This window comes from Symbiobacterium terraclitae (assembly GCF_017874315.1).
GTDB lineage: Bacteria > Bacillota > Sulfobacillia > Symbiobacteriales > Symbiobacteriaceae > Symbiobacterium > Symbiobacterium terraclitae.
On sequence record NZ_JAGGLG010000018.1, the window covers coordinates 1 to 57,671 of the forward strand.

Here is a 57,671-nt window from a genome sequence, read left to right on the forward strand (position 1 = left end):
ACTGGGCAGCCCTTGCCTTTGGCTAACGGGCTAGTGCCACCTCGCCCGTGTTGGACTTTCACCAACAAGTCAGCGCCCATGCTGGGCGCACCGCGAGACCGGGCAGCGTGTGGACCGCTGCCCGGTTTCGCGTTCACTCCCTTCCGCCTTTCCCGATGACCTCCCGGCCGATGATCTCCCGCATGATCTCGTCGGTGCCCGCCACGATGCGGGAGACCCGAGCGTCCCGCCAGAGCCGCTGCACGGGGTACTCCTGCATGTAGCCGTATCCGCCGTGGATCTGCAGGGCGTCGTCGGCCACGCTGAGGGCGGTGTTGGCCGCCACCAGCTTGCACATGCTGATCGCCGCCGCCGGCTGGCCGCCGCTCTTCACCTCCCAGGCGGTGGTGTAGAGCAGGCGGCGGGCGGTCTCCACCCGGGTGGCCATGTCGGCGATGCGGTGGCGGATCACCTGCTTCTCGGCCAGCAGCCCGCCGAAGGCCTGGCGGGTACCGGCGTACGCCACCGCCAGCTCCAGGGCGACCCGGGCCCGGCCCACGTCCACCGCGGCCGCGATCAGCCGCTCGGTCTGGAACTGCCACATCGTCTGGTAGAAGCCCCGGTTCTCCTCCCCCAGGAGCGCGTCGGCCGGCAGCCGCACCTGGTCGAACTGCAGCTCCGCCGTGTCCGCCGAGTGCTGCCCCGCCTTCTTCAGCTGGCGCGCCACCCGGAACCCGGGCGTCCCCTTCTCGACGATGAAGTGCGAGAGGCCCCGGTGCCCGCCCTCGGGAGACGTCCGGGCCAGCACGACGGCGAAGTCGGCGCGGGCGCCATTGGATATGAAGGTCTTGGCGCCGTCCAGGACCCACCCGTCGCCGTCCCGCACCGCCCGGGTGCGGATGGCCGCGACGTCGGAGCCGGTGTCGGGCTCGGTGATGGCCAGACAGGCGATCTTCTCGCCCCGCAGCCCGGGGACCAGGTACCGCCGCCGCTGGGCCTCGGTGCCGAACTTCAGGATGAGGGGCAGGGCGATCTCCGCGTGCACCGCCGCCACGGCCGCAGGCCCGGCGGCGCGGCAGCGCGCCAGCTCCTCGTAGACGACGATGCTCGCGAAGATGTCCAGGCCCTGCCCGCCGTACTCGGCGGGGTAGCGCAGGCCCAGCAGCCCCAGCTCGCCCATCCGCCGCAGGACGTCGGAGGGCATGAACTCCTGCGCCTCCCACTCCTCGGCGTGGGGCTGCAGCTCCCGCTCCGCAAACTGCCGCACCAGCCGGCGGATCTCCTCGTGCTCCTCAGACAGGAACAGCCGCTTCCACACCGGCGCCCCCTCCTCCCGCCTCACTCGCCGGCCAGCGACTCAAGCACGATCGCGTCCGCCTGGCCGAGCCCGCCGCAGATGGCCGCCACGCCGAACCGGCAGCCGCTCCGGCGCAGCTCCAGGGCGAGGGTCAGGACGAGCCGGGCGCCGCTGGCGCCCACCGGATGGCCGATGGCCACAGCGCCGCCATTGACGTTGGTCCGCTCCTTGAGCCTCTCCCACAGCGCCGGGTCCCCTTCGGCCAGCAGCTTGGTGGAGACCAGCGGGACCGCGGCGAAGGCCTCGTTGATCTCGATCCGCTCCAGCTGCTCGAGGCTCAGGCCGGTCACATCGAGGGCCTTCCGGATCGCATAGGCGGGCGCCTCGGCGAGCCGCCGGTGGTCGATGGCCACGCTCACGGCGCAGCGGATGCGCGCCAGCGGCCGCAGCGATCGCCTGCGGGCCTCCTCCTCCGCCATCACCACGACCGCTGCGGCGCCGGCGTCCAGCCCGGGGGCGTTGCCGGCGGTGACGGTGGGGCTGCCGTAGACGGTGGGGAGCTTGGCGAGCGCCTCCAGCGTGGTGGAGGGGCGCGGCAGCTCGTCCCGCTCAAACAGCTCGACCGCGCCCCGCGGCCGGGGCACCGGCACCGGCATGATCTCCTCTGCGAAGCGGCCCGCCTCCAGCGCCGCGGCGTAGCGGTGGTGGCTGCGCACGGCCCACTCGTCCTGCATCTCCCGGGTGATCCCGTGCTCCAGGGCCACCTCGCCGGCGTCGCAGGCGACCTTGCTGTAGCGCGGGTAGCCCGCCTCGTAGATCGGGTCGAAGAGCTTCAGCCCGCCCGGGCGGTGCCCCCAGCGGGAGCCGGGCAGCAGCAGGGGGACGTTGCTCATGTTCTCCGCCCCCATGGCCAGGACCACCCGCGCCCGCCCGGCGAGGATCGCCTGCTGGGCCAGCTGCACCGCGGTGGTCGACGAGCAGCAGGCGCGGTCGACGGTCAGCGAGACCGTGGTGGGCGGGAGCCCCGCCTGCAGCAGCGCCTGCCGCGCCGGGATGTTCTGCTGCAGCGCCAGCTCGGCGGGCATCGTGGCGCCGTAGTAGACCTCGTCCACCTCGGCCGGCTGGAGCCCGGCCCGCCGGACCGCCTCGGCGATCACCAGCGCTCCCAGGTCGATGCTGTGCATCTCCCGCAGGGCGCCGCCGAACTTGCTGAACGGGGTCCGCACCCCGGTGACGATCACGGCCTCCACGGCTCACCCCTCCTGTCGGGAAATCCGCTTGCCGTCCCTGTCGTAGGCGTAGATCCCCCGGCCCGCCTTCTGCCCGATGCGGCCCGCCCGGACGAGGTTGCGGAGCGTCTGGGGCGCCCGGAAGCGGTCGCCGAAGGCTTTCACCAGCTCGTCGCTGACTGCCAGCGCCGTGTCCAGGCCGGTGAGGTCCACCGTCTCCAGGGGCCCCATTGCGTGGCCGAGGCCCAGCCGGCACGCCCGGTCCACGTCCTCGGGGCTCGCCAGACCCTCTTCCACGATCCGCATCGCCTCCAGGGCCAGGGCGCTGATCAGCCGGGAGGTGATGAACCCCTGCGAGTCCCTGCAGGTGACGATCTCCTTGCCCATCCGCCGGCTCACCGCCACCACGGTGGCGTAGGTCTCGTCCGACGTCTGCAGGCCGCGGATGATCTCGATGAGCCGCATGAGCACCGGCGGGTTGAAGAAGTGCATGCCGCAGACCCGCCCGGGGCTGCGCACGAACGAGGCCAGCTGGGTGATGCTGTACTGCGACGTGTTGGACGCGATGATCGCATCGGGCCGGGCGTGCTGGTCCACGGCCCTGAAGACGGACTCCTTCACCGCGAGGTTCTCGGTGACGGCTTCGATGATCAGGTCCGCCTCGGCGGCCGCCGCCGCCAGGGATGTCTCCGGCCGGATCCGGCCCCGGATCTCCTCCGCCTGGCCCTCCGTCAGCTGCCCACGGGCCACCAGCCGCTTCAGGCTGCGCTCGATCTGGCCCATCCCACGGGCCAGCGTCCCCTCGTCCACCTCGTTGACCGTCACCGCATAGCCCGCCGCGGCCGCCACCTGGGCGATGCCGTGGCCCATGACGCCGGCGCCGATGACGCAGATGCTGCGTACCTCCACTTCGGTCCCCCTCCTGTCATCTCCCACCCGGTTGCGGCTGGAACTCCCCCTGAAGCCAGGCCACCCGTTCGCAGTCAACTCCCCCGGAACTCGGGCGGCCGCCGCTCGTGGAAGGCGCGGACGCCCTCGGCGTGATCCGCCGTCTGGAAGAGCAGCGCCTGGGCCGCCGCCTCCCGCTCCAGCGCCTCCTCCAGCGCGGCGTTGTGGCTCCGGTTGAGCAGCCCCTTGGCGAGCCCCATGGCGAAGGTCGGCCCCTGGGCGAACGCCTGCGCCATGGCCCGGGCCTCGTCCATCAGCGCCTCCTCGGGCACCACCTTCAGTGCGATTCCCAGCGCCAGCGCCTCGGCCGCGGGGAAGATCCGGGCCGAGAAGACCAGCTCCTTGGCCCGCTGCAGCCCGACGACGCGCGGCAGGAAGTAGGTCATGGCGACGTCCGGGACCAGCCCGACCTTGCCGAAGACCGCCCCGAAGGTCGCCTTCTCCGAGGCGATGACCACGTCGCAGGCCAGGGCGATGCTGAGGCCCGCGCCGACGGCGATCCCGTTGACGGCCGCCACCACGGGCTTGGGCAGGGTGGCCAGCTCATGCACCCAGCGCGTCCCCTCAGACATGTACCGGTGCCCCTCTGCCGGGCCGAACCCCTCGCCGATGGACTGCAGGCTGCCGCCGGCGCAGAACGCCCGGCCCCGCCCCGTGATGATCACGGCCCGGATCTCCGGGTTCTGCCTGATCTCCGGCAGCACCCGGCTCAGGTCGGCCACCAGCTCGGGCGTGAGGGCGTTCAGCACGTGCTCCTGGTTGAACGCGACCGTGGCAATGGGCCCCGACACCGCAAACTCCAGCGCCTTGTAGCTCACGAGCCACCCTCCCGTTGCGTATGGTTATTGTCATTACCCGAACATTCTGTACTACCGCATCAATTCGTGACAAAGGGTGCAGTCTCCTCCCTCCCCGGCTCCCTTGCTGCTCGGGCTTGACGGCACGGCGCGGTGCGACTGCCTGCTCAACGGAGGCGCGCGGGTCATCGCAAACAATTTGGCTATGCATTCGAACTCGTCAGCATGTTCCCTGAGTCATCAAGTCGGGGAGGGAGATGCGCATGAGACCCGTGCAGGACGTAACGAACACCGGCAGGGCGGGCGGCGTGAGGGGCGCGTCGGGTGCGGCCGTCCGGGCCCTCGCCATCGGCACAGGCCTGGTCATCTGGCTGTTTGTCGCCATGTTCCCTGTGGCGTACGCCACCGCGGCGGTCCCCAGCCCCCTTCGGCTCAGGCTGGTCACCGCCGCCATGGCCCCCATCTGGCTTGCGGCCGGCGCCTGGATCCGCCGGCGCTACGGCGCGGCATTCCAGGGCCCGCTGGTGGCGGGATCCGCCGTCCTGGCGCTGCTGCTGCTCGGCCTCCGGCTTCTCGGGGACGCCCTGGGCGTTCCGTACAACGAAGTCGCGTTCGGCTGGCCGGGCCTGCTGCTGGCCCTGACGATGCCGCCCCTGGGCGGGGCGCTGGGCGCCCGTCTCCCGGCCCCGCGGGAGATGCGGCTGGCTACAGAGGGAAAGATGGCGCTCGCCGCCGCCGTGCTGTGGGCGGGCCTTGAGTTCGGGCTGAGGCGCCAGCTGGCCCTCGTGTTCTTCCAGCTCACCGGCAGCCCTCCGGGTGGGGGGGTGCTGGCGATGCTGGTCAGCTTCCCGCTGCTCGCCCTGGCGGTCACCGGCCTGGGGGCCACGCTTGGCATCGGGCGCGGGCGCTGGGAGTTGCGGTGGGACCGGTCCGCCCTGTTGGCCGGCCTCGCAGGCGGTGCGGTGGTGCTGGCCCTGATCTCGGCCGCCAGCTGGGTCGACCGGCACCTCTTCGGCCAGGCGGCGACCTCTCTCGTCGCCGACTCTGGCAGCGCCGCCCTCCCGCTCTGGGTGGCTGCGCTCTTCCTGGTGACTAACGGGCTGGTGGTGCCGGTCGCCGAGGAACTGGCCTGGCGCGGGGTCATCCAGACCGGCTTCGGGCAGGCGCTGGGCCCCCTGCGCGGCCTGCTGGTCACTGCGGTGCTGTTCGCCCTGAAGCACGTGATCGTAGACTGGTCGGCCGCGCGGCTGACCACGCTGCTGGCGCTCAGCCTGGTCCTCGGCGTCGTCCGCTGGCGCCGGGGAACCGGGGCCAGCACCGTAACCCACGTGGTGATGAACACGGTAGCCTCGGCCCCGATCCTGATCGCCTCGCTGGGGGAATGACGGCGAGCCGGTCCGCCCGGGTACATGCGCCGCACGCGTCGAGGTCCTGCGCACGCCGCGCAGGACCTCGAAGCACCTGGAAGCGACCCATCTTGCGCGGCACGGCGCGTCCGATCCATACTTATAACCGTGAATATTCATGGGCAAGAGGAGGGTGACCAGGTTGCGTGGGCTGGCCGTCGTATGCGCAGTGCTGACCGTGCTGACACTCAGCGCTCCCGGGACCGCCGGGGCCGCTGAGCCCGTCCCGGCCGCGCCGCGCCCGGCGGCAGAGCAGCCGCTGGCACGCCGGATCGGGCAGGCCGTCCGTCAGGCGATGGCGGGCTTTTCCGGCGAGTACAGCGTCGCGCTGGAGGACCTCTCCACGGGGCAGCGGTGGCTGTACAACGCAGACAGGCTCTACCACCCGGCCAGCACGCTGAAGGTGGCGGTCGCGCTCTACGCCCTGGAGCAGTACCGCACGGGGACGATCGGCTGGCAGGACCTCGTCGAGTACACCGAGGACGACTTCGAGGACCCCGCGGGCCTCTTCGCAGAGGCGGAGTTCGGGGCGTCCTACCCCGTCGGAGACCTGGTGGACCAGTCCCTCAAGCACAGCAGCAACATCGCCGTCAACATGCTGGGCCGCCGCCTCGGGTGGGGCAACATCGAGCGCTGGACCGCCAGCATCGGCGGCCCCCTGACCCATGAGAACCGCCTGCCGCGCGCCAGCGCCCTGTCCGTGCTGCAGTGGTGGCACCACCTCGACCGGCTGGCGCACGAGGACCCGGCGTACGCCGAGCTGCTCCTCGAACCCCTGCGGGATGCAACCTACCGGGGGCGGATCACCGCAGGCCTGCCGGCGGGCGTGCCCCACCTGCACAAGTACGGGTCCTACGACGGCAACTACCACGACAGCGGCATCGTCTACGCGGACACGCCCTACGCCCTGGTCGTGCTCACCGAAGGGGCGCCGGTGAGCGAGGCGGACAGGGCGATCGCCCGCCTCTCCACGGCGGTCTACCAGGCCATGACCGGGCGCCTCTGGATCGAGCCGGTCAGGGCCCCAATCATCGAGTGCCTCCTGCATCAGTTCGGGATGGCCGCGTACTGACGCCTCACCCGCCGAACGCCGCGGCTATCCCGGAAGGATGGCGACCTCAAGCCCTTCCGCCTTCCCGGTGAGGAAGCGGAGCAGCGCGAGCCCCTCGGCCCAGAGCGCTTCCCTGGCCTCGGCGGGAAGCGGCCTGAAGGGCTCCAGTGTCAGCCGCGCCCGCCTGTCGGAGTCCTCCCACCGCCAGAGGCCGGCGACCTTCCCGTCGACCAGGAAGGTGGGCTGGACCCGCCCGCCGCTCAGGATCACGTGCTTCCGGAGCTCCTCGGGCAGCACCCGGGGCCGGTCCCGGTGCGAGAGCAGCAGGTTGTCCCAGACCGGCAGGAACCGTGGCGGCGCCGGGGTGGCGGAGAGGCCTGCCCAGCCAGGGCGTTGAGGCCGGCCAGCCGCTCCACCATGCGCTCCACGGGAAGGGCGGCACGCGCCAGCAGGTGCTGCCGCGCCAGCAGGGCGCGGTTCAGGTGCCCCTCCGTCAGCAGGGGATGGTCGCTGTTCCTGCGGGATCGTCCTGTCATGTCGGATACCTCTCAGTCAGAAGGCGCTTGCACCCGTCGCCGCCCTGCGCGTCAGACGGGCCGGCCCCCCGGCTGGGCTGCTGCGAGTTCCCGCACCAGCGCCACAGATTTCTCAATGGCAGCCTCACCGCCGGCGCCCACCTGGAGGACCAGCCGGAGGTGGGGCTGTTCCGCGCGCAGCTCGACGCCGGTCAGCCCGGGGATGCCGTACCGGCCCGGATCGGGGGCGCCCGCCCGAGGCGGCCGCGCGAAGTCGGCGTTGATCAGCACCTGGTCCCGCCGCCCCCGCAGCCGGTTCCACGCCAGGGCCAGCGGGAAGTCGCGCGGCTCCAGCAGGCAGAGCAACCGGAACGCGGTGAGGGGCGGGACCGGCTCGGCAACGGAGACCTCGAAGGCGGACCGGCCGTGCCAGCGGATCGTGGGGCCCTCCCCCACCGCGCCGACCGCCCCGCGCACGGCCCGGATCAGCTCGGCGGCCCGCCGCCGGTTGAGCAGCGCGCCGGCGAAGTACCAGACAAAGAAGACCGCCGCTGCGGCGACGGCGATGATCTGGCCCGTGTCCATGCTCTCGCCCCCGGGTCGCGCTCAGTGCATGTGCGGCGCGTGCTCGATCACCTCGTGCTCCTCCAGCTGCCGGTGCTTCCAGCTCTGGAGCTCCGGCAGCGCGTAGGGCAGCAGGCGGAGCCCGATGGAGGAGTTCATCAGCGGGATGCCGATCAGCTCGCCGAAAAGGATCAGGTTCATCACGTCGTTGTACTTGGCCCGCTCGTGCTGCAGCTCGTGGTACCACTCGAAGAAGAAGAAGCCCCACAGGAACTGCTTCACCTTCTCGCGCCAGTTGCGCGGCGGCTCGTGGAGCCGTCTGTGGCGCACCCAGGGCTCATGGCCGTGGCTGTGCCCGTGGTGGTGCCCCCCCATCGGCGTCACCCCCTCGCCCTTCCGATTCTGTGCCCGTATGGGAAATCCCTGCTCGTATCACCGAATGTTCCTTATTAAAGAGGAATTCAGCCCGCAGCGCAAAATAGATTACATTGACTAGCCTGAAAGCTGGGTCTAATCTGTCAACTTTTGCGCCAGGCGGTGCTGTCCGCACCGGGAGGGGGGATGCGCGGCCGCGAGGGCAGACACCGGGTGCGGTTCCCGATCCGAAACGCAGAGAGGAGGTAAGTGAAAGGATGAGCTCGCCGGCCCTGTTCGTGTTGCTGGCGCTGGTCGCCTACGGCATCGCGTACTTCGCGTACGGCAAGTGGTTCGACCGCAACGTGTGGAAGCCGGACCCCAAGCGGACGACGCCGGCCCACATGTACACCGACGGCGTGGAGTACTTCCCCGTCACCAAGTACGTCCTGTGGGGCTACCAGTTCAAGAGCGTCGCCGCCCTGGGACCCATCCTCGGTCCCTACATCGCCATCAACTACGGCTGGGCGCCCGCCCTGGCCTGGATCATCCTGGGCAACTTCTTCATCGGCTGGCTCCAGGACTACGGGTCCATCATGCTCTCCATCCGGAACCAGGGGCGCTCCTTCGGGCCCATCACCTACGAGTTCACCGGCCATGCAGGCCGCAACACCCTGCTCGGCTTCATCCTCTTCTACCTGCTGATCATCTCGGCTACCTTCATTTATTTCATCGCCCTCTTCTGGCACATCTTCCCCTCCACCTTCGCCGCGACCGTTGGCATCATCCTGGTCGGCGTGCTGGCCGGACAGCTGCTCTACAAGGTGCGGGCCAACGTGGTGATGACCACGCTGCTGGCCCTGGTACTGATCGCGCTGGTGATCTGGGCCGCGGCAGCCTTCCCGTTCCTACAGACCCCGCAGGGCGCGTGGCCGCCCAACCCGGCCCAGGGCGTCTCAGCCGGCGGCATCGCCGGCGAGTGGTCGCTCCTCGTCTGGGGCCTGATCGCCTGCGTGATCCTCTACCTGGCCTCGGTCCTGCCGCTGCCGCAGTTCATCCAGCCGATCAACTACGTCTCCTTCTTCCCCACCTTCCTGGCCGTGATCCTGATCCTGATCGGCGCCCTGGTCTCCGGCTTCACCGGCGTGCGGCTCGAGCAGCCGGCCTGGGTGGCCTTCAACCCCGGCGGGAACAGCCCGATGTGGCCGCTGATGTTCGTGGCCATCGCCTGCGGCTCCATCTCGGGCTGGCACAGCCTGGTCTCCAGCTCCTCCACCGCCAAGCAGCTTGACGTGGAAACCGACGCCCACCCTGTGGGGGCCGGCGCCATGCTCTCCGAGGGGCTGCTGGCCCTGGCATCGCTGGCGGCCTACATGATCATCCCCAGGGAGCAGCTCACCGGTTCGGTCGGCGCCTGGGTGGCCGGCGCCATCAAGTTCACCGCGCCGTTCCTGGGCGGCGAGGCGGCCACGGGCTTCCTGCGGGCCTACTTCGGCGTGGTGCTCATCCTCTACGCCCTGACGGTCCAGGCGCTGGTGACCCGGTTCTGGCGGCTGGTCTCCACCGAGGTCTTCCAGGGTCCGCTCTCGGTCCTCGGGCAGAAGCACGTCGCCACGTTCATCGGCCTCCTGGTGCCGCTGGCGTTCGCAGCCACCGGCTCCTGGAACAACCTGTGGCTCTACTTCGGCGGCTCCAACCAGCTGCTGGCGGGCCTGGCCCTGATGCTGATCACCATCCACCTGGCCCGCACCAAGGCGCCCACAATCTACACCCTGATCCCGGCCACGTTCATGATCGTGACCACGATCTCGGCCATCGCCTGGCAGGTGGTGAAGGTCTACCTGCCGGCCTTCCTCGGCACCACGCCGACGCTGGTGCAGTTCCCCTTCAACCAGTACCCGGCCTTCGCCAGGGCGATGGACGGCATCTTCGTCCTCGTCGGGGTGGCGCTGTTCATCCTCGGCCTGGTGATGGCGTTCCGGACCTACTCGGCGTACGCCGCCGCCGGCCGGCCGCCGGGGGCAGCGCCCAGGGTCTCCATGGGCGACGATTAGCGTGAGACAGCGGAGGTGACAGAGGCTTGGGTGAGTCGAAGCAGCAGAAGAAGGGCGGGTTCCTGAACGCCCTGAAGGGCGTCCTCTACGGCATGGCGAGCCACGGCAACGTCACCGCGGCGCTGCGGACCCGGATGCACATGGAGCATCTCTTCATGTTCATCACGCTGGGCGACATGCTGGGCATCCCGGTCCTGCCGCCCTACTACTCCCTGCGGATCCTGCCCTACGCGGTGCCCAACATCGAGTCCTGGAAACAGCGGGTCTTCCGGGAGCGGGACTTCACCGATGCGATCTACTAGCCGGCGCCCCGCCGGGGCCCGGCGCGAGAAAAGGAGGCAGTGACCGTGCCAAAGGGCTTGGGTGCCTACTTCGAGCAAAACCCGGAGGCCGAGATCGTCATCTTCGCGGGCAAGGGCGGGCTCGGCAAGACCACCAGCTCCTCGGGGCTCGCGTACTACATGTCTCAGGTGAAGAAGAAGCGGACGCTCCTCTTCTCCACCGACCCCCAGGCCTCGCTCTCCGACATCTTCGAGCGGAACATCTACGGCCAGGGCGAGGTGGAGCTGCTGCCCAACCTGTTCGTCGTCGAGATCGACGCCGACCGCAGGGTGCGGGAGTACCAGCAGCAGGTGAAGCAGAAGATCATGGACATGTACGGCCTCCCCGAGGTGCCGAAGGAGATCGACGAATACATCGACTCCACCTCGGCCGAGCCGGCCATGTACGAGAGCGCTACCTACGACGCCATGGCCGAGCTGGTGGCCAAGAAGGAGTACGACATCTACATCTTTGACATGCCGCCGTTCGGCCACGGCGTGCGCATGGTCGCCATGGCCGACATCCTCTCCAAGTGGGTGGAGAAGATCACCGACGCCCGGGCGAAGGTGGCCGAGTACGACGCGGTGGCCGCCACGCTCAAGGGGGAGAAGGGCCACGAGGACGAGGTCATGAAGGAGCTGATCGACATCCGGAACAAGATCAAGTCCTTCACCGACCTCATCACCGCCAAGAAGCGGACCGCCTTCTTCATGGTCCTGATCCCCGAGCAGATGGCCATCCTCGACACCGAGCGGGCGCTGACGATGTTCGAGAACCTGGGCATCCAGATGTCGGGCCTGGTGGTCAACCAGGTCTACCCGGCCAGCCTGCTGCAGCAGGAGGGCACGTCGGACTACCTGCGCAACCGGGTGGCGATGCAGCAGGAGCACCTCAGGACCATCGCCCAGAAGTTCGGCGACAAGGTGCAGTCGATCGTCCCCATGTTCACCCGGGAGCCCAAGGGGTTCGAGATGATCAAGACCGCGTCCGAGTACCTGATCAACTGCCAGGTGGAGCTGCCTTCCGCCAGGGGAGGTGTGGCGTAGATGGCACAGACGCTCCGGGAGTTCCTCGACAGCCGTCCGAACCTGCGCTACATCTTCACCGGCGGCAAGGGCGGCGTGGGCAAGACGGTGACCGCGGCCTGCCTGGCCTACCAGTTCGCCCAGGAGGGCAAGAAGACGCTGGTGGCCTCCCTCAACCCGGTCCACTCGCTCACCTCGGTCTTCGGCCAGAACCTCTCCGGCGGCGCCTTCCGCCCCGTGGAGGGGGTGCCCAACCTCTGGGCCGTCGAGGTGGACGCCTCGGACGTGGTGGCCCGGTACCGGGACAACATCGCCGTACGGGTGCGGGAGTTCCTGAAGTACGCCGACATCCCGGTCGACTCCAAGCCCTTCGTCGACATCGCCGTCACCAACCCCGCCTTCGAGGAGTCGGCGATGTTCGACAAGATGATCGACATCATGCTGAACGAGGCCAGGGACTTCGACCGGATCGTCTTCGACACCGCCGCGGTGGCCAACGCGATCCGGCTCATCGGGCTCTCCAAGATCTACGGCCTCTGGCTCAACCGGATGATCCAGAGCCGCAAGGAGGCGCTCTCCCTCCGGGTGCAGCTCTCCTTCCGGAAGGAGAAGGTCGAGGAAGAGGTCCGCAAGGACCCGATGCTGGCGGACCTGCTGGACATGAACGACCGGTTCACCCGCGTGAAGAAGCTGCTGGTGGACCCGGAGGTGACGGCCTTCTTCTTCGTCACGCTGCCGCTGACGCTCCCCATCTCGGTGGTCAAGCGGTTCATCGAGCAGGTGCGGGCGTACGACATCCCGGTGGGCGGCGTGCTGGTCAACTCCTGCATCCGGGCCGACGAGGCCCGCCGGGCGGCCGGCGACGAGTACCTGCAGAACAAGTTCCGGGAGCAGATGGGCTACATGCAGGTCATCGAGCAGGACCTGGGTCCGCTGGTCCGCTCGTACATCCCGCTCTACAAGTCGGAGGTCCACGGGCTCGACGCCCTGAAGCAGGTGGCGCGCGACATGTTCGCCCCGGCCGACGCCGCCCTCTACATCGCCTAGAGCCATGCGGGAGCAGCTTCTCGCCGCCCGCAACCTGGTGATGGGCACCACCAACATCCTCCTCCTTGCCGTGCCCGACGGCTGGCGGGTGCTGGAGGGCCCCTCCCAGCCCGAGATCGACCGCTGGAGCGAGCGGGCGGACCAGCGCTGGATGAGCGAGGGGCGGGCGACCTACCGGCTGGTGGCCGTGGCGCCGGAGGCGCCGGAATTCGCCCGGGCCGAGGTGGAGCTGCGGCTCACCGCCTCGCCCGGGTCGTCCGGCGAGCACGCCGTCCGGCACGGCTACACCACCGTGCGGCGGGGCCTCCTGCGGCGCCGGGAGGTGCCGGCGGCGCAGGTGGAGATCGACTGCCCGCCCACCCGCCGCCGGCTGCAGCTCATGCTCGTCCCGTCCCTGCGGGGCGGCGCTCCCACCGCCCGCCAGGAGGACCTGCGGCAGCTCGTGGAGGTCATGTTGGAAGGGATCCGGTGCCACTGACGCAGGAAGGCCCCTGTGGCAGATCGCTGCCACAGGGGCCTTGGCGCTTCGTTCATCACTTCTCCACCGGCCGGATCAGCTGCAGGTGCCTGCCCCGGCCGCGCGCTGGGCCCTGCCCGGGCTTCGGCTCGCGTGCGGGTTCCCCCACGTCGTAGATCACCAGGTCGACATCCGGGTTCCCGCCGACGATCTCGATGCCATACACGTGCTCCTGGGTGTGATCCCAGTCGATGTTCACCATCGTGAAGCCCTGCTCGGAGAGGTAGTAGGGGTGCGTGGAGACGGGCGTCTGCAGCCGCTCGCGCCCAGGCATGTAGACGTACCAAGCCCTGGCCCCCGGGTCGTAGGTGAGCTCCAGGTCCCCGGCCCGGATCCGGTAGAAAGGTGAATCCAATTCGTCGGGGTCCGACCCGTTGCCCCCGTGTCGGAACACCTCGACGTGCTCATCCCGTACACGCGCGTGCTCTCGTCCATCGGATACCCTTCCTTTCTGTGTCATCGTCCAGGGCGGAGTCGGATGGCCGCGTCGACGGTGCCGCAGCCGCGTTTGTGCTGCGCTGCGCCGCTTCACCCGGGCAGAGGGCAAGGCCGCTTCCCGCTCAGTCACGACGAAGGTGTTCAAGAATCTGAAGTACCCGGAACGCCGGCTCATCGGTGGCCGAAAGCGTCTGGGCGGCCAGCCGCCGCAACTCGTCCACCCGCTCGGCATATCGACCGTTGATCACCATGGAGACGTTCATCCCGTGGAACTGGAACAGTTCGTGCTCCAGCTCGGCCAACCTGGTGGCCATGGCCGGCCGCACCACCGGTGCCCACTGCTGGAACTCATGCTTCCACCCAGGGAACTGTGCCTCTGCGTAGTCACGTGCACGCAGGAGTTTGTCCCGCACCTTGTCGCGGGTGTCGTCGTAGCCCGCGCCGTACAGCATGCCGTCAATGTGGGTCGTTACCTCGCACAGGATGACCCGGTGTGAAGCTGGATCGATGGCGATCAAGTCGATCTCGCCCTGCCCCTGGTGGAACGGGACGTTGCGTGCGACAATCCGGATGTTCTGCACGTACTTGAAGTATGCCGAAACGAGGCTCTCGCCCATCTCCATGACTGCCATCCTCCTTGACTTGAATGGCGTGCCTGCCTCGGAATCACGCGCACGCCTGCGCGCGTCAACCCTCAGGATGAGAGTACTGAGTCGCCTTGGGAGTCTCCTGTCTTGGCGTAACACTCCGTGGTGACAACTGTCTGTCACTTACGGAGTGGGGCTTTTCAGGTTCAGTCGGGAATCTTCGCCTCCACCCCCAGGCACCCCGCCCCTGCAGTGCCATGGCCGTGTGCATCGACGTCCCCGGTTCGGCGAGTCTCCTCGGCCAGTTGAGGCCCTCGCTTCCGATACGAGCCGAGAAAGGATCCCCTGCGGCAGTTCCATCTGCCACAGGGGATGCAATTGCATATGAGCCTGCACAGCTAGACGGTGAACACCCCGCGCGGCCGGATGCCCGACCGGTCCAGCGTCTCCAGCGCCCGGTCCCGGTCCTCCGGCAAGGCCCGCACCGCGAGCCCGCAGTCGACCCGGATGGCGGCGGGCTTCTGCACCACCCGGCAGGAGAGGCCGGCGTCCCGGAGCAGCGACTCGGCCTTCAGCGTCTCGTGGGTGGAGTGGAACAGGAGGTAGAGCCTGGCCATCAGTCCCGCAGGTGAACGGCCACCATGGTCGCGCCCTCTGGCCCCGCGGTGAAGCCCCGCACCGCCCCCTTGGGGATCCAGGCCAGGTCGCCGGGGTTCAGGTCGTAGACCTCGCCATCGACAACCAGGTGGAGCAGGCCCGCCAGCACCAACATGAAGCTGTCGCCGGCCTCGTAGGGGTGGGCTGGCTTCTGCACGCCGGCGTCGATCCGCACGAGGTTAACGTCGTAGGAGGCGCCCCGACTGAGCTCCTCCCGCAGCAGGGGCGGGGAGCCGGCCGGCTTCGGGTCCAGGCAGCGGAAGATTCTGGGTTCCATGTTACTCCTCCTCCGGTTCGAACAGATCGTCGAGGTTGCAGACGCCCCGGATGGGCGAGCAGGCCCCCCACATGGGGCAGGTGATGAAGACCACCACCAGCGAGGCGATCATGCCCAGCTTGAGCAGCACCAGCCAGCCCCAGGAGGTGGTCACGAAGGGCTCCCAGCTCCAGCCGAACATCGCCCAGGCCTGCACCAGCCCCGAGGCGACAATGGTGGGGAATACGGTGCGGACGACGACGCGGAACCGCTCGAGCTGGAAGTTGGCCAGGATGACGGTGTCCATGTTCTCCCGCACCTGGCCGGCGGGCACGGCGATGAAGATGTTCCAGAGCGCACCGCCCAGCCAGGCGGAGAAGGCCAAGAGGTGCAGCGTCCGGTTCAGGGAGAGCAGGCCGCCGGCCAGCCCCGGCCCCGACTGGATCAGCACGTCCACCGTGCCCATGACGGCGACGGCCGCCGCCATGTTGACGAGGGCCGTCCAGTCCAGGCCGTTCTGCCGCCGGGTGTCGACGGGCCGCCGCCAGCCCAGCGCGATTGCGGCTCCCGCCGCCAGCAGGAGGGCGACGGCCAGGCCCGCCCAGGGCAAGAGGCCGGGGTGCTGCCGGCCGTAGATCGCCAGCTGCGCGCAGGCGAGGGCGATCCCCAGCGGGGCCAGGACCCTCTGCCACCGCCGGTGGAGCACGATCATCGCCTCGCCGTACTCGACCGCGTCCGCCACCGGCCGCATGTTCACGGAGGGGCGCAGGTAGAAGATCTTCCAGACCTCCGAGCCCAGGAGCATGGCGAGGAACCAGTAGGCCAGCCAGCGCACGGCCAGCAGCGGCCAGTCGATCCAGCCGTGGCGCAGGCCGGTGAGGATCGCCCCGGCCAGCGAGGCGCCGGTCACCAGGGTGAAGGCCACCTTCGGCAACATGTACTTGTCGAAGACCTTCGGGACCCGTCGGGGCCGGGCCGGGCGCACCGCAGCTCCCGCCGCGGGCCGGCCGAGATCCGGAATCGGCCGATCAGTGTCCAGCAAGCTCAGCGACCCCCCTTATCGCCTCTTCGATGTCGCGTTCCGTGGTAAAATAGCCCGGGCTCAACCGCATGGCCCCGCCGAGGGCGAGGCTCCCCAGGGCCTCGTGGGCGCCCGGGTTGCAGTGCAGGCCCGCCCGCCCGATAACGCCGAACCGCTCGTCCAGCAGCTCCTCCACCTCACCCGGGTCCATCCCCGCGATGTTGAAGCTGACCACCCCCGTCCGCTGCTCGGGCCGCTCCGGCCCGTAGACCTTCACCCCCGGCCGGCCGCGCAGGCCATCCAGCAGGGCGCCCGCCAGCTCAAGCTCACGGCAGCGGATGCGCTCCGGCGTGGTCTCCACCAGGAAGCCCACGCCTGCCGCCAGCCCGGCGATGCCCGGGACGTTGAGCGTGCCGCTCTCGAAGCCCTCAGGGAAGACGGCCGGCTGGTCGAGCTGGGCGGAGTGGGCGCCGGTGCCTCCCTCCCGGATGGGCCGCAGGTCGACCGCGGCGTCCACCAGCAGCAGGCCGGTGCCCTGGGGGCCGAGGAGCCCCTTGTGCCCGGCGGCCGCGAGGAGGTGAATGCCCATCCGCCCCATGTGGATGGGGTAAACGCCTGCGGTCTGGGCGGCGTCCACCAGGAGGAAGACCCCCGCCCGGCGTGCGATCTCGCCCAGTTCCGCGATGGGCTGCAGGGCGCCGGAGACGTTGGAGCCGTGGTGGGTGGCGATGAGGCGGGTGGCGGGGCGGAGGGCGGACCGCACCGCGGCCGGATCCAGAAGCCCCCGTTCGTCCACGGGCAGCCAGGTGACGGCGACGCCCTGCCGCTCCAGCGCCGCCAGCGGACGGCGCAGGGCGTTGTGCTCGGCCCGGGTGGTGATCACGTGGTCGCCGGGGCGCAGGAGCCCCTTCAGGGCGAGGTTCAGGGCTTCGGTCGCGCTGGCGGTGAAGACGGCCCGGGCCGGGTCAGCGAGCCCGAACAGGCGGGCGACCGCCTCCCGTGCCCGCATCACCTGCCGACCGGCGGCCAGCGCCAGCGTGTGCCCGCCCCGGCCGGGGCTGCCGCCGGCCCGGAGGGCGGCGTCCGCCGCCCGGTAGACCGCCTCCGGCTTCGGGTGGCTCGTCGCCGCGTTGTCGAGGTAGATCAAGGGGATACCCCCCTTCACTTCGTTGTTGAGAGTCATTCTCATTATCATGCAGACCGCGGCCGGACAAAGTGATCTGGGTCACACCCGCGTGCGGGCCACGGCGATTATAGTGAAGGCGCAGGCAAGGGGGTGACCGTCCCATGCGTCGCACACCGTTCATGGCAGTGCTCCTGCTCACCATCCTCACGGCGCTGTCCGGCTGTGGCGGCGCCAGCGCCGAGCCGCCGGCGGAGCCCGCCGAAGGCGAGGTCACGGTGGTCATGAAGGCCATGAAGTTCTCGCCGGCGGAACTCACGGTGAAGGCAGGAACCAAGATCACGTTTGTCAACCAGGATGCGATCGCCCACGACGTGGTGCAGTCGACGGTGCGGGGGCTCTGGAAGGAGACGCCCGCCTTCGACTCGGGCGTCATCAGGCCGGGCGAGTCGTGGACGCTGACGATCGACGAACCCGGGACATACCCGTTCCTCTGCAGCCAGGCCGGCCACTACACGGCCGGAATGGTCGGCACGATCACCGTCGTCGAGTAGCGCAAGGAGGCACCCCCGACCGTTGGGTCGAGGGTGCCTCTGTGCGTGTCGGACACGAAATGAAACGCCGCCCGGGGCGAAACGACGGGACGGTTCCTACAAGTCGGCCCCGAGCCACTGTTTCAGCTTGAACCTGACGCGCTTCTCGCCGTCGACGTAGTCCCGCGGATCTGCGCTCAGGAAAAGCCTTAGGATGTCTTCGATGTAGCGGCCGGGGAAGAGTTCGTTCCAGGCGGCGACATGTTCGTGGCCCTCCATGGTGCGGAACCCGCGGACCGCCTCACGGTAGTATGCTGACGCCAGAGCGGCATCCACCCACACGGCGGCGTCGCCCATCATCTCCCGCGCGAACCACTCCTCCGTGCCGTCGCCGCTCATCTCTTCGCTGAACACCCCGTCAGGGAACAGCCGGTCCAGCTCCAGGAGCGCCCGGCGGCCCGCCGCCCGGGCGAGTTCATGTTCGCCCGCGCGGTGGAACCAGTGGGAGGCCCGGATCAGGTCACCCACGGCGTCCAGGTACACTCCGGTCGACGGCCGGCGGACGGCCTGGAGCAGCATCAGTTTCGTCGTCCCGGACGTCTCGTGGAGCCGGCCCAGCCTGTCGTACTGCCCGGTCTGCCGGTACCAGTCGGGCAGAAGCGGGAACCCGCCAAGCCGTATGCGCTCGGGATCAGGGTTCACCTCCCTCCTCCAGTACTCGGCTGCCCCCCTCCAGTACTCGAACAACGCCCTGAACTCGTCCACGGGCCCGCCCCGGGCCCCGCCGGACGCCTCGTCCCCGTGCGCGGGCGGACGCCCCCCCGCAGCGGGCGTGCACTCCCTGCTCCGGATCAGCGCAGGCGGCTCGGGGAGGCCGTCGCCCTCGACACGGGTGATCTCCAGCCTTCCCGTGCAGACGCACACCACCGTGCCGGGCGGGTAGTCCTGGGCATAGTGCCCCCACGGCAGCGTCACCGCGAGCGTGAGGCCTGCGTCCAGCAGCAGGTCGTCCCTCCGGGCGCCGGTGACGGTGCCGTAAAGCTCGTACCCGCTCGCAGGGACCAAAGGCCCGGCGTTCGCATCCTGGCACCGCAGGAAGTCCGCATCCCAGGCAAACATGATCCGGGCTGCGTCCGCGGCCGGCGCAATGGATGCCGCGTGACACCGGAGCGTGAACCGGAGCGTCGAGCCGACCGGGTACCGCTCCCGTGCCGGCCCGGGGCCGAACTCGTCAACCACCAGGGGCACCGCGAGTTCGGAGAGGCCGAGCGCGATTCGCTTCCAGCCTGAAGCCCCCGCGTCGATGGCATCCAGGACCGTCGCCCGGTAGACGGGCAGAGCCAGCATCTGATCCATCTCCGCACCTCCCCGGTCGGCTCCTTCCTCGCTGGTCCTTCCCCCGTTGATCCGCGGTGGCAACCGGATGTTCCGGCGTCTCCCCGACCCGCGGCTGGGCTGCAGGGTCCTGAACGGATCCTGCAGGGGCCGGTGCCTCCTGTCTCGGGGGGCTCGCCAGAAGGCCCGGGGTTCAGGTCACCCCATGCGAAAATCCTCACAGAGGTACAATGTTATCTGTTTTTCCGCCTTACTCCTGCCGAAAGTGCGAAGCTCTCCAACAGTTCTGCCAGGACTGCGCCCGGGTGGGGTCGAAGCCCCCGCGCAACAAGGGAAGGGCGCCCTCAAGCGCCCTTGAGGTTCACCTCGGCGACGGCGGTGGCCAGCGCCGCGGCCCTGAGCGACTCACGGCAGCCACTGGCCGGCCTGCTCCCAGTCCGCGATGCGCCAGGTCCCGCCCACGGGCTCCAGGCGCCAGGTCATGGTGGACGCCTTACCGGTGAAGCTGCTCACGTACTCCATCCGCACCAGCACCGCGTCGCCGGCCTGTTCCAGGCTGAGGCGGGCCTCGTCGGGGAACCAGTCTTCAGCCTTGATGCTGGAAGGATCGCGGGTCATCTCCTCCCGCCAGTGGGCCGCCGCCTTGCCTGTGGTCAGCCACTCGGCCCGCTCGTACCAGTCGGCGCGCCAGTAGCGTAGCAGAAGGTCCCGGACCGTCGCCTCGTCCAGCGGGGGAGGCGACGACGCGCCCGCATCCGGGGCGGGGTAGTACGAGGAGAGTTCCAGCTCGCGCACGAGCCCGCCTGCGCCGAACCGCACCGTCAGCGCCGCGTGCGCCGACGGGCTCAGGTACCGCCACTCGGTTCCGTCCGGCGAGATCGCCTGCGGAGCCCCGAGCCGGGCGGCCACCTCCTCCGCGCACTGCCCGACCTCCACGCCGGAGCCGGTGCGACCCTTCGCCGCCACGAGGCGGTGCGCACGGCCCAGGCTGTAGGGCAGGTGGGCCACCACCGCGTCGTTGCCGAAGGCGTAGGTGCGGCCGTTTATCAGGCGGCCGTCGCCGAGCGCTTCCTCCAGCGCGGAGATCCCGGCGCGCAGGGGCGCCCCCATCACCGTCACTTCTTCCGCCTCCGGCTCCCATGTGCGCGCGGGATCCGGCACCACGGCGATCCCGGGTGTCTGGCGCGGCCGGAAGCGGACTTGCGCCGTGGCAGCCGGGATCCACTCCCAGGCCGGCTTGACCAGCAGTTCCGCCGTGCCCGTCTCCCCTTCAGGATCTTGCGTCAGGGGAACCGTAACGACGAACCGCCCCCAGTTGGCCCCGCCTCCCGCCTCGGTCTGCGCCTCGCCCAGGGGCGTGCCGTCGGCGTCGCGGACCACCACGCGGACCGTGTGGGCGTCTGCCGAGGGGTGCCCTCTGGCCGCCCGGGCGTACCCGCTCACGACAAACCGGCCCGGGCAGACCAGGTCGTGCGACGCATCGGTGATCGCAGCGCCGCGCCCGGGGACCTGCGCCGCAGTCCGCCCAGCCGTCACCGGCGACTCTGCAGCCGGCGCCGCACAGCCGGCCAGCAGCCCCGCCAGGGCGCACGTACAGGTCAGCAACTTGGCGCCTCGCTTCATGCGCACGAGCCCCCCTGTCCTCATGGCTCCCACCGGCCGTCCCGCTGCCATGCTGCGATGCGCCACACTCCCCCTGCGGGCTCGAGGCGCCAGGTCACGGTGGCCTCCTCCCCGGTGACGCCGCTAACGTACTCCATGTGCACCAGCGTCCCTTCCCCGGCCGGTTCCACGGCGAGGCGTGCGCCGTCGACGGACCAGTCCTCGGGCACCGCGATTCCGGGGTCCATGGACATCCACTTCCACCAGTAGGCCGACGCCCCGCCGGTGGTCAGCAGCTCCGCCCGTTCAAACCAGTCGGCTTGCCGGTAGCGCCGCAGCAGGTCCCGGGCCGCCGCCTCGTCCAGCGCCGGTGGCGCAGGCAGATCAGCCTCCGGGGCCGGGTAATGCGAGAACAGCTCGAGCCCGCTGACGAGTCCGCCCGCGCCGAACCGCACCGCCAGGGCTGCGTGGGACGCCGGGCTCAGGTAGTACCACTCCCGCCCGTCCGCCGCCATCGCCTGCGGCTTCCCGAGCCGGGCGATCAGCTCCTCCGCGCACTGCCTGACCTCCGCGCCGGCGCCGGTGCCGCCCCGGGTCGTCACGAGGCGGTGCGCCCGGGCCTGCAGGTGCGCCTGGTAGGGGAAGTACGCCCGCACCGCGTCGTTCCCGAAGACGTAGGTGCGGCCGTCGAAGCTGCTGCCCTTGCCGCGTACGGCCTCCAGCTCCGGGAGCGTCGCGCGCAGCGGCGCCCCCATGACGGTCAGCTCCTCCGCCTTCGGCTCCCAGGCCCTCCCGGGATCCGCCTCGACCGCGAACGCGGGCTCCCGGTCCGGACCGAAGCTCAGCGACGCGCTGTCGGACAGCACCCAGTCATCCCCGCGGATGTCCAGCACCTCCACGGTGCCCGACTCCCCGGCGGGCTGCCGCTCCAGCGGAACGGTAATCACGAAGCTCCCCCAGTTGCCCCGGCCGCCTCCGGCCTCGGACTGCACCTCGCCCAGGGGCGCGCCGTCGGCGTCGCGGACCCGCACGAGCACGACGTCCTCGTTCACCATGGCAAAGCCGCTGACGACCACCCGGCCCGGGCAGACCAGGTCGTGCGAAGCGGCTGTGATCGCGGCGCCGTAATCGGGCAGCGGTGCCGGCGGAAGGCCGTGGGTGTTGAGCACCAGCGGGATCCAGCGGCTCCCCTCCTCAGGGTTCAGGACGATCGGCGGGGCCCCGGAGGCGGAGCCGCCTTCCAGGACCGCCACCCCGGCCCCGCCCGGCTGTTCCCCGGCGACCCGATACCCTACGTGTACGACCCCCTGCCCCCACTCCAGGCTGGTGACGGTGACGGCGCCGGCCGGCCCGGGAGCCGCGATGAGGTAGGTGGCCCCCCCTTCGCTGAGGGTCAGCATGCCGCCGCTCCGCTCCACGGCTGCCATCCAGGCGCACACCGCCCCGGGAAGGCTCTCCCCCTCCCGCACGGGCCTCAGCCCAACCACGCCCCCGGCGACATCGAGGGGGCGGGCAACGCAGTCGGAGGGCGGCGCCGGGGGCGGGGTCGGCCCTCGCGCCGGTGACTGTGCCGGCGACTGCCCGGCGCAGCCGGGAAGCAGCCCGGCCAGGAGCAGCGCGCTCGTCAGCATCTTCAACGGGGGGGCAGACCAGCAGATAGAGACCCGCGATAGGATTGACCAACTGGCCCTCCTCGTCGTAAGCCAGCGGAATTGGCTTGCCATCCTCGCCGCATATGCAGAGAAGAATGATGCCTTCGATGAAAGCGATGAGGCCCAGGTTAGTGCTTGGCTATTGGAGCACGCCCTGGTGTGCGGCGACGGGAAGGGAGGGTAGTGTATGAAGAAGCGGTCACAACAGGCCCACCACCCGGCGCCGCCCCGGCTACAACGGCAAAGGAGTACCGCGGCCCCAGCCAACCGAACACATCGTTCGCACTCGATGTGCGCTGATCGTTCCCGCCGCGGGTCGTCCAGTTCCCAGCGGCAGAGGCTGGCGACACTGTCGCGGTCAGCATCAGCGCCAAGGGAAAGCAAAAACGCCATGCGGCGCCTGATCTTCCGCATCGTATTCTCTCCCTTCCTATCTCATGGTGCATATCGAAAGCAGGAACCGGAGGCGTTGCCCCCGGTTCGACCTGCGATGTCTACCTTCTCAGGTTCCAATTTCCAGCCTCGTACCTCTCACCAAGGCTGTAATTGCCCCAGTAACCCCACGGCGACCAGATCCAGATCTGATACTTGCCGGGCCAGTCGCGCGGAACTCTCGGGTCGTCGGGACCGTTGGCGCCCACCCAGTCCACCTTCGCACCGAATGCCTCGGCGATGAAGCGGAGAGGCACCAGGGTCCGGTCATCCTTAAGGATGGAAGGCTGGTCGAGGCGAACAACCTGCCCGTTCACCGTCGCCTTGTCGTCACCGATGATAAAGTGGATCGTGAGAGCATCCCGCTCGATCAGCACCTCGTTCGGCTTGTCGGGCGTCCAGGTAACCTTGGCCCCCATCGCCTCTGCCACGAAGCGGATCGGCACCAGGGTCCGGCCGGTTGCAGGATTCAGCCAGGCCGGGACATCGCCCTGCACCCGCTTCCGGTCAACCGCCACCACCGGGTGCTCCGGAGTGCCGCTAGTGGTTCGCGGCATGTCCAGCAGAATCTGCTCCCGCCGTTCCGTGTCGTACAGCCAGCCGCTGTCATCCCCGCTCCCGTGCTGAATGCCACCAGGATCGGGCGTACCGCAAATCTCCGGCATCACATCGCAGATGGTCTGGGTAGACGCGGAAACCCGAGCCGTCATCCCTGCGCTCGTCAGCGCCATGAACACGACCAGTACAGTCGCGACTTTGGTCAGGCTCTTCCGATAGGACCACTCCTTTTTCTTCATCATTTGGCATCCCTCCTAACTTCTATGATATGAAGAATCCCATATGCTGACAAGGCCACTTCTCCTCTCTCAGATTGATGATGACCTAAGATGACTCCCCCTCACTATAAGTTCGGGAGTTTGAATTCACCTTCTGAATTGGTTATCCCTGCCTGCAATTGCGGAAGGGAACGCCACGGGCCGCCCCGAAGGGCGACCCGTGGTTGTGGGGCCGGGGAAACGTTACTTCCCCATGATCGAGGTCATCAACCACCAGCGGTAACGCAAGTTCCGGGAAGCGCAGAACGATTATGCACCAACCTTCTGTACTCCAGTCAACTGCGTCCAAGATCCGTGCCCTGTACACAGGCAGGCCTGGCTGCGGGTCCATCACAGCCCCCCCAGGGAGTGGGAATGTAACTCCCGTGCTTCAGAATCGGGTATCCGTCTTGAAGGAGTCTGGCCATCTCTTGCGGCTTGAGCGGCCAATAGCCCTCAAGAGCCCGGCAGGTGGATAATCGCACCATCAGCCGCGGGCCCAGAAAGAGTACTCCTGAACCACCCCCGCAAAACCATGCCGCTTTCCTGTTCCTGTCGTTCTCAGATCACCGGTCAGACATGACCGCCAGGCCTCAAGCAGCTTCAGGCACTCCTCCAAAGCCACGCTCCTCTCATTCGTAGGTTGCGCCGCACCACACAACGGGATCTGAACCGGGATCGGGCTCCGTCAGGTATTCCCGCGGAAACGGCTGGTCCCCACGACAGGCCTGTGGTAGCGGCTCGTGTTCACTCTCGGGCACTTCTTGTTGATTGCGCTGGTCGATCACTCGTACCCGCGGCCCTGCGGCCCAGGTGCCTCACTCACTTCGCCCCTCCCCGGGTGACTGCAGCTCGTCACCCAAGATCGTGGTGAGTCCGAGGAGATAGAGCGCAAGGCCCCGGGTTGTGCCGGCCCATGAGATCGTGGGCCGGGGTTCGTCGCTCGTCCACTTGACCGGGGCCTTGGCGCCAAGGTGATAGCTCCCGATCACCTGGGCGACGCCGTTGATGAACTGCACCCAGCCGACGCCCAGGTTGCGCAACCGTTCCTGCACGTACTCCCGGTCTTCGAACCAGAACCGCATCTCGTTCGGGTGCCACCGCTGGCCTCTCACGTACAGCGGCAGCCTCTGCTTTCGCATGAGCGGTACGAGAACCTCCAGCGCCGAGACCAGCACCACTTCGCTCGCCCTCTGGCCGTGGTCATACTCCGGCGAGACGTCCATCCGCCGTTCGCACTCATCGATCAGGCAGTACGATCCGCTCCAGTTGCCGACCCCTTCGCCGATTTCGCCCACCAGCCCCTGGGCGAAGTCGCCCATCTCCATCAGCGGGGCCACGAACTCCGCCTTCACCCGCTCGTGCAGGTCGTGGCCCCACCCAGTGTACTCCTCGCTCCGGCAGATCTCGGCGATGCGGCCCAGCACCGCCCGTTCGGCCACCCGGAGGAAGGCGCCGTAGACCAGCGCGTCCACCGCCTTGAGCGCCTTCAGCCCGGGGATCGACCGGATGCTGTCCCACTGGACGTTCCGCTTCAGGGCAGACCGGTCCCCGGCGGCCACCAGGTCGATGAACGCCTGGGCCATCACTCCCTGATGGCGCCGTAGCCACGGCAGGTGGCAGGGCAGCGCCAGCACGTCCAGCGCCTCGGCCATGCTCTCCACGCTGAGGCCGCCGGCCTCAAGCGCCCCCCGCACCGCCACCGCAGCCCCCAGCAGCGGGTGGGCGAGACTTGCGGGCAGGTCGAGAGCGGTCAGGCTCGCCAGGAACGGCTCACAGGGATCCGACGGCCCGGCACCGGGCATGCCCGGGCCAGACTCGTCCACCGCCAGGCCCAGGCGTTCATGGTAGTCGAGCAGCGCGCCGTCCCCCTGCTCGGCGGCCCGCCTGATCAGGCGGATCAGCTGCGCCTGCTCGCCCGCGCGCAGGCGGAGGAAGGCTCGCCGCGCTGCCTCGTCCGGATCCAGGGCCAGATCGGGCGTCCAGTCGGGTGCAGGATCCGGCTCCGGCACCTCGGGAGGGGACTTGGGCCACGGCGGCGACGGGCTGGCCGTTGGCGGGTCAACCCGCGAGCTGAAGCGCAGCGGGGTGCCGGGAGGGGCCAGCACGCGCGCCAGATAGAGATAGTGACCGTGCGGCGGGAACCTGCTGATGATCGGGTCGGCCCCGGTGATCTCCAGGCCCTCCACCGGCTTGTCTGACCCCAGGTACCACTCGATGCCGGTGGCGCCCTGCACCGTCAGCTCAAACGAGCGGGCGATGGGCAGGCGATCCGCCTTCAGCCACAGGTGACCGGCCCGGGTGCTGACGTAGGTGACCGGTCCGGGGTGGTCGTAGGCGACCGCCGTCTCCCGCACCGCGCCCGGGGCGTGGAACGTAACCGTGTACGGTCCCGGCTTTCTCCCCGTGACCACCCGGACGGTGTAGTCCGACACACCAGGCAGCGTGGTGACGAAGGCCCACTCGCCGGCCCCGGTCACGAGCGGGGCGCCGCCGGCGTAGACGGAGATCGCCTGGGCGCCGGGGCAGTGGATACCGTAGGGCACCTCGGGCGCGAGAGTGACGGGGAAGCGGAAGGAGGTCAGGGCCGGGGCGTCGGGAAGGGTGTACGGCTCCGGCTCGGCCGGCAGCGTCGTGGCCCAGGCGGGCTGGGGGCCCGCCTGGGTTGACTCCGCGGCGCTGGTGGAGTCGGCCGTATCGGAGTTCCAGACCTCACGGAACTTGAATCCTTTGAGCCTGTGCATCCTGACCAGTTCCACGAACTCGTCGGTCACGTAGACATCCCCGGTAGGATGTTGGACCAGCTTGAAGATCAGTTCTCCTTCGAGGGCCTCAGGACGGAAGTGCGGGTTCCAGACACTCCATACGCGGCCATCTTCACCCCGGTTGATCTGGGACCGATCCTCATCCAGAGCATCGGTGAGGTTGGTCACGTTGTAGACGTAGTACTCCCCCGACTCGCAGTCGAGCGGCAGGAGTTCCCCGTTGGCCCGGAGCACATCGCCGATGCAGTCGACGGCGCGCCGGCTGAACACCGGTGGTCTGAGGAGAGAGGGGAAATCGCCGGGCGGTCGTTGCCGCTTGCGATTCGGGTCATGCTCCGGCCAGACTCTCACGGGACGCCAACTGTCACCCTTGGGTGTACCATCGAAGCGGAAGGCGGGTGTGTCCTCATCGGCAGTGGTCAGCGCTTCGTACTTATCCGAGTCTGAGCCAAGGCGGAACACTCTCATGCTCAAGCCCCCGTCAGAAGTATTTTCCTGCTTCTATGGCCTTCCATATATTCTCGAGCCTAGCTCTCAGGTCCTGCGCTGAGGTCGCGCCCTCGAGATCATAGTAAATCTTCTTGAAGTTCTCATCAGTGTGGATCCTTCGATGGATAGACTTGGGCATCCATGCTCCGTTATTGGGGTCGTTTATGCTCACGCCGAACCGCGCAAAGATCTCGCGGCACTTCTTGGCCCACTGATTGCTGTGGCTGTAGGGACAGATGTGATGGGCCTCATAGTCCCCAGCTGGCTTCGTCCTACCCACGGCCTCCATGTTCTGCCTCAGCTTATTTCGGCTCTCGTTCGGTACCGAACGGACGACCTGTTCGAGACGCCCCATCGACTCGGCCGACCGGAGCACCGTTGTGACGCCCAAACCTACTTGGGCTACGCCGGCAGTCACTCCGGCCCACGAGACCTGTACTGCTCCGGGCGTAGCTATACCGCCAGTCGCCAAAACAAGTGAGGCTCCGCCAGCGACGCTGCCGAGGATCGTTGCCAGTCCGGACGCAATCTCGTAGAGGCCAATCCCCAGGTTGATGGCACCGGCTACTTGCCGCCCGGCCTGGAACGCTGCTGATGGGATCCCATCCAGGTAGTCCCGGAACCCCTCGACATCCCATTCTGCACCCGTGATGTTGACAATGGTGATGCCCGTCTCTGCCTGGATGAGAACCGTCTCCAGTGCGATTCCCATCAGCGCTTCACCCGCGTTGGCCCCGTCGTAGAAGGCCTGCGTCGGGTTACTCCTGGCGTAGTATGCGTCCACCAGGAACATGGGCTCGCCTGTCATGTCAAACAGGTACTCGCCAATCACGCCAATGAAGCCGATGGCGAAGTCACCCATTCCCGTGGCTGCGCCGACGAACTCAGCCTTGACACGCTCGTAGAGGTCCTGTCCCCAGGTTGCATACCCCTCAACGGCCATGATCTCGGCAATCCGCTTCAACGTGACTCTGTCGGCCAACCACTGAAAAGCTTGCTTGACCTTATCCCCCCAATCGCGCCACCCAGCGATCTGAACAGGGCCGAAGGCAGACGGAACGCTCTGGTGCGCAACACCCTGCCCAGAACTCGCCAGAGCCGCCTCCTCGACCGCGGCCAGGAAGGCTGCCTCTATCGCCTCCACGTTGTACTTGAAGTCATCAAAGTAGTAGAGGTGAAGAGCCGAATCGAGCACTTCAACCAGTTCATCGGCGGCAAGAGTGTCATCTGCGATCCGATTCAGCATGAAGGCTCCAGCGCCGAGCAGTGAATGAACCATGGCGGGGGGCAGTCCGAGGTCGGTCAACCGAGTCCGTAGGTTCCACATGATCTCGAGTTGATCGGACGTTGACTGCAGGGTGATTCCGGCTGCCTCGCCAGCAGTCGATTCCGGGGCCCCAGCAGCCGCCACCCCTATACCGAGACTGCCATGGAACGCGACAAGCGTCCTGTCGCCACGCGCTGCCGCATACTGGACGAAGGCCAGAAGTAGAGCCTGGTCTGAGTGGGGCAAGCGTTCGAAGTCTGCCAGGGCCATCTCCACGGGACCCGGTGTCAGGTCGCCGGGGAGCGCGGGAAGAGAGTCGTTCTCCGGGAGATAGGTGATTTCGGGGAACTCAGGGGTGATGGGGTGTTCAACGTCCGCCGGGGGCAGGGGATCGTACGCAGAAACGAGGTGGAAGGACGTACCAGCGGGGGCAGAGACCTTCACATAATACGACTCACCCATTTTCGGCGCAAACCGACAGGTTCGCTCAACACTCCCGGTGCACTGAACACCAGTCACTGATCCTCCGCTGCCGTTCGTAACGGCCACGCCAGTGGCTCCAGTCACCGTCAGCAGGAAGTCGCGGCCGTCGAGTAGTGCGCCAAGCCGAACCCAAGCGTACCCCTTGGAGGAGCTGGTAAACGTCTGGGGCCCGTGCACGCGATACTCCCATGCAGTCTCGCGAGTCTCCCCTCGCTCATAGAACACAGTGTGGTACTGCTGCGACTGGGCTCCAGCAACCGCTCGAATGATGTAGTCGGTATGAGTGTCGGGTGTCGTGAAGAGCGCCCATGCACCTGAGAATGTGTGAAGCTCTTCTTCCCCCGCGTAGATGGTGATGGCTTCGGCCCCCGGTACGTTCAATCCGTAGAACGTGCTAGGTGACAGCTGAGCACGGAAGGAGACGGACCGGAATGGCGGCACGAAGAACGACTGGCTCTTGCCACTGGAGGGTACCGGCCCGTAGGCCAGATCAGGTCTTGACCCGTCCAGGGACGTTAGCGTGACGGTTGTGCCTTTCGTCCCGGAAACACGTGCATAGTAGGTTCCGTCCACATCGGGCCTGAAGTACCACTCCCCTGCACCACCACTGGTGCTCAGCTTGCTTCCGGCAGCTGTGTAGAAGGAGACAGAGGAAGCACCCGTCGCCCGAAGGATGAAGGTCCGGCCTCCCTTCACCCCGTCCATCCTGTACCACGTGTACCCAACCTGGGTGATGACACTCGTCATCGGGCCATGCAGGGGGTAGGCAATGGCGGTCTCCGGGTCCTCGCCCGGACGGTAGAACCTGAGGCCGTACTTCGTCCCGACTGTTGCGGTAACCTTCACGAGATACTGTCCGGCTGCTTCCGTGGTAAACGTCAGCCATTGACCGTCGCCTCTGGCCACCTCCTGCAGCCCGCCAGCATCCTCCCGGTAGACGGCCAGGCTTGCTGCGGATCCGACATTCAGGCCGTAGAACGTCCCGTCCTCCAGATCCACACGGTACCAGCCATCCTGGCCTGCCGGGACGTCATAGCTCGGTCCTGTCCCGCTCGTCACCGGTACCGGCCCGTAAGCTACCGCAGGTGCGGATCCGTCCACGGACTCCAGCGTAACCGTTGCGCCCTTTGCTCCGGACACGCGGACGTAGTAGGTTCCGTCAACGCTTGGCGTGAAGTACCTTTCCGCTCCGGTGCCACCGCCCAGGCTGCTGCCTGTCGCTGCATAGAAGTAGATGTTGGAGGCACCGGTCGCCCGCAGGATGAAGGTTCGGCCTCCCTTCACCCCATCCATCTTGAACCACGTATGGCCGGCATCGGTGATGACGCTCGTCATCGGACCGTGCAGGGGGTAGACAAACGCGGTCTCGAGCACTTCGCCCTGACGGTAGAACTTCAGACCGTAACTTGTCGCCTTCGCAGCGGTCACTTTCACGAGGTACCGTCCGGCTGCCGGCGTGGTGAACGTCAGCCACGGACCCTCGCCTGTGGCCACCTCCTGTAGCCCGCCAGCATCCTCCCGGTAGACGGCCAGGCTCGCCGCAGACGCCACATTCAGACCGTAGTACGTCCCACCCTCCAGGTCCACACGATACCAGCCGTCCTGACCCGCCGGGATGTTGTAGCTCGGTCCCGTGCCGCTAAGAGGCACCGGCCCGTAGGCTAACGCCGGCGTGGAGCCGTCCATCGACTCCAGCGTAACCGTTGCGCCCTTTGCTCCGGACACGCGGACGTAGTAGGTTCCGTCGACGCTTGGCGTGAAGTACCTTTCCGCTCCGGTGCCGCCGCCCAGGCTGCTGCCTGTCGCTGTATAGAAGTAGATGTTGGAGGCACCGGTCGCCCGCAGGATGAAGGTTCGGCCTCCCTTCACCCCATCCATCTTGTACCACGTATGGCCGGCATCGGTAATGACGCTCGTCATCGGACCGTGCAGGGGGTAGACAAACGCGGTCTCGAGCACTTCGCCCTGACGGTAGAACTTCAGACCATAACTTGTCGCCTTCGCAGCGGTCACTTTCACGAGGTACCGCCCGGCTGCCGGTGTGGTGAATGTCAGCCACGGACCCTCGCCTGTGGCCACCTCCTGTAGCCCGCCAGCATCCTCCCGGTAGACGGCCAGGCTCGCCGCAGACGCCACATTCAGACCGTAGTACGTCCCACCCTCCAGGTCCACACGATACCAGCCGTCCTGACCCGCCGGGATGTTGTAGCTCGGTCCCGTGCCGCTAAGAGGCACCGGCCCGTAGGCTAACGCCGGCGTGGAGCCGTCCATCGACTCCAGCGTAACCGTTGCGCCCTTTGCTCCGGACACGCGGACGTAGTAGGTTCCGTCAACGCTCGGCGTGAAGTACCTTTCCGCTCCGGTGCCGCCGCCCAGGCTGCTGCCTGTCGCTGCATAGAAGTAGATGTTGGAGGCACCGGTCGCCCGCAGGATGAAGGTTCGGCCTCCCTTCACCCCATCCATCTTGTACCACGTATGGCCGGCATCGGTGATGACGCTCGTCATCGGACCGTGCAGGGGGTAGACAAACGCGGTCTCGAGCACTTCGCCCTGACGGTAGAACTTCAGACCATAACTTGTCGCCTTCGCAGCGGTGACTTTCACGAGGTACCGCCCGGCTGCCGGTGTGGTGAACGTCAGCCACGGACCCTCGCCTGTGGCCACCTCCTGCAGCCCGCCAGCATCCTCCCGGTAGACGGCCAGGCTCGCCGCAGACGCCACATTCAGACCGTAGTACGTCCCACCCTCCAGGTCCACACGATACCAGCCATCCTGACCCGCCGGGATGTAGTAGCTCGGTCCTGTGCCGCTCGTCGCCGGCACGGGCCCGTAAGCTACCACAGGTGCGGATCCGTCCACCGACTCCAGCGTAACCGTTGCGCCCTTCGCTCCGGACACGCGGACGTAGTAGGTTCCGTCGACGCTTGGCGTGAAGGACCTTTCCGCTCCGGTGCCGCCGTCCAGGCTGCTGCCTGTCGCTGTATAGAAGTAGATGTTGGAGGCGCCGGTCGTCCTCAGGATGAAGGTCCGGCCTCCCTTCACCCCGTCCATCCTGTACCACGTATAGCCAACATCGGTGATGACGCTGGTCATCGGGCCGTGCAGGGGGTAGACAAACGCGGTCTCGAGTGCCTCACCCTGGCGGTAGAACTTCAGCCTATAGCTCGTCGCCTTCTCGGCGGTCACTTTCACGAGATACCGGCCGGCTGCCGGCGTGGTGAAGGTCAGCCACGGCCCCTCACCTGTGGCCACCTCCTGCAGCCCGCCTGCCCCCTCGCGATAGATGGCCAGGCTCGCCGCAGACGCCACATTCAGACCGTAGTACGTCCCACCCTCCAGGTCCACGCGATACCAGCCATCCTGAGCAGCCGGGATGTAGTAGCTCGGTCCTGTGCCGCTCGTCGCCGGTACGGGCCCGTAGGCTGACGCCGGCGTGGTGCCGTCCATCGATTCCAAAGTGACCGTTGCGCCCTTCGCTCCCGTCACTTTGGCATAATACGTCCCGTCCGAACTGGGCTTGAAGAACCACTCCCCACCGCTGCCTTCTCCGGTCTCGCTGCTACCGGTGGCAGTGTAAAAGGAGACGGAAGAGGCACTCGTCACCCTCAGGATGAAGGTCCGGCCTCCCTTGACCCCGTCCATCCTGTACCACGCGTAGCCAGCGTCGGTGATGACGCTGGTCATCGGACCGTGCAGGGGGTAGACAAACGCGGTCTCGAGTACCTCACCCTGGCGGTAGAACTTCAGCCTATAGCTCGTCGCCTTCTCGGCGGTCACTTTCACCAGATACCGTCCAGCAGCTGGCGTGGTGAACGTCAGCCACGGCCCCTCCCCTGTGGCCACCTCCTGCAGCCCGCCTGCCCCCTCGCGGTAAACGGCCAGGCTCGCCGCAGACGCCACATTCAGACCGTAGTACGTCCCACCCTCCAGGTCCACACGATACCAGCCATCCTGACCCGCCGGGATGTAGTAGCTCGGTCCTGTGCCGCTCGTCGCCGGTACGGGCCCGTAGGCTGACGCCGGCGTGGTGCCGTCCATCGATTCCAAAGTGACCGTTGCGCCCTTCGCTCCCGTCACTTTGGCATAATACGTCCCGTCCGAACTGGGCTGGAAGGACCACTCCCCGTTGCTTCCGCTGCTGGTCAGGGTGCTCCCGGTTTCGCTGTAGAAGGCAACGGAGGATGCGCCCGTCGTCCGCAACACGAACGTCCGACGACCAGTCAGCCCTTCCATTCGGAACCATGTGTAACCCTTATCAGTGATACTGCTGACAATCGGACCGTGCAGGGGGTAGACAAATGCGGCCTCGAGTACCTCACCCTGGCGGTAGAACTTCAGCCCGTAGTTCGACGCCGTCGTAGCGGTCACTTTCACGAGGTACCGTCCGGCTGCCGGCGTGGTGAACGTCAGCCACGGCCCCTCCCCTGTGGCCACCTCCTGCAGCCCGCCTGCCCCCTCGCGGTAAACGGCCAGGCTCGCCGCAGACGCCACATTCAGACCGTAGTACGTCCCACCCTCCAGGTCCACACGATACCAGCCATCCTGACCCGCCGGGATGCCATAGCTCGGTCCTGTGCCGCTCGTCGCCGGCACGGGCCCGTAGGCTAACGCCGGCGTAGAGCCGTCCACCGATTCCAAAGTGACCGTTGCGCCCTTCGCTCCCGCCACTTTGGCATAATACGTCCCGTCCGAACTGGGCTTGAAGGACCACTCCCCGTCGCTTCCACTGCTGGTCAGGGTGCTCCCGGTTTCGCTGTAGAAGGCGACGGAGGACGCGCCCGTCGTCCGCAACACGAACGTCCGACGACCAGTCAGCCCTTCCATTCGGAACCATGTGTACCCCTTATCAGTGATACTGCTGACAATCGGACCGTGGATAGGATAGTCAACAGCTGTCTCCCTCACGGTGCCCAAGGGGTGGAAGTGAACTCCTACTGACCGGCCCGATGACGGGATGACACGAACCTCATACACATCTGTCCAGTCCACACTGACCAAGAGCCATGGTCCGTCAGCGGAGTAACGAAGGCTACCGTGGTGGTAGAACTCCAGTGTCTCCGCCCCCGGCACATTGATCCCATAGACACCCTCATCCAAGTACACCCGAAACCACGAAGGTTCGTTACCCGGAATATAATAAGTTGGTACCGAACCGTTCGTAGCCGGAACCTCATAAGCGTATTCTGGCTCTGAGCCATCCACAGAGGTTACGGTGAAGTACTCACCGGGTGAACCAAAGACCTTAAGGTAGTATGTGCGGCTGATGGATGAGGTCCCAAGCTGACAGAAGACCGGCTTCCGGGCGGAACTGCAGTACCCATAACCAGATCCGTCATCCTTGAAAACGGCCGCTCGATCAGCGCCGTCGATCGTCAGTTCTATCGTCCTGTTGGGGAGCAGTCCGTCTAGGCTCAGCCAAGTATACCCTTTGGATGTAATCTCTTCTGTAAACGGACCATGCGGATAGTAGGGGATGGCATCCTGCATGGACTCTCCCCAGGTCCCGTTCGCCAGAAGATGATGAGTAGAACCTGGTACCAACTCACCCACGCGATCATCGGCAGGCAAGTCTCCACCATCGCGCGGTGGCTCGCCCGGCGGTTCCTCCGGCATGTCCACCGGCGGCTCCTCAGGCATGTCCACCGGCGGCTCCTCCGGAATGTCCACCGGCGGTTCCTCCGGCATGTCCACCGGCGGCTCCTCCGGCGTGTCCACCGGCGGTTCCTCCGGCATGTCCACCGGCGGTTCCTCCGGCATGTCCACCGGCGGCTCCTCCGGCGTGTCTACTGGCGGCTCCTCCGGCATGTCCACCGGTGGCTCTTCCGGTATGTCCACCGACGGCTCCTCCGGCGTGTCTACCCGCGGCTCTTCCGGTATGTCCACCGACGGCTCCTCCGGCGTGTCTACCGGCGGCTCTTCCGGCATGTCCACCGGCGGCTCCTCCGGCATGTCCACCGGCACCTCTGTAGCAATTTTACTCAAAAATTCATTCAAGTTGACGCGCGAACCGGACATCTGGCTCCCAACGTTGATGCCGTACGCCTGCCTTGCATAGGCCACTGATGTGACTCCCAGGGTAGGGGTAATCAAAATACTACATGCCACCATAACCGAGACCGCCTTACGAAGCAACCTCACTCACACCGCCCCCTTCCAGAATGCGCTGAATAACATAATATCGTTATTCTCTGCACACCGAACTTCCCCTCCTCTTTCTCGTTATATGCTACACATTCTTTGGATATGGTGTTTTTGATGATGAACGATAAAAGGGCACACTTCTCCAAGTGCGTTGCTACTCGTGGTCGTTCACCGTGGAGACGACGCCATGTCAGGCGAACAGCCGAGACTCCAGCCAGTGCTTCATCCGCTAGGCTACGCCTGTGTCTCCGTCCACGAACCTCCTGGGATCCACGCGGTGGAAAACCGTTCTTGAGCCGGAACCGGCTTTTCACTCAGCATCTTAGGTACGTACATGTTAGTTGTCATTCTTTAGCCGCTATTTAATATCATATCAGTAAAGTTGCCAAGGCGGCCGTTACCGGGTTGTTACAGAAGGAAGAGGGGCGCCCTTCGGCGCCCTTCGTCGGTTCCCTGTAGCCGGTCCAACGCCCGTGGATGATCGCCTGCGGCTTCGGCGGGCAGCCCGGCACCTAAATGTCCACCGGCACCTCGTCGTGGATGGCGCCGCGGATGGCGTGGCTCGCGGTGTAGACCGTGCCGCAGAAGACACGGGCCTTCTGCTCGATGGCCTGCCTCTGCCCGTCTTGGCGGATGGCGCTTGCCGGGGGGCGTACGTCTCCCAGTTCTCCTCCGGCGCCGGCCGGATCGAGTGACGGCGGATGGAGCGTGCCAATGCGTTCGGGCCCCTGCGGCAGGCGGCTGCCGCAGGGGCCCGACTGTGCCGTCAGCCCCCGAGCCAGCCCCTCGCAAAGCGGCCGGGGGCTCATTCCTGGCGCAGCGCGTCCAGAACCTGTGTGCGCGCAGCCGTGCGGGCGGCGAAGAGCGCGACCAGCACCGCGGTGAGCAGGCTAGCGCCTGCGACCGCGCCGACCAGCGGCATGGGGATCCAGATCGTCCAGCCGGCCGTGACGACCACCGACAGGTAGAGGAAGCTCAGGCCGGCAGCGAACCCGCTGATCAGGGCGCCCGCCGTCAGCAGCAGGTTCTCCGCCAGCACCATGCGGAACAGGAGCGGCACCGCGATGCCCGCGGCCCGCAGCGTCGCGTGCTCCCGCCGGCGGCCGTGCAGGCTGGCCGCCAGCGTGTTCACCATCGCCAGCAGCCCCATGAGCACCAGCACGCCCACGCCGGTGCTGAGGATCGCGCGCTGTCGGCGAGTCCGCTCGCGCAACGCAGCGCGCGCTTGCTCCTCGGTGCTCCAGGTGAGCTCGGGGATTTCGGCTTTGAGCGCGGTCAGTTCAGCCTCAACCAGTTCATACTGCTCCAACGGGAAGTTGATCAGCACCTTATCAAGTCTGTCGGCTTCCTCCCGCAGAGGGAGCTGGTCGTGATCCACCAGGATGTCGGTGTCCCACAGACCGGCCACTGGCTCCGGGATGACGGCCGCCACCCGCAGTTCGAACGGGTCGACCGTGATCGGAGGGAAGCGTTCACCGGCCGGTCCCGAAAGGCGGATCACGTCGCCCACCTGAAGCCCGGTCTGGCGGGCCATGGCGCGGGTGATCACCGCCCTCGGCCCCTCACCCAGCGCCTCGGGGGGAACCAGCCCCAGGTCGGCCAGCCCGTGCATGTCCACCGGCACGAGCGAAAGCCGCAGTCCCCCTCTCACCGTCTGGGACTCGGAAAACTCCGGGTCAACCGGATACTCCGACGCGTTGGCCCAGTCGACCCCCACGTCCCAGCCCACGGCCGCGGCCTGTACCACACCCGGCAGTCCAACGATCTTCTCCCCCTTCTCCCAGGCGACCGTATCGATGTACGTGGCCACCACCAGGGGTGTGGGAAACTGAGCCCGCAGTGCCTGCGTCTGTTGCTCTTCATACGTGCGAACCAGGGTGAACCCCACGACGGCGGCGGCCAGAGCGCTCCCGATGATCACCGTGGTCCACCGGCCCTGACGCTGCAGGCTCTCGGCGTTCCGCAGGGCAAGGAGCAACACACGGCCCCGTCCCGCCAGGAGCGGCCGCATAACCAGCATCGCCAGCCGCAGAACGGGCCACACCAGGCTGAAACAGGCCGCCACCCCACAGAGGCCGCTGAGGAGCGCCAGGAACAGCAGCAGTTCCTCGTTTCTTCCCCCGGGAACCGCGGCGCCAAGGACCTGGAAGAGCAGGGCGCCCAGCAGCGCGGCGAGGGGCACCCACCACCGGAAAGGCGCCATCGCCTCGTCCACCTCGGTCTGCCGGGCCGCCTGGACAGGCGGCACCCGCGTCGCGCGCCGCACCGGAATCCAGACAGCAGCCACCTGCAGCCCCCAGCCGAGCAGGACGGCGGGCAGGAGCTCACCGATGGACGGTAAGGCCGTGACGAGCGGAACACCCAGGGCGGGGGAAAGGATCCGGCCGACAGCCGGAGCCAGCACTATCCCGGCCGCCGTCCCCGTCAGGGCGCCGAGTCCGCCGAGCAGGAGGACCTCGACCAGCAGCGCCCGGCGGGCTTGCTTCAGCGTCGCGCCAACCGCCCTCAACAGGGCGATCTCCTGGAGCCGCTCCCGCAGGGTGAACTGGGTCACGCCCACCACCAGAAGCGCGCTGACCAGCAGGGTCAGGCTGCCCGTCAGCAGGCCGAGGCTTCTGAGCCCGCCTGCGGTCCGCCGCGCCTCGTCCGCCTCGAAAGCCATGTCCACCGTGAGGTCACGGGCAACTCCAGGATGCCTGCGCTCGAGGGCCTCTTGAATGTCATCTGCCGTCTGAAGCTTGAGCCTGGGATCGATCAACCGGATGTAAAAGGCGGTGATGGCGCCTGGCTGTCCGGCGACATCCTGCATGGTCCGCAGGGAGAAGTAGGCGAGTTTGGGAGTGCCGGCACGCAGGGGCGGCGATACGATTTCGCCCACCCGGAACGTGCGGGGCTGATCGGGGAAGGGAAGGGTCACCGTCTGGCCCGCGGCGATCCCCATCTCCGCGGCCGTCTGGTCGCTGACGAAGACCTCGTCATCCCCGACCGGCCGGGGCAGCCGGAAGAGCCGCAAGGTTCCGGGATGCGGGGAGAGGCCGACGTACCGGATGGCCTGCTCGGTCTCGAAGGGGTCGCCTATGAACGGGAAGTACGCCGCGCCGACCTCCCGCACGCCGGCGATGGACTCGATCTCCGCCAGGTCAGCGGGTCCGAACCGGGCCTGTCCAGTCGCGGACCCCACCACCAGATCGATGCCGCCGAACTCCTCCTGGATCCTGGCTTCGACCCCGGCCCGGGCCATGGCCGCCAGGCAGAGGACCGCCACGGTGAGCCCGACGCCCAGGGCGGCGCCGGCCACCGTCAGGGCGACCCGGCGCGGGCTGTGCTTCAGGGAGCGCCAGGCCAGTCCAGACGGCCGGAGCATCACGAGGCCTCACCTTCCACCAGGTGTTGCAGCCTGGTCAGGGTGTGCTGCACGCGCGCGGACCGCGTCCAGTCGCGCCCCATCTCCCACTCATCTACGATGCGCCCGTCCCGGAGGTACACAACCCGGTCGGCCCGGGCGGCCGCGACGGGATCGTGGGTCACCAGGAGGACGGTGGTGCCCTGCTCCCGGCAGACCCGCTCGAGCAGGTCGAGCACCTGCTTCCCGCTGGCGGAATCGAGGTTTCCCGTGGGCTCGTCCGCCAGCAGGAGCGCCGGGTTGTGGACCAGCGCCCGGGCCACCGCAGTCCGCTGCTGCTCGCCGCCGGACAGCTCGTAGGGATAGTGGTCGCGCCGCTCCCAGAGGCCGACCCGCTCCAGCCACACCCTGGTTGCGCGCTCCACGACGCCTGGGGCTGCGCCCTGCAGGATCAGCGGCAGCCCCACGTTCTCCCGCGCCGTCAGGCTGCGCACGAGGTTGAAGGACTGGAACACGAAACCGAGGCGGCGCTGGCGGAACTCAGTCGCCCCGGGCTCCCGGCCCCACTCGGGCACCGGCTGCCCCTCGAAGCGAACCTCGCCGCCCGTGGGTTGATCGAGCGCACCGAAGATGTGCAGCAGCGTGGACTTTCCGGATCCGCTGGGCCCCATGATCGCCAGGAACTCGGACGGGTGCACCTGCAGGTCGACGCCGCGCAGCACGGTCACCGGCGACCGGCCGCGCGGGTACTCTTTCGTGAGGCCCCGCACCTCAAGAACCGCCGCCATGTGTACACCTCTCCCGTGTAGGGGTGTAAGGAATGTTCAGCAATGGCTTCTACGATTCTCGGTGGCGATTCGTTGCAGGCCCTCACTTGTCGCCATGAACGTCCGGCTGGTAGCAGGTCAGGATCCGCTCGAGGAGCGGTCGCACCTCCGCGAGGCGACCGCCCGGGGCTGAGACCTGAACGATCTGCTCCCACAGCCCCGGACGCCAGAACCCGACGGCCAGCACCCACCGGTCGGGATCGAGCGCATCGGGTCCCTCGGCGAACAGCCCCTCGAGGCCGTTCGCACTCCGGAACGGCTGCGGATCCCGGTCCCTGAACTGCCAGCGGCTGCGAACCGACTCTTCCGAGGCTTCCTCCCGGAAGAAGGTGCCGGTCCAGCCCCACAGCTCACCGTCCGGGTCCACAAGGTTCATCTGGTCCCCCGTCACCGTGATCGGGCTCAGGTCCCACCCCGCGGGCACGCAGACCGTGCCGTGTCGCGTCTTCTCTGGGCTCAGCGGCACATCTGCGGGTCCGTCGGACAGGCCCGGCCCGGGCTGGTCCTCCGGGGCGGATTGCTCGCCTGGCGCCTCCTGGACCGGTTGGGGGACCGCATCGCCCTGGCCGGATCGTGCGGTGTTCTCGGCTTCAGGAGGCGACGGTCGAGAAGCCTCGGGATCCTGGATATCCCTGCCGGTCGATGTGACAGAACCCAAGACGATGACGGCAACCAGCGCGCAGATGATTCGCCAGTGGTTCACCTCATCTACCCCCTTTTCTCGGCCACGGCCGTGGGTCCCACACCCTGAAGGCTTGTCCCCCGGGTCTGCGCACGTGCTGACCGAGTCAGTGAACGCGAAAGGGGGAGCGACCCGCTCGTGGCGCTCCCCCGAGATGACGTGAGGCGTTGGGGTGCATCTACTGTGCCGTCAACCCCTGTGCCAACGCTGTTCCAAGTGGCCGGGACGTGACGTGCACGAGGACCATCTGAGAGCCCTGCGTAAGCCATACAGAGCCGCGCCGCCTGTCGGAAGGTTGAGCTTACGTCTCATTCGTCCAGGACGACCGAAAGGTACTTGTACTCCAGGTAGTCGTCCAGCCCGTGATGACCGCCCTCGCGCCCGAGGCCGCTCTCCTTGATCCCGCCGAAGGGCGCCTGCGGAACCGCCAGGAGGGAGTCGTTGACCGCGACCATCCCGTACTCCAGCGCCTCGCTCACCCGCACGGTCCGGCCGAGGTTGCGCGTGAAGATGTAGGCGGCCAGGCCGTACGGGGTGTCGTTGGCCCGCCGGATCACCTCGTCCTCGGTGCGGAACGTCATGATCGGGGCGACCGGGCCGAAGGTCTCCTCCCGCACGATCCGCATGTCGTCGCTGACCTGGTCGAGCAGCGTCGGGGCGTAGAAGTAGCCGCGGTCGAAGCCCGCTCCGGTCAGGCGGTGGCCGCCGGTCAGGACCCGGGCTCCCTTGCTGAGGGAGTCGCTGACGTGCTCCTCCACCTTCCGGTAGGCGGCCTCGTCGATGAGCGGGCCGACGCTGGTGCCCTCCTCGAAGCCGTTCCCCACGCGCAGCTTGCGCACCGCCTCCACTAGGCGCTCGGTGAACGCCTCGGCCACAGACTCCTGCACGTAGATCCGGTTGGCGCAGATGCAGGTCTGTCCGGCGTTGCGGAACTTGCTGATCACCGCTCCCTGCACGGCGGCGTCGAGGTCGGCATCGTCGAAGACGATGAAGGGCGCGTGGCCGCCCAGTTCCATGCTGACGCGCTTCATCTGCGCAGCCGCACCCTGCATCAGGTACTTGCCCACCTCGGTGGAGCCGGTGAAGGAGATCTTCCTGACCAGGCGGTTCTCGAGGAACTCCTTGCCCACCGCGGCCGGCTGGCTGGTGGTGACGATGTTGACCACCCCGGCAGGCAGGCCGGCCTCCTGGATGATCTCGCCCAGGAGCAGCGCGCTCAGGGGGGTCTGCTCGGCGGGCTTGATGACGACCGTACAGCCCGCCGCCAGCGCCGGGGCGATCTTGCGGGTGATCATGGAGGACGGGAAGTTCCAGGGGGTGATCGCCGCGACGACGCCCACCGGCTGGCGCAGCACCCAGATGCGGGTCTTCCGGGACGAGCTGGGGATCACCTCGCCGTAGACGCGCCGGGTCTCCTCGGCGTACCAGTTCAGGTACTCCGCACCGTTGATCACCTCGCCCTTGGCTTCGGCCAGGGGCTTGCCGTTCTCCTCGGTCAGGACGCGGGCGAGCCGGTCGACGTTCTGCATGATCCCGTCGTAGACCTTGCGCATGTACCGGGCGCGCACGTGGGCGGGCAGCGCGGACCACTCCGCGAAGGCGGCGTGGGCAGCCTCGATCGCGGCCCGGGCGTCCTCCGCACCGGCGTCCGGCACGGTGGCCACCACCTCGCCGGTGGCAGGGTTGGTCACCGCAAACCGCTCGCCGCTGGCCGCCTCGGTCCACTTGCCGCCGATGAGAAGCTGATAGGTCTCCGCAGGCACCGTCGATCCCCCCAAGCTCAAGATGGCGAACTAATCATACGGTTTGGGGCAGGGGCTGTCAACTCGCGTCGGATCCGATGCAGCAGCGCACACGGCGTCGCCGGCGAGTCCTGCGAGGGCCTGTCCGGCCTGTGCCGGCAGGGAGCGTCAGCGCGGGCCTGCGATGAACCGCTGAACGTACCCATCCCACTGCGGAGGCCGAGCGTCGACCTCCTCAAAGCGCCCGCCGGTGTACCGGTCGATGGTCTTCCGCCAAAACGCGATCGCAACGGCGTTGGACCGCTGCTCGCCTACTTCCCACTCACCGGGAAACCGGTCGAACAGCGCGAACGCCACGATACGGCCGATCCCCCTCCTGCGCCATTTCCTGGCGATGAAGAACTCGGCGATGACGTGGTCGGTGCGCTCGTCTCCCAGGAAGGACACCCGGTTCTTCAGCACAAATCCCGCTACGGCATCGTCGACCCGTACGATAAACGGAACCCGTCCGTCCGCCCGGCCGCCGGGGGTCCAATAATGATCGAGGTAGTTGTACTCGAACATTCCATGCGCGTTGAAGTCCTGCCCGTTGAACTCGCTGAGGTCATGTTGGTACAGCTGCATCAGGTTCCTGACCACCGTCTTGTCCTCGATCGTGGCGATATCCAACTTCACGTCGTACTCGCACCCTGGCATGGTCTCCACACCCCCGCATCCCCGCAGCCGTAGAAGCGGCTGGGCCTTCACCGTGCCATGAAGCCGTCCGCACACGGTTCGCCAAGGGAGCCCACGCCTGAAGCCTGGGAGGGTCCGGCCCCTCGGCCGGACCCTCCTCCGTTTTTACCCCACCTTCACCCCGCCCCGGCTGAACCACTTCTGCAGCGCCGGGTAGACGTCTTTCTTCTCCGTAATCGTCACAATCACGAACCGCGGGTCCTTGATCGCCGAGAAGGCGCTCATCAGCGAGCTCGTGTAGCCGCCCTCCCGGATCTCCCCATACCCGAACAGGTTCGAGACCTCCAGCAGCTTGTGCACCAGCTCCACGCACAGCTTGTTGTCGTTGTCGCTCCAGTTGTCGCCGTCGGAGAAGTGGAAGGGATAGATGTTCCACCGCTCCGGATCGTACCGCTCCCGGATGATCTCCAGCGCCAGCCGGTAGGCCGAAGAGACCCGCGTTCCCCCGCTCTCGCCCATCTTGAAGAACGCCTCCTCATCCACCTCCTTGGCCTCCGAATGGTGGGTGATGAAGACGATCTCCACGTCCTGGTACTTCGTGCGGAGGAACCGGGTCATCCAGAAAAAGAGACTCCGGGTGATATACTTCTTAAACTCGCCCATCGAGCCCGAGGCGTCCCGCATCGCGATGACCACCGCGTTGCTGCTGGGGCGCAGCTCCTGCTCCCACACCTTGAAGCGCAGGTCGTCATTGGTAAGATTGCCGAAGCCCGCCACGCCCCGGCGGGCGTTTCGCTTCAGGTTCTCCATGATCGTCCGCCGCCGGTCGAGGTTGGCCATCGGCCCCTTCTTCCGCACCTCGGTGAAGCGCACTTCCTCCGTGGGGACCTCCTGCGTCGACTTGGGCTTCAGGTCGGGCAGCCCCAGGTCGGCGAAGATCAGCTCCGCCAGTTCGTCGACCGTCACCTCGGCCTCGTAGTAGTCAACGCCGGGCTGATCGCCGGGCTGATTGCCGGAGCCGGCCCCCTTGCCCGCTCCCCGCGCCCGGCCGAGCACGTCGCCCACCTTCGAGTTGCCGTCGCCCTGGCCCACGCGCTTGCCCTGGTTGGGGTCGAACCGGAAGCGGTACTCCTCCAGCGTCCGGATGGGTACTTTGACCAGGCGCTTGCCGTCGGAGGTGATGATGGACTCCTCGGCGATGATCTCAGGCAAATTCTCCTTGATCGCCTCCTTGATCTTCTCGTTGTGCCGCGCCTGATCGATCGGGCCCTTGCGGTGCAGGCTCCAGTCGTGCTGGGACGTCGAGGCCATACTCCTCCCCCCTCGCTGCGCACCCGTCCGTGGTGCACTGGTCTTGCTCCAGTCTATGCGGCGGGGCGGCCCGAGACTGTGCCGCGGCGCGGATTCCAGGCTGCTTTCGCTGTCAGATTATTTGTGTGTATATTCGGAAAACGGAAGGACTCACATCCTGTGCAGGCGAATCCCCCCTCCCACGAGGGCGACAGCCCTCGAATACAGATCGGAGGTGGAACGTCCATGCGAACAGGGATCCATGACCGACCCAGACGCCTTGATCCCCGGCTGCTGCGGACCGGACTTGCCCTGCTCCTGACCGCCGCCGTCCCGGCTCAGGCGATGGCGATGGTCGGCATCGGCGTCCGTCCGGGCCCGATCAAGGCGGGACCGGGAAAGCCTGCTGCGGTCTCCGTGTTCGGTGATGCCAAGGCCAACGTCGAGGCGAAGGTCCAGTCCACCGTACTGGAAGCTTTCCAGGAAAACGACAAGGTCACGTATCTGGTCAAGATGAAGGTGCAGGCGGACGTCGCCCAAGCTGCGGCCGCCGCACGGGCCAAGGCGGCCACGCCGGCATCGGCCGAACTGGCCGCCCGCAGCGCGGTCATCACGAGCCTGCAGGAGGCGGCCGACATCTCCCAGGCCGGGCTCATCAGCTTCCTGGAGAAGGCCCGGGCCGCGGGCCAGGTCGAGTCGTACGAGTCCTTCTGGATCACCAACATGGTAGCGGTCACGTCCGACAAGGAGACGATGCAGAAGATCGCCGCCCGTCCGGACGTGGAAGCGATCTACGAGAACGAGAAGGTCTACCTGATCGAGTCCGAGATCGTGGCCGAGGAGGCCGAGGCCGGCACGCTCTCGGGTGAGCCCGAGTGGAACATCACCCGGGTGGGCGCGCCCGCGGTCTGGGGCCAGTTTGCGATCGACGGCACCGGCGTCGTCGTGGCCAGCATGGACACCGGCGTCGACCCCGATCACCCGGCGCTGGCCGACCAGTACCGCGGCCAGGGCGCAGCCGACCACTCGGCGTTCTGGTATGACGCCGTGGGCGGCCGCGCCGCGCCCTACGACGACCACGGCCACGGCAGCCACACCACCGGCACGATGGTGGGCCGCGACCCCGACGGCACGAACCAGATCGGCGTGGCCCCGGGAGCCAAGTGGATCGCGGCCAAGATGCTGGACGCGAGCGGCAGCGGCCTCTCCACCTGGATCCTGAACGCGGGCCAGTGGATCCTGGCGCCCGGCGGCGACCCCGCCAACGCGCCGGACGTGGTGAACAACTCCTGGGGTGGCGGCCCCGGCATGAACGAGTGGTTCCGCGGCGTCGTGCAGGCCTGGCGTGAGGCCGGAATCGTGCCGATCTTCGCCAACGGCAACGACGGCCCGGGCGCCGGCACGGTCGCCGTCCCGGCCAACTACCCCGAATCGATCGGCGTGGGTAACACCACCCGCGACGACGGCCTGAGCAACACGTCGAGCCGCGGGCCCAGCCCGTACGGCGAGATCAAGCCCGAGGTCTCCGCTCCCGGCTCCGGCGTCCGCTCCGCGCTGCCGGGCGGCCTCTACGGCGTCGGCAGCGGCACCTCGATGGCGGCGCCCCACGCAGCGGGCGTGGTTGCGCTGCTGCGGCAGGTCGACGCCAGCATGAGCGTGGATGAGATCGAGGAGATCCTCACCAGCACGGCCGATCCCATGACGAACGCGCAGTATCCCACCGTACCCAACAACGGCTACGGCCACGGCATCGTCAACGCCTACAAGGCCGTCGCCACCGCGCTCGGCATGCCCGAGGGCCGCATCTCCGGCCGCGTCCTGTCCCAGGGCGACGACCTGAACGGCCCCACCATCAACCACACCCCAGTCACGGAGGGCTTCAAGTATACCCCCACCACCATCGTCGCAGAGATCACAGATGACGTCTCCCTCACCGCCGTCTACCTGCGCTTCCGCCAGCCCGGCCTCAGCTGGTGGGGCATCGTGGACATGACGCAGACCTCCGGCGACTACAAGGGCGGCACCTTCGTGGGCACGATCCCGGCCGAGCTCTCCACCACCGACACGATCGAGTACTACATCGAAGCGGTGGACTACGGCAACAACCGTGCCCGCAGCGGCAGCCCGACCAAGCCGCACGTCATCAGGCTGCACGATGCGGCGACGCCCGGCTACTTCGAGGACTTCGAGGGCGCGGCGGCAGGCTGGGTCTCGGCCGGTGAGCCCGCAGACCTCTGGCAGATCGGCGAGCCGACCTCCGGCCCGGGCTACGCCTACTCCGGCACCCGACTGGCGGCCACCAACCTGTCCGGCCCCTACACCAACAACGCACAGGCCTTCCTGATCTCCCCGCCCGTCGACCTGACCGGTGGCCCGGCGGCCCTCAGGTTCAAGCACTGGCACAACCTGGAGACCAACTTCGACGTGGGCATCGTGGCTGCGACCACCGACTTCGGCGAGACCTGGGACATCCTCGCCCAGTACACCGGCGCCAGCGGCGAGTATCGTGAGGCGATCATCGACCTGTCCGCCTACGCCGGCACGCCCAACCTCTTCATCGCCTTCGTCCTCGACACCGACGGCAGCGTCACCCGCGACGGCTGGTACGTGGACGACGTGGAGATCTACGTGGACGAGGAGGCCCCCGACGCCCCGTCCGGGCTGACCGCGCAGCCCACGGCCATGGGCACCGTCGCCCTCCACTGGGGCGCCGTGACCGCGGCTGACTTCGACCACTACACCATCTACCGCTCCACCGCCAGCGGCGAGGGCTACAGCGCCATCGCCACCACGGCGAACACCGGCTACATCGACGGCGACGTGACCGCCGGTACCACCTACTACTACGTGGTGACGGCCAGCGACTGGTTCGGCAACGAGAGCGCCTACTCCGCCGAGGCCTCGGCGACGGCGGCTGCCGTCGAGATCCGCTTCACCGACGACATGGAGGCCGGGCCCGGCGCCTGGACCACGGACGGCACCAACAACTCCTGGGAGTGGGGCGAGCCCACCAGCGGTCCTGAGCAGGCCTTCTCCGGCCGGTACCTGTGGGCGACCAACCTCTCCGGCAACTACCCGAGCAACGCCAACGCCTCCCTCGTCTCGCCGCCGATCGACCTGAGCGGCCTCAGCGCAGCCTCCCTGCAGTTCACCCACTGGTACGCGCTCGAGCGCAACTTCGACTACGGCCTGGTGGAGATCTCCGCCGACGGCGGCGCCACCTGGACGGAGCTGGCCCGCTACACCTCCCCGGCCAGCGGCGGCGCCCCGGTTGGCCCGGAGAGCCCGCTGATCGACCTCACCGCCTACGCGGGCCAGACCGTGCAGATCCGGTTCCGGCACACCTCTGACGGCTCCGTGCAGTATGCCGGCTGGTACGTGGACGACGTGATCGTGGCCGGTGCCGCGTCCGGCGTGTCGGCGGTCGACCTGAGCTTCTCGACCGGCGGCGAGCCCGCTGCGCTGAAGGACGGCCAGAAGCCGGCTGAGTCCGTCACGCTGCAGCACCGCATCGTCAAGGGCGACGGCGTCAAGTCCGAGTACCGCATCGACGACGGTGAGCCTGCGGTGGGCATCACGGCGCTGCCCATCCGCGAGGCCACGGTGACCGTGCTCGAGTCGGGCCGCGTGGTTCGCACCAACCCCGCTGACGGCTCGTACACGCTGGACCTGCCGGCCTCCACCTACACGCTCGTGGCCGAGTCCTACGGCTACTACCCGCAGCAGCGCGTGGTCACCGTGGAGGGCGGCGAGGAGGTCACCGTCAACTTCCTGCTCGAGGAGATCCCCTACGGTCTGCTGACGGGTACCGTCACCAACTCCCGCACCGGCGAGCCGGTTGAGGGCGCCCGGGTCCACGTGGTCGAGGACGCCCGCGTCGCCCCGACGACCACCGACGCCGGCGGCCGGTTCACCCTGCGGGTGCTGGAGGGCTCCTACACCCTGGTCATCTCGCACCGGAACTACTACAGCACCTCGCTGTCCGTGGAGGTTCCCGGCAACGAGACGACCGAGGTTGACGTGGCCCTGCAGCCCTTCGTGGGCATCCCCGGCGAGCTGGCCCACGACGACGGCACGGCCGAGACCGCCTGGGCGATGTACGACGCCGGCAACGGCTGGGCTGTGCGGTTCACCACCGAGCAGCCTGTGCTGGTGACCGGAGCCAAGGTCTACCTGTGGGATGCCAGCTGGCCCGGCATGGGCGCTGACGACTTCCTCGTGGCCGTGTTCGGTGCCAAGCCGGACGGCTCGCCCGGCGACCTCCTGGCCGGCCCGCTGCTGGTCGAGGACGGCATCCTGGGCGGCTGGAACGAGGTCGACCTGCGGGCCTTCGGCGTCACGGTGCAGGGCGACTTCTACGTGGCGTTCATCCAGGCCAACGACCACCCGTACACGCCGGGCCTGGCCTTTGACGAGTCCAGCGACCAGGGCCGCACGTGGGAGTACGTGGCCGGTGGCTGGGGCCCGTGGACCGAGCCCAGCAACGCCATGATCCGCGCCCTGGTCTCCGTCGAGGTCGGCGCTCCGGTGATCACGCTGCCGGCCGACGGCACCTTCACCAACCAGACCGAGGTTGCGGTTGAGGGCAAGAGCGTCAAGGGCGCCACGGTAACCATCTTCGACAACGGCGAGCAGGTCGCCGAGGTTGAGCCGGGCGACGACGGCGTCTTCACCGCCACCCTCGAACTGGCCGAGGGCGAGCACGTGCTGACCGCGGTGGCCGCCAACGACGAGGGCATGACCACCGATCCCTCAGCGCCGGTCCGGGTCACCGTGGACCTGACCGCACCGGAGTTGACGATCACCGCGCCGGAGGACGGCGCCATCCAGAACCACCGGCTCCTCACCGTCACGGGCCAGGCGACTGACCTGCACCTCGCCGGCGTCGACGTGAACGGCACCGCGGCCGAGGTCAGCGAGGACGGCCGGTACACGGCCGAGATCATCGTCCGCGAGGGCGAGAACCTCATCACCGTCACCGCCACCGACCGGGCCGGCAATGCGACCACCGCCACCGTGACGATGACGGTCGACAGCACCGCACCCGAGCTGACGAACCTCCAGCCTGACGCCGACCTGACGCTGACCACCGGCGACACGCTCACCGTCTCCTTCGAGTCCGAGCCCGGCCTGGCCCTGGCTGCGTTCAGCATCGTGGCTGACCTGGGCGGCGGCGGCGCCACCGGCGACGACGCCATCCACGGGCTCGAGCCCGGCGAGGTCGCGATGACCGAGACTGCCCCGGGCCTGTACGAGGGCACGTTCACCGTGCCGGAGGGCATGAGCCTGCCGCAGGCCTACGTGCGGTTCCGGGCGATGGATGCCGCGGGCAACACCACCCGTGCCACGGCCCCGGGCAGGCTGACCATCGAGGAGGGCAGCCAGGATCCCGGCGACCCGGGCGATCCCGGTGATCCCGGTGATCCCGGTGATCCCGGTGATCCCGGTGATCCCGGTGATCCGGGTGATCCCGGCGACCCCGGTGACCCCGGTGAGCCCGCCGGTCCCGTGGCCGTCATCGAAGGCCCCGAGGTCGTCCTGGTGAACAAGAACGGAGAGTGGAGCGGCTCCAGCTCCTACTCCGACTCCAGGATCACCCGGTACGAGTGGGACATGGGGGACGGCTCCAAGCCCGTCCGGAAGGCGACGGTGAAGCACAAGTACAAGCAGCCCGGGACGTACACCATCACCCTGACCGTCACCGACCAGGACGGCAACACTGATACCACGACCCTGGAAGTGGTCGTCGTCGAGCCGCCGGAGGCCGTCATCAACGGTCCCGCGTCGGTGAAGCAGCTGCACGTCGCCTCCTTCGACGGCAGCCAGTCCGCCGGCTCCCGGATCGTCCGGTACGAGTGGGACATGGGCGACGGCCGGCCGGCCCTCGAGGGCCCCAGCGTCGAGTACATGTGGCCGCGGACGGGCACCTACACCGTCCGGCTCACGGTGACCGACGAGTTTGGACACACCGGCACGACCACCCTCAAGGTCAAGGTAACCAAGTAAGCCTCCGGGCAGGAAGGGGAGCGGACACGCGCTCCCCTTCCGCCTGTGCTGTCGGATCACGCGGCGCGCACCGGTACGGGGCATGGCGGGCTTCGCGCCTCCCGCGGCCTGTGGGCGCCGCGCCGAGGCCCTGGTCCCGCCCGCCGGGTGGCACCCATGGGGCTTCCTGCCCCTGAGGGTTTTCACGTACCCCGGGATGTGGGAAGAGCACCTCACCCGCGAGGGCGAGTGCAGGCTCACAAATCACCCCCAATTTCACCCGGCCCGACCTGCAAAAAGGTGGTAAACTTCCTCCGAGTCCGCCCTTTGGGAGGGAGGAAGATCTGATGAAGCGCCGCGTGATGCGCCAGCTGCGGTCGGCGCTGGCCACGCTGCTCTCCCTGGCGGGACTGGTTGTGGCCGCCATCCCGGCTTTCGCGCAGGAGCCGGAGGAGCAGGCCGCGTGGGTCCTGGCCATGGAGCACGAAAACCTCGAATGGGAAAGGGAAGGGGGACCGCTCTGCCGGGATACCCGGTACAGCGTGACCATCGAGGCCTCGGAGAAGGACAGGCTGTACCGGATGCCGGTGGAGTGCCCTGACCTGCAGACGCTGGCCCCCGGGGACTCCGGCCACGTGGGTACCTACACGGTGAGGTACGACGGACCGGGGACGCTCCGGCTGCAGTTCAAGGCCGAGGTGCAGGGCGTCCTGTTCTCGGGGGATCACCCCATCGAGCTGACGATCGCGGACAACAGAGGGAACACCTACCCCTCCGACGGGAAGTACCGCAACGTGCCCAGCCCGGGCCCCGACAGCCCGCTGGTCTTCACGGTCAGCTACTCCTGGGACCGCGCGGCGGGTAACGCATATCAGGGGCACGAGGGCAAGGTCTTCCTCACCCTCCTCGCCAAGGGCACCGGCCAGTCCGGCGGTGGCGGTGGCGGCGGAGGCGGCGGTGGCGGAGGCGGTGGAGACACCCCGCCTGTTCAGCCGCCCACCACCGAAACGGAGACGCCCACCCCCGTCACCACCGGCCGGGTGGTCGTCCGGGTGCTGGGTGACCCGTGGGGCGACGGCGATCTGATCCCGCTTCCCGGCGCCGCCGTGACCCTGGCATCCTTTGCGGCCGAGACGGACGACAGCGGGCAGGCGGTGTTCGAGGGCCTCCCGTTCGGCTCCTACACGGCCATGGCGACCGCCGCCAACCCGTTCAGCGGCACGTCACCGCTCACGGGAACGGGTTCGGCGACGATTACCGCAGAGGAACCCGAGGGGTTCATCACCATCGTGCTCACCTGGCCGCCGGTCCCGCGCACCCCGCCCGGCGAGCCTGCAGAACCGCCTGCGGAGGAGCTGACCGGCTCCCTCACCGTGCGGGTGCTTGACGCCAGCCCGCGCAACGCCGGCGGGCCGAAGCCCATCGTCGGAGCCGTCGTGCAGGTGGCGGACCGCGCCGGGTACACCAACGCGGACGGCGAACTGCGGCTCGAGAGACTGCCGCTCGGCACGTACACCGCCTACGCCGAGGCTGCCGACCCAGCCCGTCCGGACGGCCCGCGCCGCAGCGGCACGGCCGTGGCGACGCTCACGGCCGAGCAGCCGGATCAGACGGTCACCATCGCGCTCTCCTGGTCGGACATCAGCGAGGTCGAGTTCGCGCCCGGCGGAATCGCCGGCCGCGTGTGTGCGCCCCGGCAGGGCGGCGCCCGCATCTGGGCGACGAATGAGGCCGGCGAGACCGTCGCGACGGTGGTCGCAGCCACGGGACGGCTGGGCGTGTGGCTGGACTACACCCTGAACGACCTGACCCCCGGCGTCTGGACGCTGTCGCTCCAGAACCCGGGCGACCGGGAGGTCTCGCAGCGGGTCGTCGTGCTCCCCGGGCAGGTCACCACCGCGCCGGACTTCACGCTGGCGTGCACGGGCGACGGGCCGGTGGCGCCGCCCAACTTCGGCTACTACGTCGCGGGTGGCGTTCTGCTGCTCGCCGGCTGGCAGCTGCGGCGGATGGGCAGAAGGCTGCAGGGATGATACGATAACACTGCCGCAACATTCGCGGCCTATACTTCAACGGTTTGGAGGGCGTATCGTTGCTTCAAAAACTGCAGTTGCTCGCGCGGGAGGGCACCATCGCCGTCACCCACGCCTATCTCGGACATATCAAGCGCGAGGAGGACCGCAAGGTTCTGGCCCACGCCGATACCTACGCGTGGGACGAGGTCGACCAGAGCCTGAAGGGAATCCTGATGCAGCATCTCTTCCAGGCGTTCGAAGGCGCGCTGGGCGAGGTGAACTTCCCGTGCATGTACACCGGGGAGGTCCTGGCCGTCGACAAGGTGGCCCCGGCGGAGTTCGACCGGCTGAAGAACCGCCCCAGCGTCGAGGTGCTGGAAGCGATCCGGGACATGGACCAGGTACGGCCCGAGACGCTGCTGGAACTGGGCAACGTGCTGGCCTACAAGGTGATGGCGGCGGGCGCGGTCAAGAACCACATGGTGGCGGTCCTCCGTTTCCAGGCCATCCCCGAGCTGGGTGCGGCCCCCGTCACCTTCAGCTTCGCCACCCTCCTCGACCTGGACGACCGGGAGGAATCGCTCTTCGACGAGCGCACCGGCCGGTTCGTCACCCAGGTGCTGAACAACGTGATCAAGCGGTCCGCGGTAAGCCGCGCGGCCCTCTTCCCCTGCCTCGACGACAACGGGCGGGAGATCGCGGACATGATGGTCTACGCCGGCAGCGGCGCCGCCGCCTGGTTCAAGGCGCTGGAGGCCACCCGCCGCCTCAGCCCCCGCCGGGAAGGCCAGGCGTTGCTGCGGATGATCACCGAGCAGAACGCGACGGGCGAGGTGCCGCACGACCTGTTCCGCCGCATGGGCGAGGACCTGCTGGACCAGGCAAACGACGGCCTCAGCGCGGAGTCGGTGGTGCGCAGCCTGGAGAGGGCGGTGGGCCACGGCGTCGACCGCCTGGGCTTCCAGGCCCGCTGGGAGTCCGCCTTCGGCGACCTCTCGTACCGCCCGGCCTACCACTCGCTCTTCGGCGGCGGCGAGGCCGAGAAGCCCACGCGGATGAAGATGCAGGCCGGCGACATCGAGATCACCCTCACGCCCGCGCATCTGGAGTCCTTCCGGCAGGTCACGGTGGGCGACCAGACCTTCATCCTCTTCGCCGTGCCCGAACGGGCGCGGGTGGTGGTGGGCAAGGACCTCGACCTGCGGATCAAGCCCGTGGCGCTGGCCGACATCCAGCGCTGGATGACGGGTGAAACGGAGTAGGCGCTGCAGGCGACAGGACAGCGCAAGGCGGGACCGGGCAGGCCGATCCCGCTTACGACAGTCAGGCAGCGCAGCCGGGGGCGGACGGGCCCGCCCGGCCGCATCCCGGTGTACGCGCAACAAGGGCGGCTGAGCCCGCCCTTGTCATGGATACTAGCGTGCCGCAACCTCCCGCTCCACGCGGATGGTCACCAGCCCACGTCCGCCAAAGCTGGCCTGGTGGGAGACGTCCTCGTACCCCTGCGCGATGTGCGCCGCCGGGTCGAAGAAGAGCAGGTCCCGCTGGCGCTCCGCAAAGGTGGGATCAACCGGAACCCAGCCGCGGTCGGGATGGTAGTACTCCGCCCACGCGTGGCGGTTCTCCGGGCCCAGCGGCCCCGCAAGCCCGCCGCTGTCGGCCCATCCGTAGACCAGCCGGGCCGGGATCCCCACCGCACGGGCCATGGCGACGAAGAGGCTTGCGTACGTGCCGCAGGAGCCAACGCCCTTCTCGAACCCGGCCAGGGCGCCTTCGGCGGCGCCGGTCCGGCCGTAATCGAGGTGCGTGACGACGGCATGCAGAAGCGCCTCCACCTGCTGGTCGACCCCTGCTGCGCCGGCGACGGCGCCGCGGGCAAGCGCAGAGATGCCGGGGTGATCTGACTCAACGCCGGGTTCGGCGGCGAGGTACCTCTCGTGCACCGGACCGACGGCGGCCCGGGTGGCAACACCGGATCCCTGCGCCGCACTCAACTCGACGACGAGGACCTCCTCGATGACGAGCGCCCCTCCCGGCGCCACCTGGGGCACCTCGAAGGTGGTGGCCCCGCGGGCCGACCGCATCCGCACGCCCGTGGGGACGGAGCGCTGCGGCGCCCCCCGCAGGCGCTGGCCGCCGGCGTCGGCCGCGGCGGCGGGGAGCGTGAGGACCAGGTTCGTCACCGGTTCGGCGGTCGGGTTCTCGATCGTGATCCGGGTGCGCACCTCCACGGTCCGCGGGGCGGACCCTGCGAGGCCGACGGTGGATGCGCTGAGCAGCAGCACGGCGGCCGCGAGCACGCGCACCGGTCGTAGGGCATGCATTGCTGTATACACCACTTTCGGCAGCCCGGCTGTCATAGGCGGTAGGCCCTTAGACCCGTGGCTTTGCGTCGCCGCCTTTCGGCGGGTTTGCCTTTATCGAGTGTTGCTGTTACCCATGTTAGTCGTTAGGCGTTGTATCGTCAATATTACGATGATTGATTCCTTCTGGCTGCTGCGCGCCCCGTCGGGCCCCGGCCCGCGCCGAGGCCTCGGCGGCGTTCAGCTTCCGCCAGAGCGCGACCCACTTCCACGCGAGCGAAACCAGCACCACGGCCGCAAGGAAAACCATCGCAATCCGGATGGGGGCCATCTGCGCCCTCCTCACGCTGCTTGCGTTCGTATGGGCGTTCGACCTCGCGAACCGTGCCTCCTGCCTTCGCAAGGAAGGGATCGACCATGAAGGACCAGCTCCCACCCGCCCGCGGGCGCCTCGCTGCGCGGCTCGGCGCCCTTCTCCTGCTCGCCGGGGCCGTGCTGGTCGCCGTGCCGGCCATCCGGTGGGCCCGTGAGGAACTCGCGGACCGCCGCCAGATGGCGCAGGTGCCGACGCCGTCTCCGGTGATGCTGCAGAGCCCCGGCGACCTCGGTCGCACCGGCGGTTCCGACGGCCCCGGCCTCGACGCCGGTACCGGTGGCCCCGGCAGCGGCGAGGGCTCAAGTGTCCCGGACGGGGGCGGCTCCGGCGAAGGGGGCGCTGCGGCGCTGTACCAGATCAGCATCCCGCGCCTGAAGGTCTCGTACCCGGTGGGCGAGGGGGTCGACAACGACGTGCTTGACCGGGGCCCGGGCCACTACCCGCAGACCGTCCTGCCGGGCGAGGTGGGGAACGCAGCGCTGGCCGGCCACCGCACGATCCGCGGCCGCCCCGCCTTCTTCTACCGGCTGAACGAGCTGGAGCCCGGCGACCTCGTGCACGTCCACTACACCGACCGCAGCCTCACCTTCGTGGTCGAGCGGGTCTTCCTCACCGACCCTTACGACCTCTCCGTCATCGCCGCCACCGACTACCCGGCGCTGACGCTCACCACCTGCGACCCGCCGGGTAGCGACGAGATGCGGCTGATCGTCCAGGCCCGCCTCCAGTCCAACGGGCCAACCCCGCAGACGGGCCGGGGCCTGCCCGCCGGCCGCGCACTCGGCGCGGGACCGACTGGCTAGCCCACCGGTCCCCGCTCCCGCGGGCCAGCCTCTCGGACGCCGAGGCGCCTGCACACTGGCCCCACGCATGCAAAACGCCCCCGGGCAAGCCCCGGGGGCGCCTCTGTTCAATCCCACCTCCGCCGGTCCTCGAACCGGGGGCCGTCCGCCGGAATGGCATCGGCCGGCACCGACGCCACCTCGGGGTTCAGCCGGACCGCCGCCTGCACCGCCTGGCGCACCGCCAGCGGGTCGGCCGGCCCAGCCACCTCGATGCGGAGAATGTCCCGGTGGTGCGCGTCGCGCTCCACGACCGCCCGCCACCGCTCCACGCCGGCCAGGGTGGCCATGGCCTCCTCCAGCTGCCGCGGGTAGAGGAAGATCCCCCGGACCTTGGCCACATCGCCGACCCGGCCCAGCCAGCCCCGGAGCCGGAGCGACGGCCCGCCGCAGGGGCAGGGCTCCCCGGACAGGGCGCTCAGGTCGCCCGTGCCGAAGCGCAGCAGGGGGTAGGTCTCGTCCAGCAGCGTGACCACCACCTCCCCCGCCTCGCCCATGGGCACCGCCCGGCCGTCGGGGTCGCAGATCTCCACGATCACCCCGGCGTTCAGGTGCAGGCCCGGACCCTGCCCGCACTCGTGGCCGATCAGCCCCACGTCGGCGGTGCCGTAGGCCTGGTACACCGCCACGCCGTAGGAGGCGATCTCCTCCCGCAGGGCCGGCGGCAGGGGTTCGCCCGTCACCACCGCCCGGCGGAGCGGCAGGGAAAGGCCCATGTCCGCCGCCCGCCGCAGCAGGGCGAGCAGGTAGGAGGGGAGCCCGACGTAGCCGGTGGCCCCCACCGCGGCCGTCACCCGCACCTGAAGCTCCTGCTGGCCGACGCCCGCGGGGACCACCACGCAGCCCAGGGCGCGGGCGGCCGAGTCGAACATGAAGCCGGCCGGCGTCAGGTGGTAGCTGAAGCAGTTGATCACCCGGTCGCCCGCCCGGAACCCGGCGGCCTCAAGCGCCCGGCTGAAGCGCCAGAAGTCGGCCGCCGCGCCCTGCGGGTCGTAGATGTCGCCAGGGCTGACGAAGATGCGGGCCAGCCGCTCCACCGGTTCGGCCAGCAGCCCGCCGAAGGGCGGGGCTGCCGCCTGTACCCGGCCCAGCGACTCCTTCCGCAGCACCGGCAGGACCGCCAGCGACTCCACCCCGTCCGCGAGGCCAGGATCGACCCCCGCGGCCGCCAGCCGCTCCCGCCAGAAGGGACTCTGCTCCCGGGCCCGGGCGACCACCGCCCGCAGCCGGGGTTCCGCGCCGGGCGGAACCCAGCGGCTCAGGCCGCCGGGCCCGCCCCCTGCTTCCACTCTGCTCATGCCAACCACCGTTTCCTGCGCTTGTAGGCCTTGGCCTCCCGATAGCTCTTCCGCCCCACGTCGCTCAGGCCGAGGTAAAACTCCTTCACGTCTTCATTGTTCATCAGCGTCTCCACGGGCCCTTCCAGGACGATGCGTCCGTTCTCCATGATGTAGCCGAAGTGGGCGATGGAGAGCGCCACCATGGCGTTCTGCTCCACCACCAGGAAGGTGGTCTTCATCTCCTCGTTGAGCCGCTTGATGATGTCGAAGATCTCCCGCACCAGGCGGGGGGCGAGTCCCAGCGACGGCTCGTCGAGCAGCACCAGCTTCGGCCTGGCCATCAGGGCCCGCCCGATGGCGACCATCTGCTGCTCGCCGCCCGAGAGGTAGCCCGCCTTGGACCGGCGCCGGCTCACCAGCTTGGGGAAGTAGTGGTAGACCATCTCCAGGTCGCGCCGCACGTTGGACCGGTCGGTGCGGGTGTAGCTGCCCGCCAGCAGGTTCTCCTCCACGGTGAGGTGGCCGAAGACGTGGCGGCCCTCCATCACCTGGAAGATGCCCTTCCGCACGATCTCGGCGGCCTCCTTGTTGTTGATCTTCTCCCCCATGAACTCGATCGTGCCGTCGGTCACCTCGCCGTTCTCCGACTTCAGCAGCCCGGAGATCGCCTTCAGGGTGGTCGTCTTGCCGGCGCCGTTGGCCCCCAGCAGCGCGACGACCTGCCCCTCCGGCACCTTCAGCGACATGCCCTTCAGGACCAGGATCACGCGCTCGTACATCACTTCCACGTTGTTCAGGATGAGCACCGGACCACCTCACATCTGATCCGTTCTCCGGGCTACTTCCCCTTCGGCTCCACGAAGTCGGTGATGGCCTCGAAGCGGCCGTTCTTCACCTGGTAGATGCGGGCCTTGTCCGTGCCGCCGTGGTCGGTGGGCGTGAAGGTGAGCGGGGCGCCGATGCCGCCCAGGTCCACGTCCTGGAAGGTCTCAAACGCCGCCTTCAGCGACTCGCCCGTCACGTTGTCGCCGGCCCGGCGCAGGCCCTCGGTGAGGATGCGGCCGAAGACCCAGCCCTGCAGCCACTTCTGGGTGAGCTCCTCGCGCTTCTTGCCGATCTTCTCGGCGTAGGCCACCGCCTCGTCGATGCCCGGGCCCTCGTCGTACGGGAAGACGAAGGCCGGCGTGCCCACGAAGCCCTCGGCCGCGTCGCCCGCAGCGGCGAGGAGCGTCTCGTCCACGGAGTAGGTCATGCCCACCACCCGGATCTTGCCGCTCAGCCCCTGCTGCTGCACGGCCTTCAGCACCTGGGCGGTGCCCTTCACCACGTTCTGGATCATGATGAACTCGACGCCCTTGTTGTTCAGGTCCAGCACCTGGGTCACGGCGTCCGCCGCGGCACCGGGCAGGGCGGCGTCACCCACCCAGGTCAGGCCGATCTGGGCCGCATAGGCCTTGGCGTCCTCCAGCGGGGCCCGGCCGAAGGGGGAGTCGTGGAAGATCATGCCCACCTTGGCGTCGGCCTTCTGCTCCTTGATCCAGTCCAGCAGCACCCGGGCCTGCTGCGAGTAGGTGGAGGAGACGATGAAGTTGTACGGGGTGACCGACGGGT

The 57,671-nt window shown here is 68.2% G+C and carries 42 protein-coding genes and 1 riboswitch (1 of these 43 running past the window's edge); of the genes, 12 read left to right on the top strand and 30 right to left on the bottom strand.

All coding sequences use genetic code 11. The features are described from left to right. Window positions 1–133: 133 nt before the first annotated feature. The 4 genes from J2Z79_RS18925 to J2Z79_RS10990 form a co-directional block, all read right to left on the bottom strand. Window positions 134–1,297: an acyl-CoA dehydrogenase family protein gene (locus tag J2Z79_RS18925; protein ID WP_209466932.1), complete on the bottom strand. Its 1,164-nt coding sequence runs from the start codon at window positions 1,295–1,297 to the stop codon at window positions 134–136. Between the two features lie 20 nt (window positions 1,298–1,317). Beyond that, window positions 1,318–2,526 carry a thiolase family protein gene (locus tag J2Z79_RS10980; protein ID WP_209466933.1) on the bottom strand — a complete coding sequence of 403 codons (1,209 nt, stop codon included), beginning with the start codon at window positions 2,524–2,526 and terminating at the stop codon, window positions 1,318–1,320. A 3-nt stretch (window positions 2,527–2,529) separates the two neighbouring features. Further along, window positions 2,530–3,414: a 3-hydroxyacyl-CoA dehydrogenase family protein gene (locus tag J2Z79_RS10985; protein WP_209466934.1), complete on the bottom strand. Its 885-nt coding sequence runs from the start codon at window positions 3,412–3,414 to the stop codon at window positions 2,530–2,532. Window positions 3,415–3,488: 74 nt separating this feature from the next. Beyond that, window positions 3,489–4,271, bottom strand: coding sequence for an enoyl-CoA hydratase/isomerase family protein (locus J2Z79_RS10990; RefSeq protein WP_209466935.1), 783 nt, complete (start codon window positions 4,269–4,271; stop codon window positions 3,489–3,491). Between the two features lie 242 nt (window positions 4,272–4,513). Between J2Z79_RS10990 and J2Z79_RS10995 the strand changes: the two genes are divergently transcribed. Beyond that, on the top strand, window positions 4,514–5,635 hold the full coding sequence (locus tag J2Z79_RS10995; RefSeq protein WP_209466936.1) for a CPBP family intramembrane glutamic endopeptidase: 1,122 nt from the start codon (window positions 4,514–4,516) through the stop codon (window positions 5,633–5,635). A gap of 154 nt (window positions 5,636–5,789) precedes the next feature. Then, a complete protein-coding gene (locus tag J2Z79_RS11000) occupies window positions 5,790–6,728 on the top strand; it encodes a serine hydrolase (protein ID WP_209466937.1) in 939 nt (312 codons plus the stop codon). A 24-nt stretch (window positions 6,729–6,752) separates the two neighbouring features. On the opposite strand, the gene J2Z79_RS18930 is transcribed toward J2Z79_RS11000, so the two are convergent. From J2Z79_RS18930 to J2Z79_RS11015, 3 genes are read right to left on the bottom strand one after another with little or no spacing between them, the layout of a single operon-like run. Further along, on the bottom strand, window positions 6,753–7,259 hold the full coding sequence (locus tag J2Z79_RS18930; RefSeq protein ID WP_209466985.1) for a DNA glycosylase AlkZ-like family protein: 507 nt from the start codon (window positions 7,257–7,259) through the stop codon (window positions 6,753–6,755). A gap of 35 nt (window positions 7,260–7,294) precedes the next feature. Continuing rightward, window positions 7,295–7,807 (bottom strand): hypothetical protein, encoded by a 513-nt coding sequence (locus J2Z79_RS11010; protein WP_209466938.1) that lies wholly within the window; start codon window positions 7,805–7,807, stop codon window positions 7,295–7,297. 21 nt (window positions 7,808–7,828) lie between these two features. Then, window positions 7,829–8,161, bottom strand: a complete 333-nt coding sequence (locus tag J2Z79_RS11015) for a DUF7990 family protein (protein WP_209466939.1) — start codon at window positions 8,159–8,161, stop codon at window positions 7,829–7,831. Between the two features lie 257 nt (window positions 8,162–8,418). On the opposite strand from J2Z79_RS11015, the gene J2Z79_RS11020 reads away from it, so the two are divergent. Genes J2Z79_RS11020 through J2Z79_RS11040 form a run of 5 tightly spaced genes read left to right on the top strand, consistent with a single transcriptional unit; the run spans window position 8,419 to window position 13,065 of the window. Beyond that, window positions 8,419–10,194 carry a carbon starvation CstA family protein gene (locus J2Z79_RS11020; protein WP_209466940.1) on the top strand — a complete coding sequence of 592 codons (1,776 nt, stop codon included), beginning with the start codon at window positions 8,419–8,421 and terminating at the stop codon, window positions 10,192–10,194. Between the two features lie 26 nt (window positions 10,195–10,220). Beyond that, on the top strand, window positions 10,221–10,496 hold the full coding sequence (locus J2Z79_RS11025) for a DUF7990 family protein (protein WP_209466941.1): 276 nt from the start codon (window positions 10,221–10,223) through the stop codon (window positions 10,494–10,496). 45 nt (window positions 10,497–10,541) lie between these two features. Next, entirely contained in the window at window positions 10,542–11,561 is a 1,020-nt protein-coding gene (locus J2Z79_RS11030) for an ArsA family ATPase (protein ID WP_209466942.1), read from the top strand. Beyond that, on the top strand, window positions 11,562–12,587 hold the full coding sequence (locus tag J2Z79_RS11035) for an ArsA family ATPase (protein ID WP_209466943.1): 1,026 nt from the start codon (window positions 11,562–11,564) through the stop codon (window positions 12,585–12,587). A gap of 4 nt (window positions 12,588–12,591) precedes the next feature. After that, window positions 12,592–13,065 (top strand): hypothetical protein, encoded by a 474-nt coding sequence (locus J2Z79_RS11040; protein WP_209466944.1) that lies wholly within the window; start codon window positions 12,592–12,594, stop codon window positions 13,063–13,065. 55 nt (window positions 13,066–13,120) lie between these two features. On the opposite strand, the gene J2Z79_RS11045 is transcribed toward J2Z79_RS11040, so the two are convergent. The 6 genes from J2Z79_RS11045 to J2Z79_RS11070 form a co-directional block, all read right to left on the bottom strand. Further along, the gene (locus tag J2Z79_RS11045; RefSeq protein WP_209466945.1) at window positions 13,121–13,498 is read right to left on the bottom strand and encodes a hypothetical protein; all 378 of its coding nucleotides are present in this window, start codon (window positions 13,496–13,498) and stop codon (window positions 13,121–13,123) included. A 166-nt stretch (window positions 13,499–13,664) separates the two neighbouring features. Next, on the bottom strand, window positions 13,665–14,165 hold the full coding sequence (locus J2Z79_RS11050) for a PDDEXK family nuclease (protein ID WP_209466946.1): 501 nt from the start codon (window positions 14,163–14,165) through the stop codon (window positions 13,665–13,667). A gap of 362 nt (window positions 14,166–14,527) precedes the next feature. Continuing rightward, window positions 14,528–14,746, bottom strand: a complete 219-nt coding sequence (locus tag J2Z79_RS11055; RefSeq protein ID WP_209466947.1) for a putative Se/S carrier protein — start codon at window positions 14,744–14,746, stop codon at window positions 14,528–14,530. Continuing rightward, window positions 14,746–15,063, bottom strand: a complete 318-nt coding sequence (locus tag J2Z79_RS11060; protein WP_209466948.1) for a cupin domain-containing protein — start codon at window positions 15,061–15,063, stop codon at window positions 14,746–14,748. Before J2Z79_RS11060 ends, J2Z79_RS11055 begins: the two co-directional genes overlap by 1 nt. A 1-nt stretch (window position 15,064) precedes the next feature. Then, window positions 15,065–16,084, bottom strand: coding sequence for a CopD family protein (locus tag J2Z79_RS11065; RefSeq protein WP_209466949.1), 1,020 nt, complete (start codon window positions 16,082–16,084; stop codon window positions 15,065–15,067). Continuing rightward, entirely contained in the window at window positions 16,071–17,210 is a 1,140-nt protein-coding gene (locus tag J2Z79_RS11070) for an aminotransferase class V-fold PLP-dependent enzyme (RefSeq protein WP_245302621.1), read from the bottom strand. Before J2Z79_RS11070 ends, J2Z79_RS11065 begins: the two co-directional genes overlap by 14 nt. Window positions 17,211–17,350: 140 nt before the next feature. On the opposite strand from J2Z79_RS11070, the gene J2Z79_RS11075 reads away from it, so the two are divergent. Next, the gene (locus tag J2Z79_RS11075) at window positions 17,351–17,740 is read left to right on the top strand and encodes a cupredoxin domain-containing protein (RefSeq protein ID WP_209466951.1); all 390 of its coding nucleotides are present in this window, start codon (window positions 17,351–17,353) and stop codon (window positions 17,738–17,740) included. A gap of 96 nt (window positions 17,741–17,836) precedes the next feature. Here J2Z79_RS11075 and J2Z79_RS11080 read toward each other — a convergent pair whose 3' ends face one another. The 12 genes from J2Z79_RS11080 to yhbH form a co-directional block, all read right to left on the bottom strand. Then, window positions 17,837–19,075 (bottom strand): hypothetical protein, encoded by a 1,239-nt coding sequence (locus tag J2Z79_RS11080; protein WP_209466952.1) that lies wholly within the window; start codon window positions 19,073–19,075, stop codon window positions 17,837–17,839. Between the two features lie 384 nt (window positions 19,076–19,459). Continuing rightward, entirely contained in the window at window positions 19,460–20,677 is a 1,218-nt protein-coding gene (locus J2Z79_RS11085) for a Gmad2 immunoglobulin-like domain-containing protein (protein WP_209466953.1), read from the bottom strand. 20 nt (window positions 20,678–20,697) lie between these two features. Beyond that, a complete protein-coding gene (locus J2Z79_RS11090) occupies window positions 20,698–22,083 on the bottom strand; it encodes a Gmad2 immunoglobulin-like domain-containing protein (protein WP_209466954.1) in 1,386 nt (461 codons plus the stop codon). A gap of 719 nt (window positions 22,084–22,802) precedes the next feature. Next, window positions 22,803–23,540: a copper amine oxidase N-terminal domain-containing protein gene (locus J2Z79_RS11095; RefSeq protein WP_209466955.1), complete on the bottom strand. Its 738-nt coding sequence runs from the start codon at window positions 23,538–23,540 to the stop codon at window positions 22,803–22,805. An 833-nt stretch (window positions 23,541–24,373) separates the two neighbouring features. After that, window positions 24,374–26,590: an imm11 family protein gene (locus J2Z79_RS11100; RefSeq protein ID WP_209466956.1), complete on the bottom strand. Its 2,217-nt coding sequence runs from the start codon at window positions 26,588–26,590 to the stop codon at window positions 24,374–24,376. 211 nt (window positions 26,591–26,801) lie between these two features. After that, a complete protein-coding gene (locus tag J2Z79_RS11105) occupies window positions 26,802–34,619 on the bottom strand; it encodes an AHH domain-containing protein (RefSeq protein ID WP_209466957.1) in 7,818 nt (2,605 codons plus the stop codon). An 886-nt stretch (window positions 34,620–35,505) separates the two neighbouring features. Continuing rightward, a complete protein-coding gene (locus J2Z79_RS11110; protein WP_209466958.1) occupies window positions 35,506–38,064 on the bottom strand; it encodes an ABC transporter permease in 2,559 nt (852 codons plus the stop codon). Beyond that, entirely contained in the window at window positions 38,064–38,831 is a 768-nt protein-coding gene (locus J2Z79_RS11115) for an ABC transporter ATP-binding protein (protein ID WP_209466959.1), read from the bottom strand. The genes J2Z79_RS11110 and J2Z79_RS11115 overlap by 1 nt, the downstream gene beginning before the upstream one ends. An 82-nt stretch (window positions 38,832–38,913) precedes the next feature. Further along, a complete protein-coding gene (locus tag J2Z79_RS11120) occupies window positions 38,914–39,573 on the bottom strand; it encodes a hypothetical protein (protein WP_209466960.1) in 660 nt (219 codons plus the stop codon). Window positions 39,574–39,860: 287 nt separating this feature from the next. Continuing rightward, on the bottom strand, window positions 39,861–41,315 hold the full coding sequence (locus tag J2Z79_RS11125) for an NAD-dependent succinate-semialdehyde dehydrogenase (protein ID WP_342589470.1): 1,455 nt from the start codon (window positions 41,313–41,315) through the stop codon (window positions 39,861–39,863). Window positions 41,316–41,462: 147 nt separating this feature from the next. Beyond that, window positions 41,463–41,990, bottom strand: coding sequence for a GNAT family N-acetyltransferase (locus J2Z79_RS11130; RefSeq protein WP_342589473.1), 528 nt, complete (start codon window positions 41,988–41,990; stop codon window positions 41,463–41,465). 144 nt (window positions 41,991–42,134) lie between these two features. Continuing rightward, window positions 42,135–43,280: a sporulation protein YhbH gene (gene yhbH / locus J2Z79_RS11135; protein ID WP_209466962.1), complete on the bottom strand. Its 1,146-nt coding sequence runs from the start codon at window positions 43,278–43,280 to the stop codon at window positions 42,135–42,137. A gap of 225 nt (window positions 43,281–43,505) precedes the next feature. Here yhbH and J2Z79_RS11140 point away from each other — a divergent pair, with 225 nt between their 5' ends. The 3 genes from J2Z79_RS11140 (at window position 43,506) to J2Z79_RS11150 (ending at window position 52,521) form a co-directional block, all read left to right on the top strand. Beyond that, window positions 43,506–49,265 (top strand): S8 family serine peptidase, encoded by a 5,760-nt coding sequence (locus tag J2Z79_RS11140; protein ID WP_209466963.1) that lies wholly within the window; start codon window positions 43,506–43,508, stop codon window positions 49,263–49,265. Between the two features lie 326 nt (window positions 49,266–49,591). Beyond that, window positions 49,592–51,277, top strand: a complete 1,686-nt coding sequence (locus J2Z79_RS11145) for an MSCRAMM family protein (RefSeq protein WP_209466964.1) — start codon at window positions 49,592–49,594, stop codon at window positions 51,275–51,277. A gap of 59 nt (window positions 51,278–51,336) precedes the next feature. Then, window positions 51,337–52,521, top strand: a complete 1,185-nt coding sequence (locus tag J2Z79_RS11150) for a hypothetical protein (RefSeq protein ID WP_209466965.1) — start codon at window positions 51,337–51,339, stop codon at window positions 52,519–52,521. A gap of 153 nt (window positions 52,522–52,674) precedes the next feature. On the opposite strand, the gene J2Z79_RS11155 is transcribed toward J2Z79_RS11150, so the two are convergent. Both J2Z79_RS11155 and J2Z79_RS11160 read right to left on the bottom strand, forming a co-directional pair. After that, window positions 52,675–53,583: a transglutaminase-like domain-containing protein gene (locus tag J2Z79_RS11155; RefSeq protein ID WP_209466966.1), complete on the bottom strand. Its 909-nt coding sequence runs from the start codon at window positions 53,581–53,583 to the stop codon at window positions 52,675–52,677. 16 nt (window positions 53,584–53,599) lie between these two features. Continuing rightward, a riboswitch (cyclic di-GMP riboswitch) is annotated at window positions 53,600–53,685 on the bottom strand. A gap of 16 nt (window positions 53,686–53,701) precedes the next feature. Beyond that, window positions 53,702–53,893 (bottom strand): hypothetical protein, encoded by a 192-nt coding sequence (locus J2Z79_RS11160; protein WP_209466967.1) that lies wholly within the window; start codon window positions 53,891–53,893, stop codon window positions 53,702–53,704. An 86-nt stretch (window positions 53,894–53,979) separates the two neighbouring features. On the opposite strand from J2Z79_RS11160, the gene J2Z79_RS11165 reads away from it, so the two are divergent. After that, the gene (locus J2Z79_RS11165) at window positions 53,980–54,741 is read left to right on the top strand and encodes a sortase (RefSeq protein WP_209466968.1); all 762 of its coding nucleotides are present in this window, start codon (window positions 53,980–53,982) and stop codon (window positions 54,739–54,741) included. A 107-nt stretch (window positions 54,742–54,848) separates the two neighbouring features. Here J2Z79_RS11165 and J2Z79_RS11170 read toward each other — a convergent pair whose 3' ends face one another. The 3 genes in view from J2Z79_RS11170 to J2Z79_RS11180 are tightly spaced (at most 32 nt apart) and all read right to left on the bottom strand, a layout consistent with a single transcriptional unit that may run on beyond the window. Then, window positions 54,849–56,078 (bottom strand): phenylacetate--CoA ligase family protein, encoded by a 1,230-nt coding sequence (locus J2Z79_RS11170; protein WP_209466969.1) that lies wholly within the window; start codon window positions 56,076–56,078, stop codon window positions 54,849–54,851. Beyond that, window positions 56,075–56,866 carry an ABC transporter ATP-binding protein gene (locus tag J2Z79_RS11175; protein WP_209466970.1) on the bottom strand — a complete coding sequence of 264 codons (792 nt, stop codon included), beginning with the start codon at window positions 56,864–56,866 and terminating at the stop codon, window positions 56,075–56,077. The genes J2Z79_RS11170 and J2Z79_RS11175 overlap by 4 nt, the downstream gene beginning before the upstream one ends. A gap of 32 nt (window positions 56,867–56,898) precedes the next feature. Then, window positions 56,899–57,671, bottom strand: the 3' portion of a protein-coding gene (locus tag J2Z79_RS11180; protein WP_209466971.1) for an ABC transporter substrate-binding protein. 469 nt of this gene lie beyond the right edge of the window; the window shows 773 of its 1,242 coding nt (coding positions 470–1,242); its start codon lies beyond the right edge, outside the window; the stop codon is at window positions 56,899–56,901.

Coding starts and splice junctions, on each gene's coding strand:
- J2Z79_RS11160 (WP_209466967.1), bottom strand. CDS start 53,893: ATGGCCCCCATCCGGATTGCGATGGTTTTCCTTGCGGCCGTGGTGCTG.
- J2Z79_RS11050 (WP_209466946.1), bottom strand. CDS start 14,165: ATGGAGATGGGCGAGAGCCTCGTTTCGGCATACTTCAAGTACGTGCAG.
- J2Z79_RS11155 (WP_209466966.1), bottom strand. CDS start 53,583: ATGCATGCCCTACGACCGGTGCGCGTGCTCGCGGCCGCCGTGCTGCTG.
- J2Z79_RS10995 (WP_209466936.1), top strand. CDS start 4,514: ATGAGACCCGTGCAGGACGTAACGAACACCGGCAGGGCGGGCGGCGTG.
- J2Z79_RS11115 (WP_209466959.1), bottom strand. CDS start 38,831: ATGGCGGCGGTTCTTGAGGTGCGGGGCCTCACGAAAGAGTACCCGCGC.
- J2Z79_RS11170 (WP_209466969.1), bottom strand. CDS start 56,078: ATGAGCAGAGTGGAAGCAGGGGGCGGGCCCGGCGGCCTGAGCCGCTGG.
- J2Z79_RS11015 (WP_209466939.1), bottom strand. CDS start 8,161: ATGGGGGGGCACCACCACGGGCACAGCCACGGCCATGAGCCCTGGGTG.
- J2Z79_RS11085 (WP_209466953.1), bottom strand. CDS start 20,677: ATGAAGCGAGGCGCCAAGTTGCTGACCTGTACGTGCGCCCTGGCGGGG.
- J2Z79_RS11110 (WP_209466958.1), bottom strand. CDS start 38,064: ATGCTCCGGCCGTCTGGACTGGCCTGGCGCTCCCTGAAGCACAGCCCG.
- J2Z79_RS11040 (WP_209466944.1), top strand. CDS start 12,592: ATGCGGGAGCAGCTTCTCGCCGCCCGCAACCTGGTGATGGGCACCACC.
- J2Z79_RS11165 (WP_209466968.1), top strand. CDS start 53,980: ATGAAGGACCAGCTCCCACCCGCCCGCGGGCGCCTCGCTGCGCGGCTC.
- J2Z79_RS11010 (WP_209466938.1), bottom strand. CDS start 7,807: ATGGACACGGGCCAGATCATCGCCGTCGCCGCAGCGGCGGTCTTCTTT.
- J2Z79_RS11075 (WP_209466951.1), top strand. CDS start 17,351: ATGCGTCGCACACCGTTCATGGCAGTGCTCCTGCTCACCATCCTCACG.
- J2Z79_RS11090 (WP_209466954.1), bottom strand. CDS start 22,083: ATGGCAGCCGTGGAGCGGAGCGGCGGCATGCTGACCCTCAGCGAAGGG.
- J2Z79_RS11060 (WP_209466948.1), bottom strand. CDS start 15,063: ATGGAACCCAGAATCTTCCGCTGCCTGGACCCGAAGCCGGCCGGCTCC.
- J2Z79_RS11080 (WP_209466952.1), bottom strand. CDS start 19,075: ATGGATCAGATGCTGGCTCTGCCCGTCTACCGGGCGACGGTCCTGGAT.
- J2Z79_RS11055 (WP_209466947.1), bottom strand. CDS start 14,746: ATGGCCAGGCTCTACCTCCTGTTCCACTCCACCCACGAGACGCTGAAG.
- J2Z79_RS11095 (WP_209466955.1), bottom strand. CDS start 23,540: ATGATGAAGAAAAAGGAGTGGTCCTATCGGAAGAGCCTGACCAAAGTC.
- J2Z79_RS11020 (WP_209466940.1), top strand. CDS start 8,419: ATGAGCTCGCCGGCCCTGTTCGTGTTGCTGGCGCTGGTCGCCTACGGC.
- J2Z79_RS11145 (WP_209466964.1), top strand. CDS start 49,592: ATGAAGCGCCGCGTGATGCGCCAGCTGCGGTCGGCGCTGGCCACGCTG.
- yhbH (WP_209466962.1), bottom strand. CDS start 43,280: ATGGCCTCGACGTCCCAGCACGACTGGAGCCTGCACCGCAAGGGCCCG.
- J2Z79_RS11130 (WP_342589473.1), bottom strand. CDS start 41,990: ATGCCAGGGTGCGAGTACGACGTGAAGTTGGATATCGCCACGATCGAG.
- J2Z79_RS11035 (WP_209466943.1), top strand. CDS start 11,562: ATGGCACAGACGCTCCGGGAGTTCCTCGACAGCCGTCCGAACCTGCGC.
- J2Z79_RS11140 (WP_209466963.1), top strand. CDS start 43,506: ATGCGAACAGGGATCCATGACCGACCCAGACGCCTTGATCCCCGGCTG.